The organism is Halomonas sp. IOP_14, from assembly GCF_021021315.1.
Lineage (GTDB): Bacteria > Pseudomonadota > Gammaproteobacteria > Pseudomonadales > Halomonadaceae > Vreelandella > Vreelandella titanicae.
Window position 1 is genome coordinate 1 of record NZ_JAINWD010000007.1, and the last position, 57499, is coordinate 57499.

Annotated in this window: 54 protein-coding genes and 1 pseudogene; 36 read left to right on the forward strand and 19 right to left on the reverse strand. The window is 53.2% G+C overall.

Annotation, left to right across the window (positions count from 1 at the left end):
• Window positions 1-145 precede the first annotated feature (145 nt).
• The 9 genes and pseudogenes from K7H09_RS07055 to K7H09_RS07095 all read left to right on the forward strand — a co-directional run.
• Complete coding sequence (locus tag K7H09_RS07055; RefSeq protein ID WP_022521196.1) at window positions 146-1228, forward strand: TRAP transporter substrate-binding protein; 1083 nt, start codon at window positions 146-148, stop codon at window positions 1226-1228.
• A gap of 2 nt (window positions 1229-1230) precedes the next feature.
• Window positions 1231-1857, forward strand: coding sequence for a TRAP transporter small permease subunit (locus K7H09_RS07060; RefSeq protein ID WP_022521195.1), 627 nt, complete (start codon window positions 1231-1233; stop codon window positions 1855-1857).
• On the forward strand, window positions 1850-3208 hold the full coding sequence (locus tag K7H09_RS07065) for a TRAP transporter large permease (protein WP_022521194.1): 1359 nt from the start codon (window positions 1850-1852) through the stop codon (window positions 3206-3208). The genes K7H09_RS07060 and K7H09_RS07065 overlap by 8 nt, the downstream gene beginning before the upstream one ends.
• Before the next feature lie 54 nt (window positions 3209-3262).
• Complete coding sequence (locus K7H09_RS07070) at window positions 3263-3886, forward strand: isochorismatase family protein (RefSeq protein ID WP_022521193.1); 624 nt, start codon at window positions 3263-3265, stop codon at window positions 3884-3886.
• Between the two features lie 254 nt (window positions 3887-4140).
• Complete coding sequence (locus tag K7H09_RS07075) at window positions 4141-5118, forward strand: helix-turn-helix domain-containing protein (RefSeq protein ID WP_022521192.1); 978 nt, start codon at window positions 4141-4143, stop codon at window positions 5116-5118.
• A gap of 440 nt (window positions 5119-5558) precedes the next feature.
• Window positions 5559-6563, forward strand: a complete 1005-nt coding sequence (locus K7H09_RS07080) for a SphA family protein (RefSeq protein WP_009286253.1) — start codon at window positions 5559-5561, stop codon at window positions 6561-6563.
• A gap of 31 nt (window positions 6564-6594) precedes the next feature.
• Window positions 6595-7653: a hypothetical protein gene (locus K7H09_RS07085; RefSeq protein ID WP_009286254.1), complete on the forward strand. Its 1059-nt coding sequence runs from the start codon at window positions 6595-6597 to the stop codon at window positions 7651-7653.
• 279 nt (window positions 7654-7932) lie between these two features.
• Window positions 7933-9390 carry a benzaldehyde dehydrogenase gene (locus tag K7H09_RS07090; RefSeq protein WP_230804235.1) on the forward strand — a complete coding sequence of 486 codons (1458 nt, stop codon included), beginning with the start codon at window positions 7933-7935 and terminating at the stop codon, window positions 9388-9390.
• 98 nt (window positions 9391-9488) lie between these two features.
• Window positions 9489-10294: pseudogene (locus K7H09_RS07095) on the forward strand (transposase); the annotation flags it as partial.
• A 163-nt stretch (window positions 10295-10457) separates the two neighbouring features.
• On the opposite strand, the gene K7H09_RS07100 reads toward K7H09_RS07095, so the two are convergent.
• Complete coding sequence (locus tag K7H09_RS07100; RefSeq protein ID WP_022521188.1) at window positions 10458-10811, reverse strand: IS110 family transposase; 354 nt, start codon at window positions 10809-10811, stop codon at window positions 10458-10460.
• A 507-nt stretch (window positions 10812-11318) separates the two neighbouring features.
• Here K7H09_RS07100 and K7H09_RS07105 point away from each other — a divergent pair.
• The 8 genes from K7H09_RS07105 (at window position 11319) to K7H09_RS07140 (ending at window position 19699) form a co-directional block, all read left to right on the forward strand.
• Window positions 11319-12170, forward strand: a complete 852-nt coding sequence (locus K7H09_RS07105; RefSeq protein WP_022521187.1) for a fumarylacetoacetate hydrolase family protein — start codon at window positions 11319-11321, stop codon at window positions 12168-12170.
• Window positions 12171-12177: 7 nt separating this feature from the next.
• Window positions 12178-13008: an IclR family transcriptional regulator gene (locus tag K7H09_RS07110; protein WP_022521186.1), complete on the forward strand. Its 831-nt coding sequence runs from the start codon at window positions 12178-12180 to the stop codon at window positions 13006-13008.
• 232 nt (window positions 13009-13240) lie between these two features.
• Window positions 13241-14932, forward strand: coding sequence for a bifunctional 3-(3-hydroxy-phenyl)propionate/3-hydroxycinnamic acid hydroxylase (locus K7H09_RS07115; protein ID WP_230804236.1), 1692 nt, complete (start codon window positions 13241-13243; stop codon window positions 14930-14932).
• 115 nt (window positions 14933-15047) lie between these two features.
• The gene (locus K7H09_RS07120; protein WP_022521183.1) at window positions 15048-16034 is read left to right on the forward strand and encodes a TRAP transporter substrate-binding protein; all 987 of its coding nucleotides are present in this window, start codon (window positions 15048-15050) and stop codon (window positions 16032-16034) included.
• Window positions 16035-16091: 57 nt separating this feature from the next.
• The gene (locus tag K7H09_RS07125) at window positions 16092-16607 is read left to right on the forward strand and encodes a TRAP transporter small permease (protein ID WP_022521182.1); all 516 of its coding nucleotides are present in this window, start codon (window positions 16092-16094) and stop codon (window positions 16605-16607) included.
• Entirely contained in the window at window positions 16604-17884 is a 1281-nt protein-coding gene (locus tag K7H09_RS07130; RefSeq protein ID WP_022521181.1) for a TRAP transporter large permease, read from the forward strand. Before K7H09_RS07125 ends, K7H09_RS07130 begins: the two co-directional genes overlap by 4 nt.
• Window positions 17885-18003: 119 nt before the next feature.
• Window positions 18004-18930, forward strand: coding sequence for a VOC family protein (locus K7H09_RS07135; protein ID WP_022521180.1), 927 nt, complete (start codon window positions 18004-18006; stop codon window positions 18928-18930).
• 217 nt (window positions 18931-19147) lie between these two features.
• Entirely contained in the window at window positions 19148-19699 is a 552-nt protein-coding gene (locus K7H09_RS07140; protein ID WP_196518051.1) for an aldehyde dehydrogenase family protein, read from the forward strand.
• Window positions 19700-19782: 83 nt separating this feature from the next.
• On the opposite strand, the gene K7H09_RS07145 is transcribed toward K7H09_RS07140, so the two are convergent.
• Complete coding sequence (locus tag K7H09_RS07145) at window positions 19783-20562, reverse strand: IclR family transcriptional regulator (protein WP_022521178.1); 780 nt, start codon at window positions 20560-20562, stop codon at window positions 19783-19785.
• 340 nt (window positions 20563-20902) lie between these two features.
• Here K7H09_RS07145 and K7H09_RS07150 point away from each other — a divergent pair, with 340 nt between their 5' ends.
• The 7 genes from K7H09_RS07150 to K7H09_RS07180 all read left to right on the forward strand — a co-directional run bounded on the left by K7H09_RS07150 (window position 20903) and on the right by K7H09_RS07180 (window position 27598).
• Entirely contained in the window at window positions 20903-21922 is a 1020-nt protein-coding gene (locus K7H09_RS07150; protein ID WP_022521176.1) for a cupin domain-containing protein, read from the forward strand.
• Window positions 21923-22099: 177 nt separating this feature from the next.
• On the forward strand, window positions 22100-22810 hold the full coding sequence (locus tag K7H09_RS07155; protein WP_230804365.1) for a fumarylacetoacetate hydrolase family protein: 711 nt from the start codon (window positions 22100-22102) through the stop codon (window positions 22808-22810).
• Window positions 22807-23982: a 3-hydroxybenzoate 6-monooxygenase gene (locus tag K7H09_RS07160; RefSeq protein ID WP_022521174.1), complete on the forward strand. Its 1176-nt coding sequence runs from the start codon at window positions 22807-22809 to the stop codon at window positions 23980-23982. The genes K7H09_RS07155 and K7H09_RS07160 overlap by 4 nt, the downstream gene beginning before the upstream one ends.
• A gap of 170 nt (window positions 23983-24152) precedes the next feature.
• On the forward strand, window positions 24153-25154 hold the full coding sequence (locus K7H09_RS07165) for a TRAP transporter substrate-binding protein (RefSeq protein WP_022521173.1): 1002 nt from the start codon (window positions 24153-24155) through the stop codon (window positions 25152-25154).
• Window positions 25155-25202: 48 nt separating this feature from the next.
• On the forward strand, window positions 25203-25721 hold the full coding sequence (locus K7H09_RS07170; RefSeq protein WP_022521172.1) for a TRAP transporter small permease: 519 nt from the start codon (window positions 25203-25205) through the stop codon (window positions 25719-25721).
• 4 nt (window positions 25722-25725) lie between these two features.
• On the forward strand, window positions 25726-26985 hold the full coding sequence (locus tag K7H09_RS07175; protein ID WP_022521171.1) for a TRAP transporter large permease: 1260 nt from the start codon (window positions 25726-25728) through the stop codon (window positions 26983-26985).
• A gap of 139 nt (window positions 26986-27124) precedes the next feature.
• Window positions 27125-27598, forward strand: a complete 474-nt coding sequence (locus tag K7H09_RS07180) for a MarR family winged helix-turn-helix transcriptional regulator (RefSeq protein WP_035538076.1) — start codon at window positions 27125-27127, stop codon at window positions 27596-27598.
• 105 nt (window positions 27599-27703) lie between these two features.
• Here K7H09_RS07180 and pobA read toward each other — a convergent pair whose 3' ends face one another.
• Window positions 27704-28888: a 4-hydroxybenzoate 3-monooxygenase gene (gene pobA, locus K7H09_RS07185; protein ID WP_022521169.1), complete on the reverse strand. Its 1185-nt coding sequence runs from the start codon at window positions 28886-28888 to the stop codon at window positions 27704-27706.
• A 142-nt stretch (window positions 28889-29030) separates the two neighbouring features.
• Between pobA and K7H09_RS07190 the strand changes: the two genes are divergently transcribed.
• Entirely contained in the window at window positions 29031-29948 is a 918-nt protein-coding gene (locus tag K7H09_RS07190; RefSeq protein ID WP_022521168.1) for a helix-turn-helix domain-containing protein, read from the forward strand.
• Here the strand turns inward: K7H09_RS07190 and K7H09_RS07195 are convergent.
• From K7H09_RS07195 to K7H09_RS07255, 13 genes are all read right to left on the reverse strand, one after another.
• Complete coding sequence (locus K7H09_RS07195; protein WP_022521167.1) at window positions 29941-31392, reverse strand: aldehyde dehydrogenase; 1452 nt, start codon at window positions 31390-31392, stop codon at window positions 29941-29943. The genes K7H09_RS07190 and K7H09_RS07195 overlap by 8 nt on opposite strands.
• Window positions 31393-31457: 65 nt before the next feature.
• Window positions 31458-32747 carry a TRAP transporter large permease gene (locus K7H09_RS07200; protein WP_022521166.1) on the reverse strand — a complete coding sequence of 430 codons (1290 nt, stop codon included), beginning with the start codon at window positions 32745-32747 and terminating at the stop codon, window positions 31458-31460.
• Window positions 32737-33264 (reverse strand): TRAP transporter small permease, encoded by a 528-nt coding sequence (locus K7H09_RS07205; protein ID WP_022521165.1) that lies wholly within the window; start codon window positions 33262-33264, stop codon window positions 32737-32739. Before K7H09_RS07205 ends, K7H09_RS07200 begins: the two co-directional genes overlap by 11 nt.
• A 12-nt stretch (window positions 33265-33276) precedes the next feature.
• Window positions 33277-34302, reverse strand: a complete 1026-nt coding sequence (locus K7H09_RS07210; RefSeq protein WP_022521164.1) for a TRAP transporter substrate-binding protein — start codon at window positions 34300-34302, stop codon at window positions 33277-33279.
• Between the two features lie 324 nt (window positions 34303-34626).
• Window positions 34627-35271 carry a protocatechuate 3,4-dioxygenase subunit alpha gene (gene pcaG, locus K7H09_RS07215; protein ID WP_022521163.1) on the reverse strand — a complete coding sequence of 215 codons (645 nt, stop codon included), beginning with the start codon at window positions 35269-35271 and terminating at the stop codon, window positions 34627-34629.
• 15 nt (window positions 35272-35286) lie between these two features.
• Window positions 35287-36009, reverse strand: coding sequence for a protocatechuate 3,4-dioxygenase subunit beta (gene pcaH / locus K7H09_RS07220; RefSeq protein WP_022521162.1), 723 nt, complete (start codon window positions 36007-36009; stop codon window positions 35287-35289).
• 125 nt (window positions 36010-36134) lie between these two features.
• Entirely contained in the window at window positions 36135-37082 is a 948-nt protein-coding gene (gene pcaQ / locus K7H09_RS07225; protein WP_022521161.1) for a pca operon transcription factor PcaQ, read from the reverse strand.
• A gap of 317 nt (window positions 37083-37399) precedes the next feature.
• Window positions 37400-38569, reverse strand: coding sequence for a bifunctional 3-oxoadipate enol-lactonase/4-carboxymuconolactone decarboxylase PcaDC (gene pcaDC, locus K7H09_RS07230; RefSeq protein WP_022521160.1), 1170 nt, complete (start codon window positions 38567-38569; stop codon window positions 37400-37402).
• Window positions 38570-38580: 11 nt separating this feature from the next.
• Window positions 38581-39783 carry a 3-oxoadipyl-CoA thiolase gene (gene pcaF / locus K7H09_RS07235; protein ID WP_053857155.1) on the reverse strand — a complete coding sequence of 401 codons (1203 nt, stop codon included), beginning with the start codon at window positions 39781-39783 and terminating at the stop codon, window positions 38581-38583.
• Between the two features lie 26 nt (window positions 39784-39809).
• The gene (locus K7H09_RS07240; protein WP_022521158.1) at window positions 39810-40583 is read right to left on the reverse strand and encodes a CoA-transferase subunit beta; all 774 of its coding nucleotides are present in this window, start codon (window positions 40581-40583) and stop codon (window positions 39810-39812) included.
• Window positions 40583-41416 (reverse strand): CoA transferase subunit A, encoded by an 834-nt coding sequence (locus K7H09_RS07245; protein WP_022521157.1) that lies wholly within the window; start codon window positions 41414-41416, stop codon window positions 40583-40585. The genes K7H09_RS07240 and K7H09_RS07245 overlap by 1 nt, the downstream gene beginning before the upstream one ends.
• Window positions 41417-41615: 199 nt before the next feature.
• A complete protein-coding gene (locus K7H09_RS07250; RefSeq protein WP_230804237.1) occupies window positions 41616-42944 on the reverse strand; it encodes a class-II fumarase/aspartase family protein in 1329 nt (442 codons plus the stop codon).
• Between the two features lie 119 nt (window positions 42945-43063).
• Entirely contained in the window at window positions 43064-43747 is a 684-nt protein-coding gene (locus K7H09_RS07255; RefSeq protein ID WP_022521154.1) for a TetR/AcrR family transcriptional regulator, read from the reverse strand.
• 168 nt (window positions 43748-43915) lie between these two features.
• Between K7H09_RS07255 and K7H09_RS07260 the strand changes: the two genes are divergently transcribed.
• The 6 genes from K7H09_RS07260 (at window position 43916) to K7H09_RS07285 (ending at window position 50554) form a co-directional block, all read left to right on the forward strand.
• Window positions 43916-45007: a DctP family TRAP transporter solute-binding subunit gene (locus K7H09_RS07260; protein WP_022521153.1), complete on the forward strand. Its 1092-nt coding sequence runs from the start codon at window positions 43916-43918 to the stop codon at window positions 45005-45007.
• Window positions 45008-45095: 88 nt separating this feature from the next.
• Entirely contained in the window at window positions 45096-45593 is a 498-nt protein-coding gene (locus tag K7H09_RS07265) for a TRAP transporter small permease (protein ID WP_230804238.1), read from the forward strand.
• On the forward strand, window positions 45590-46855 hold the full coding sequence (locus K7H09_RS07270; protein ID WP_009286280.1) for a TRAP transporter large permease: 1266 nt from the start codon (window positions 45590-45592) through the stop codon (window positions 46853-46855). Before K7H09_RS07265 ends, K7H09_RS07270 begins: the two co-directional genes overlap by 4 nt.
• Window positions 46856-46883: 28 nt before the next feature.
• Window positions 46884-48770: a bifunctional sugar phosphate isomerase/epimerase/4-hydroxyphenylpyruvate dioxygenase family protein gene (locus K7H09_RS07275; RefSeq protein WP_230804240.1), complete on the forward strand. Its 1887-nt coding sequence runs from the start codon at window positions 46884-46886 to the stop codon at window positions 48768-48770.
• Window positions 48767-49642 carry a shikimate dehydrogenase family protein gene (locus K7H09_RS07280; RefSeq protein WP_230804242.1) on the forward strand — a complete coding sequence of 292 codons (876 nt, stop codon included), beginning with the start codon at window positions 48767-48769 and terminating at the stop codon, window positions 49640-49642. The genes K7H09_RS07275 and K7H09_RS07280 overlap by 4 nt, the downstream gene beginning before the upstream one ends.
• Before the next feature lie 198 nt (window positions 49643-49840).
• Entirely contained in the window at window positions 49841-50554 is a 714-nt protein-coding gene (locus K7H09_RS07285; protein ID WP_159177793.1) for a GntR family transcriptional regulator, read from the forward strand.
• Here K7H09_RS07285 and K7H09_RS07290 read toward each other — a convergent pair.
• From K7H09_RS07290 to K7H09_RS07300, 3 genes are read right to left on the reverse strand one after another with little or no spacing between them, the layout of a single operon-like run.
• Window positions 50544-51530, reverse strand: a complete 987-nt coding sequence (locus tag K7H09_RS07290) for a C-terminal binding protein (protein ID WP_161463594.1) — start codon at window positions 51528-51530, stop codon at window positions 50544-50546. The genes K7H09_RS07285 and K7H09_RS07290 overlap by 11 nt on opposite strands.
• On the reverse strand, window positions 51527-52411 hold the full coding sequence (locus tag K7H09_RS07295; RefSeq protein WP_223828055.1) for an isocitrate lyase/PEP mutase family protein: 885 nt from the start codon (window positions 52409-52411) through the stop codon (window positions 51527-51529). Before K7H09_RS07295 ends, K7H09_RS07290 begins: the two co-directional genes overlap by 4 nt.
• Window positions 52412-52457: 46 nt before the next feature.
• On the reverse strand, window positions 52458-52622 hold the full coding sequence (locus K7H09_RS07300; protein ID WP_230804244.1) for a hypothetical protein: 165 nt from the start codon (window positions 52620-52622) through the stop codon (window positions 52458-52460).
• Between the two features lie 500 nt (window positions 52623-53122).
• On the opposite strand from K7H09_RS07300, the gene K7H09_RS07305 reads away from it, so the two are divergent.
• The 5 genes from K7H09_RS07305 to K7H09_RS07325 all read left to right on the forward strand — a co-directional run bounded on the left by K7H09_RS07305 (window position 53123) and on the right by K7H09_RS07325 (window position 57491).
• Window positions 53123-54109: a Bug family tripartite tricarboxylate transporter substrate binding protein gene (locus K7H09_RS07305; protein WP_230804246.1), complete on the forward strand. Its 987-nt coding sequence runs from the start codon at window positions 53123-53125 to the stop codon at window positions 54107-54109.
• A gap of 55 nt (window positions 54110-54164) precedes the next feature.
• The gene (locus K7H09_RS07310; protein WP_230804249.1) at window positions 54165-54626 is read left to right on the forward strand and encodes a tripartite tricarboxylate transporter TctB family protein; all 462 of its coding nucleotides are present in this window, start codon (window positions 54165-54167) and stop codon (window positions 54624-54626) included.
• Between the two features lie 12 nt (window positions 54627-54638).
• Window positions 54639-56150, forward strand: a complete 1512-nt coding sequence (locus K7H09_RS07315; protein ID WP_230804251.1) for a tripartite tricarboxylate transporter permease — start codon at window positions 54639-54641, stop codon at window positions 56148-56150.
• Entirely contained in the window at window positions 56150-56869 is a 720-nt protein-coding gene (locus K7H09_RS07320; protein ID WP_161463597.1) for a GntR family transcriptional regulator, read from the forward strand. The genes K7H09_RS07315 and K7H09_RS07320 overlap by 1 nt, the downstream gene beginning before the upstream one ends.
• A 148-nt stretch (window positions 56870-57017) precedes the next feature.
• Window positions 57018-57491 carry a hypothetical protein gene (locus K7H09_RS07325; RefSeq protein WP_161463598.1) on the forward strand — a complete coding sequence of 158 codons (474 nt, stop codon included), beginning with the start codon at window positions 57018-57020 and terminating at the stop codon, window positions 57489-57491.
• Window positions 57492-57499: the final 8 nt, after the last annotated feature.

The window sequence follows — 57499 nt, forward strand, 5'->3', positions numbered from 1 at the left end:
ATATCGGCAGTTATTCAGACCTTCCCTAAATAAGACAAACCTTTAAGGCATGCCTTTAAACCTATTAAGTATTTGCTCTAGATTGCAGCGGTTGTGACCCTTTCAAGGCTAACAAACATACTCAAACATAAAATAAGGTAATGAGATGACTACAAAGAGCCTTGGACACTTAACAACCACCGCACGCATTATCCCGCTGGCAGCCGCTATAGCGGCGGCAGCAGTAGGTACTGCACACGCCAGCGAAAGGCTAGATGTCGCGAGCGCCTACTCTACTCAGAACCTGTTTGGCCAGAGCGCCAAGAACATCTCCGAAAGAATCAAAATGATGTCGTCAGGTGAGTTTGAGTTCGCCGTCCATGATCCGGGCGAACTCGTACCTCCGTTTGAGATCTTCAACTCTGTCTCGTCTGGTGCCATCCCCGCCGGCTGGACCAGCATCGCCTATCTTTCCGGCAACTTGCCCATTGCCAATCTCTATGGCGCTCTACCCTTTAGCCCACCCGCAGAGGCAGTGTTCTCCTGGACGTCTGCTGGCGAAGGAAGCGAGCTGTTGCAGAAGGCGCTGGACCCTTATAACGTCAAGTTCCTGGCTTGCTCCTACCTACCCCAAGAGCCAGGCGGCTGGTTCAACAAGGAAATCAACAGCACCGATGACTTGAACGGCCTGTCGATGCGAATCTCTGGGCTGGGCGCACAGGTTCTAAACAAATTCGGCGCTTCAACACAATTGATTCCCGGGAACGAAGTCTACCTCTCGCTTGAGCGTGGTCGGGTTGATGCCGCCGAGTTCTCGATTCCCCAAGTTGATAGTGCGATGGGCTTGGACGAGATTGCCGAGTATTACTATTTCCCCGGCTGGCAGCAAGGGGCAGGCTGGCTTGCACTGCTCATCAACCAGAGCGTCTGGGACGGATACAGCGATGCTCAGCGTGGGCAGATCAGTACCGCTTGTCAGGCCAATATCCAGAAAGAGGCTGATGAGGTGATCCCGGCCCAGGTAGAGACGCTACGTGAACTGGAAGAGAGTGGCGTCAAGATCCGCCGATTCCCTGATGAGGTTCTCAATGCCCTACACGATAGTTGGGATGAAGTGCGCAGCGAACTAATGGCTGAGAGTCCCGAGTTCGACGAAGCGTACACATCACTAATAGAGCATGCCGAAAAGATGCAGCAGTGGCATGACCTCCAAACCCTTCCTAGCAAAACAGATGTCCAAGGGGACTGACTATGACTACGGCCCCTCTCGCCCCTTGGCGTGAGCGTGGCGCTGCGGTCTCTTCCGCCCTGTCTCGACCCTTGGTCGGGCTGGGGCTGTTGGTAGGTCGCGTCACCAGCTGGCTGGTATTGCTGGTGATGGCGGCTGTCCTGTTGACCGTACTGCTCAACGCTACTGGCATCAACGAGATTGCTCGCTGGAACGATAAGGTGCTCCTTTTCGGAAATGCCCTGACCATCAACAGCATCACTGAGCTTCAGTGGCACCTTTTCGGTGTCTTGACACTGTTCGGAGGCACCTACGCCCTACATCACGATACCCATGTGCGTGTCGATCTGATTTATCACCGCTTATCGCCTAGTCATCGCGCCATGGTTGATGTGATCGGTCACTTGGTGTTGCTGATTCCCTTTTGTCTACTGGTCGCTTGGCTTTCTAAGCACTTCGTGACGATGTCCTTCTTGACAGGGGAGAAATCGAACTACGGGGGACTCACGGATCGCTATCTGATCAAGGCCATACTTCCCATCTCTCTGGTTTTCTTAGCCTTGGGAGCCCTTGGTCAAGTATTCGAGAAGCTAACCATCATCCTTGACCCGCGAAAAGCGGAGACAGATCACGAGGTCAACAATGGCTGAATTCATCAGTGAATATTATTTGGCGATGTTGATGGTGGTATCGCTGCTGGCCGGTATTTTTACCGGTTATCCTGTAGCGTTCCTGTTAGGCGGGCTAGGCATTATTTTCGCCTTCATCGGCGGCATTCCCGTTCCTTTCTTGGCCACAGTAGGATCACGTATCTACGGTGGTGTGGTCGAGAATTGGTTGATGATCGCCATCCCGCTCTTCGTGTTTATGGGCCTAATGCTTGAGAGTTCCGGCGTGGCGAGGCGATTGCTACTAACCTTGCAGCGTGTATTCGGGCGGACGCCCGGTGGACTCGCCATTTCTGTAGCTATTCTGGGCGTAGTGATGGCTGCCAGTACGGGCATTATTGGTGCGTCAGTGGTTATGCTTGGCCTTCTAGCGTTACCCGTGATGATGCGGCAAGGTTATCACCCGGAGATGGCCTGTGGGGTGATAGCGGCTTCCGGTACGCTTGGGATTCTCATCCCACCTTCCATCATGCTGGTTCTCATGGGCTCGATACTTCAAGTATCGGTAGGAGACTTGTTCAAAGCCGCACTAATTCCCGGGCTGTTGCTCGGCGCCCTCTATGTTGCTTACCTATTGATCATCGCTCGTATCAAGCCCCATTGGGCGCCGCTGCCGGACCTCGACGCCACTGACACCGACACATCTCCTCTCATGTTAGCCTTGGCGCGGGACCTGTTTGGCCCATGCGTGTTGATCTTCGCCGTACTGGGTTCAATCATGGCAGGGATAGCTACACCGACGGAGGCGGCGGCAATCGGTGCACTGGGCAGTGTGATCCTTGCGCTGCTGATGCGCAGTATTAGTTGGAACACACTTAGTAAAACCGTACAGGAGACCGCCCGCACATCGGCGATGATTCTGTTCGTCGTGATCGGTGCTACCAGTTTTTCTGTCGTCTTCAAGCGGTTGGGTGGTGATTACATGATCGAGGCCTTGATCACTGGTACGGGGCTTGGGCCCTATGGTTTGCTACTGCTGATCATGGGCTTGATCTTTGTGCTTGGTTTCTTTCTGGAATGGATTGAGATCAGCTTCGTGGTTCTCCCCTTAGTGGCTCCGGTGGTAGAAATACTGGATTTCGGGTTGGGACTAAGCAGTCAAGCCATTCTGATTTGGTTTGCCATTTTGGTCGCCATAAACCTACAAACGAGTTTTCTCACACCGCCCTTTGGCTATGCGCTGTTCTACCTTAAGGGAATTACGGAAGGTAAGATCGGAATCGGCACTATTTATCGTTCGATCATCCCGTTCGTCCTTCTTCAGATCACTGGGTTGGCTCTGTGCATATTCTTCCCTGCAATAGCGCTCTGGTTACCTGGTTTGTTGCCATGACTCCTTCGACACTATTTCCTATTTAGCCCATAGACATTTAAGAAGGAATGAGTAATGAAATTTGAACTAAACAACCCCACAAAAACTGCTCTTCTTGTCATTGACATGGAAAATGATTTTGTTAAGCCAGGTGCACCGATGTGTGTACCCATGGCTACTAAAGCTGTACCGAATATCAAGAAACTGATAGATGTCTGCAGGAAAAAGGGCGCCACGGTAATTTACACAACTCATGTGCACGGAAAAGATCGTGGCGACATGGGGCTGATGTCAGGTTTCTGGCCGCCTATCGACAGCCAAGAAGCTCTTGTTGATAACACACCAGGTACCGAAATATACCCTGACATCGCTCCTCAAGAAGGAGAGCTTGTCATCAAAAAGCATCGCTACAGTGCTTTCTACAACACGGATCTTGAAACTCAGCTTAGAAACAGAGGGATTGATACGCTTGTTATTACTGGCACTGTTACCAACATGTGCTGTGAATCGACTGCTCGAGGTGCTCAGTTCAGAGACTACAAAACCATTTTTGTTTCGGACGCTACCGGTACCATGTACCATCCAGACCTGGGTGCCGGTGCTATGAGTGCCGAAGATGTCCAAAAGGCGACACTAACAAGCCTTTCATTCTGTGTTGCTGAGATTGCATCGACTGATGAAGTCATAGAAAGACTTTGAAGCAAACAATATATTGCTGTTCATGAATTAAAAAAAGGGGATGAAGGCAGAAGCCAAAAAACCAGTTTCAACAAGGTCCTCCCTATTACTATTATTGCTGCTGCCCCTGCACTGACGCTCCCGGGGGGTCATCAACGCTTAGAGCGCTTAATATTCTTGAATACCGTATAGCCGCCAGCAACTGCTGCAATGGGCCAGCCTAAAGCTAAGGATGTACTTTTTAATAGCCACCTCACACAAAATGAGTGCGCACCATGAGACATTTTTCCAGCGTTAGCACAGAGCATTTCAGCCATACTAAACGCCTTAAAGAATGGCAAGATGTCATGAGTATTCATCTGGGGAAAACCCCGGAACGCATCCGGCGATTGGAAAGTACTTCGGTTTCACCACTATACAAAGAACCATTCAAGGGACGACTTGAATACGGCGCGCTTGGTGAGTTGCAATTCTGCAGAATGGTTTGCAGCCCTCACCGATTTTCTCGACGCATTAATAAAACCGCATATCGGGATGCTCACCCTGGGTTGCTGGTTTTACAAATGGGCGGAGTGAGCCAGGTTGAACAAAGTGGTAAAAGCTCTACCTTCACTCCCGGAGACCTCCTCTTTCTAGACTGTGGCCGACATTTCACTGTTACAAGTACCAAAAACTGTGAGTATTTAATGCTTCTTTGTGGCGATCTTGGCACGCCTGCCACCATCCCAAAAGATTTACGCATAAATAATCGGAATGGACTAGGCCGAATGCTCCATAATTTTATTGTCGACGCCTATACACAGTACCCTCTCCTGAACGATGCCACATCCTGTTCGCTAGGCAAAAGTATTATTTCCTTGCTCCAGAACACGGTTGAAAACAAGAACAAGGAAGAAGAGCTTGAGCATAACCCGCGCTTATTTAAGAAAAACTGGATAAAAGATTTCGTTGATAGGAACCTTTCTAGCCATGAATTAACCGTAGAGCGAATAGCCCAGATTGCGCAGTGCTCTACACGAACCCTTCATCGCGCATTTGAAGATGAAAGTGAGTGTAGTTTAAGTGAGTATATCTGGCAGCGCCGCTTAACCCGCTGTGCAGAAGACCTTCGAGACCCAAATAGCATAGGGCGCACGATTAGTGATGTAGCACATAAATGGGGTTTTACCTGTAGTGCACACTTTAGCAGATCATTTAAAGCTTCTTATGGCGTTTCACCGCGAGTCTTTCGCGATTCAGCCAGGGCCGGCTGATATTTCAAAACTTAATTTTACTTAACAAAATTAACGAAAAGCTATTAAGCAAACCCACTCATCTCTATCGGCTACCCATTGCTATGAGCCGAGCTACTTTCGAAGCCCTCCTCGCTCAACACAGGCTAACCATCGTATTCTCGGACAATATGTTGTTTGACAGTTGGCAGAGCTCCAGGCCCACCCCTCTTGCTTTCAATAATCACCTTCAAAAATGCCTCCCCGTATCTTGCAAAGGGGGGGCCATGAGCTTGAACTTTAAGTAACTCGCATACGCTACGACTCATGAAATGTCGTAATGGCACAGCTGTTCAAATATGTCGCTTTCAGACAAGACACGATCTTTTTTCTCTCCTAAAGTCAGGTGCAACAGAGGCATTAGGCCTCTGCATTAAAACTTAAACACCCAAAAACACTATAACAACAACAGGCCTTGATGTATGAATAAAGCTCCCATGTACGCACGTGCAATAATATCGTCGTCTCTATTTGCCCTGGTATGTTCTTCTGCCTTGGCGGCAAATGGTCCACCCCCACCTGCCGTTAGTCAGCCAGGTGGCATAAACCTTGGTAATACCAGTTTCTATGACGGCTTCGCTGGGCCGCCTGGACTTAATCACAATATTTACTTACAGCACAGTAGAGCAACGTCTTTCCGCGATAACGATGGCAATGATAATAAGGTTTTTGATAACCCAGAGTTCAGTGCCACCACTTTAGTAAATCAATTTACTTACTACTCACCAAAAACAATTGGGAGAGGAGGGCATTTAGGCTGGAGCATCATTCTACCAATCGTTTCACTCGATGCTGATTTTGGGGCTAAAGGCCCTCAATTAAAAGACAACGGCACAGGTTTTGGAGATATATCTCTTGGCCCAATGGTTCAGTTTGATCCAATAGTCGACGCTCAGGGACGGCCTACGTTCGTTCAGCGTTTGGCGCTTGATGTTTCGTTGCCTATAGGTGAATACGATGAGACTAAAGACTTTAATCCCGGTTCAAATTTTTACTCGATAAACCCTTATTGGGCGGCAACGTGGATGCCTGCTGAGCGTTGGGAAATGAGCTGGAGGCTGCATTATTTATACAACTTCAAAAACAGCGATCCTGCCAGCAGTACCTACCAGCTGTTCAATGGTGATCCAGTTCGCGATACCCAAGCAGGCCAAGCCGCCTGGTCAAACTTCGCCGCCTCTTATGAAGTCATTCCGAACGTGTCAGTTGGCTTAAATGGATACTACTTTAAGCAACTGGAGGACGACAAAGTCAATGGACAACGTCTTGAAGATTCGCGAGAGGAGGTATTAGGCATTGGACCAGGGCTATTGTGGAAAAACACCAAAGGGCCATGGCTTTGGTTCAACGTATATCACGAGACAGAAGTCGAAAATCGCGCAAAAAACGACTTCTCAGTCCAAGCGCGCTTAGCGTATCCACTTTAATTAAAATGAATCTACCACGAGGTGTAAAGCTATGAATAAGCCAAAAAAATGGATCGCAGATAAGATCGAGAGCCTCGATCCCTATAAAGATTACATCGAAATATGGAGACTTTCAAGCAGTTATCGCTTGAATGACTTCATGCAAAATTTTATTTATGCATTGACCTTCCCCAACTTTATCGTAACGGACTGGGGGTCAAAAGCTGTCTGGCGTGAAGATGGAGGGAAAGTACTTCACCAATCCACCTCGCGGGTTGAGCAGACGGGCAGTGCCAATGCTCTTTGGTGGTTCTATGGCCCTAACGATGAGAGAACTCTCAAATCTATTGAGAGTATAAATAAGCTTCATGTTTATTGGGCCAAAAAGTACCCTGGCGCATTCTCCTATAATGAAGATTACATCTATACGTTGGCGTTTTCTGCAACCACAATGCATCGCCTAAAACTGAAGATGGGGGCCCCTGGTATATCTGAAAAAGAGAAAATAGCGGCTCACCTTTTTTGGCGTGACATGTCTAAACTTTTTTATGCAGAAAACGGTCAACCCATCACAGGCTATCCAAATAGTTTTGAAGAGCTAGTAGAGTTCTGTGAGCAGTATGAAAACACTCCTAGGCCGACACCCGAGCGAGCCAACTTGGTAGCTAATGCTATCTATGAGCAGTTTGTTTTCAGGTTTTTTCCACCCCCGCTTCACTGGTTTGGCCATCAGCTAATTAGGGCCATGTCGCTACCCACTACGCTAAAAACGCTCGGTATCGACCCACCCGACCCAATGGCTGCGGAGATTCTCCCGAAGCTTATGGGCTATATTTTCTGGCAGATGGAAGAAAACGCTGACGACCCAACCGAAAGCTATATCGAAGAAAGATTGCGGATGTCAAGCGAAGAGAAAAAAAGTATTCGGAGCGAGATAAAGGATCTGGATGGACGCTTTCCTGAACACTTTGCTCAACAATATAAGGACGACCCCAAATTTATTGGCTGTCCATACCATGCAGCCCTGGAGGCAGCAGCTTCTAGTAAAAAAAGTAACAGTGAAGATAATTTTGTTGACGAATTAGAGAAGAAGGCAGGGGCTTTAGACTAGGAGACTTCGGGGGCAATGAAGCATAAGTAGAACTTAGAATAAGATATTGTTGCTGACTTGCCCCTTATCCCAGTAAAACAATGATTTTTTGCGGCAGCCACAAACACGTAGTACAGAAACACGTAGTACAGAAACACCAAATAATATTTCGTCTACCTTTCTCCTCAATTGGCCTACTTCCTAGAACAGTTATATTTCCACATCAGCATATCAGTTGTTTCCGAATTAAAGCCATCTCAGTTAGTCATTACACTCGCAAATACAATAAGGAATATTTACATGAATGAGACTTCACCCATCTGGGAAGACAAAATTTACCTGGGACAGTGGCAAACTGCTGAAGGGCCTCAGGCTGCCGTAATTGGACCCGCCACCGGCGAAGTCCTCGCTAAAGTTCAGACGGCTACTCCCGTAGACGTAGGTCGCGCTGCACTTATCGCTAACTCAGCTCAGCAACATTGGGCCACGTTACCTTTCGATCAAAAAGCAGAGATCCTACGCCGGGCCGCCGCCCTGCTCAAAGAGCGGGCCGAAGAAATCAATCGCTGGAATATTCGTGAGTGCGGCTCTACAGCAGCCAAGGCTGAATGGGAACTGCAGGTTACCTATGAACAGGCCCAGATGGCCGCAGCACTCCCCATGCAACCCAACGGACAGATCTTCCCTTCTAGCATGCCAGGTCGTCGCAATTACTGGAAGCGGGTACCCATTGGCACAGTGGGGGTTATAGCTCCTTGGAACTTCCCCATCCTCTTAGCCATGCGCTCGGTCTTTCCTGCCTTAGCCATGGGCAACTGTGTGATCCTGAAGCCAGCCCCAATGAGCGCTATCTGTGGAGGTGCTTTGATGGCCGAGGTTCTAGAAGCAGCTGGCTTGCCGGAGGGCGTGTTCCACGTACTACCAGGTGGGCCCGAGGTGGGTGAGGCGTTGGTTCAACACTCGGATGTCGGCATGATCTCCTTTACGGGCTCTACCGCCGTTGGCGAGAAAATCGGCGAGACGTGTGGGCGCATGCTCAAGAAATGCGCCCTTGAGCTTGGCGGTAACAACGCGATGGTGATTTTGGACGATGCTGATTTAGATGCCGCTGCCTCTTCCGCAGCCTGGGGGGCTTTTCTCCACCAGGGTCAAATCTGCATGCAGGCAGGACGGCACTTAGTGCACCGTTCAGTGGCGGACAAGTACATGAACAAACTCGCCGAGCGGGCCACGCGCTTAGTCACGGGTGATCCTTGGAAACAGCAGGTACACCTCGGCCCGTTGATCAACGAGACCCAAGCGCGCCGCGTTGAAGAGATCGTGAACCGCTCTGTGGCCATGGGTGCTAACGTTGTCGCTGGCGGTAAACGCGATGGCAACTTCTTTGAAGCCACGGTTCTTAGCGGCTTGACGCCAGAAATGCCTGCCTTTGGCGAGGAGATTTTCGGTCCAGTGGCGCCGATAACACTCTTCGATAGTGACGAAGAAGCCATCGCCCTGGTCAACGCCTCGCCCTACGGACTCGCCGCTGCCATTCATTCTGCCTCCACGGAACGTGCCCAACGCTTCGCCGAGCGCATCCGCGTGGGGATGGTGCATATCAACGATCAGACTGTGAATAACGAATTCCAGGTACCCTTCGGTGGCATGGGCCGCTCAGGTACCAGCGGTCGCTTCGGTGGCCCCGCAAACCTGGATGAGTTCACCACCACCCAGTGGGTCAGTGTTATGGAACAAGGTATCCAGTATCCCTTCTAGCGCTCAATGAATTAAGCATTTGCTATTGATACGACGTCACCCCTTGATTGAGTAGCGCTACACTTTAGAGTCCGATCCTATGGGTAAGGAGATGGGACATGAAGAAGCGTTTCAGCGAAGAACAGATCATTGGTTTCCTGGGCGAAGCAGAAGCGGGACTGCCCATTAAGGAGCTATGCCGTCGGCACGGTTTCTCAGAAGCCAGTTACTATCTATGGCGCAGCAAGTTTGGTGGTATGAGCGTACCCGATGCCAAGCGACTCAAAGAACTCGAAGCCGAAAATGGACGATTGAAAAAACTGCTCGCGGAGTCGCTACTGGAGATGGAGGTCACTCGCGAGGCGCTGAGAAAAAAGTGGTGAGTGTACCTGCACGCCGAGATGTGGTGCGCTTTATGGTGTCACGTGGCCTCAGTGAGCGCCGAGCGCTCCGTGTCATCCGTATGAGTGCCAGTGCATTGCGCTATCAATCGGCTCCTGACCGTAATGAAGCATTGCGTGAACGCATTGTTGCCTTGGCCCATCGGCATCGTCGCTATGGCGCTGGCATGATCTATCTGAAGCTGCGTCAAGCCGGTGAACAGGTCAATCATAAGCGAGTCGAGCGTCTCTACGCAGCTGCTCGGTTGCAGGTAAAACGCCGCAAGCGCAAGAAGGTTCCCACGTCTGAGCGGATGCCCCTTGGCCGCCCTGGGGCCGCCAATCAAGTCTGGTCAATGGATTTTGTGTTTTACCGGACGGCATACGGGCGCGTGATCAAGAACCTCACCGTCGTCGACGACGGTACCCATGAAGCCGTGGCAATCGTGCCTGAGCGTCCCATTGGCGGACTTTTTTTAACACGTATTCCTGATCATCTGGCTTTACAACGTGGTCTACCTAGCGCCATTCGGACAGATAACGGACTACCTAAGGAACCCGCTCAATATGCACACAAAATCTCACTTCGTGCTCAACATGGGAACACTTGCTCACTACTCAGGCTCATGCGTCGCAACCATATCTAAAGGGTGCTCACCATTTCATTCACTAACGGATCGTAAAATGGTTGCATCATGCCCTGCTGCATCAAGTACATGATAACCCGCGCGTCTTTTTTGTCGTTTTATCCCAGCTTTTAAACAACATTTCACGCGCTCTGGCGCAGGCTAAAGACGACACCATATGGCACAAGGCCCCTTGAGACCTTAAACAATAGGCAATATTACGATGAAAGTCAGCCGTTGGCTCAAAGGCCACCAAAATATCTTCAGCAGATGCTTCTGCTGCATTAATGAGGTTCTGATAACCCATTAACGTGTTAGGAAACTTAAACGTTTTGGTACGACCTGACGGCCATAAAATGACCGCATCATGGGACGTTTTAGCAATGTCGATGGCGATCATCACCTTCACAGAGCTATTCTTTACGTTGTCAGCCATGTGTACATCTCCTAAATCCACTGATTGGCATCAAAGATTTTGGTACAGATGGCTGGCTCCAACCTGCTTATTCAGCAAGTACTACGGGCCAGAACATATCAGCGGTAAGTTATCGGCATGGGCGGAAGGTCGAGGTATTCAGCTCATGTTTATCCAGACAGGAAAGCCCCAGCAGAATGCTTATATAGAACGCTAAAATCGAACGGTCGCTATGACGGGTTAGCCCAATACTCTCTTTCAAAAAAAATTGACCTTGCCCTGAGCAAATTCACCAATAGACATTGGTCGTAGCCATAAGCGCTAATTATGGTGCTTAACACAAAAAAAAATCCATTCCTCAACGATATACGATTACAAAGCAATGTGTGTATAAAATCCTACATTGCGGGATATATTGAAATTACTCTATTGTGGCACTAGAATCATTTCAATAGAGTAAATAACATTAGTCGCTATCGTCGCTTGCTCACCTCTTCCGCCTCGCTAGCCCGAGAGAAAGGTTAAAATATGAAACTTGTTACATTCCGTTATCAGAACACCATCAGCATCGGTTTAGTGGATGGCGGCCGGGTCCTCGATCTCGCTCCCCTTGCCGATCGTCTAGGTGGTTCACTCAAGGAAATGATACGTAAAGGTGTTCTTTCCGACTTGGTGGGATTTGATACCTCAAGCTTAAATTCATTAAGCCTAGACGAAATTGAGTTTCTGCCGGTCATTCCGGATGCTGGCAAGATCCTCTGTGTGGGCATCAACTATACGACGCATGTGAAAGAGACGGGGCGTGATATGCCGATGCACCCGATGATATTCACCCGCTTCGCTGACTCCCAGGCGGGTCATCTAACGCCGATCATTCGGCCGTTTGTCTCGCACAAGCTGGATTTCGAGGGGGAACTGGCTGTGGTGATCGGCAAGACCGCGCGCCACGTCAAGGCTGAGAATGCCCTTGAATACGTTGCTGGCTACTCTTGCTATAACGATGGCAGCGTACGCGATTACCAAAAGCACACTATCCAGTTTATCCCCGGCAAGAACTTCCCTAACACGGGGGGATTTGGCCCATGGCTTGTGACTAGCGATGAGATTCCCGACCCGCAGGCGCTACACCTGACCACCCGCCTGAATGGCGACGTCATGCAGGACACCGATACCAGCGATATGATCTTTGGTGTGGCGGAACTGATTGAATACTGCAGTACATTTACCGAGCTGGCTCCGGGCGACGTTATTGTCTCCGGCACCACTGGCGGCGTGGGCGCCTTCCGCGAACCCCCGGTTTGGATGAAACCAGGTGATAGCATCGAAATTGCTATCTCGGGCATCGGTACCCTGCGCAACACTATCGCAGACGAGGCGTAATCAAGTTATGAGTCAACAGCATCCCGTGGCCCTTGATCGGCATATTGAGGAGCAGGCTTCCCGAGCAGGCAGAAGCAGCAAGAGCAATAGCAGTCTGGAAAGAATGCTGGTGATTCTGGATCTGTTCTCGGAAGAGGTACCGATCTGGTCGGTAGAGGCAATGTGCGATGCGCTGGGCTATACGCGTTCGACTGCTTATCGCTATACCAAGGAGCTGGCCGAAGCGGGGTTGCTGTTTCAGGTTGAGCCCCGGCGCTACGGCCTAGGCTCAAGAATCATCCAGTGGGATAGACAGCTGCGACTGACTGATCCCTTGGTAAAGGCGACGCGAGAGATCGAGCCTGAACTCGATGTCTTCGACGGTGAGCAGATCTGGATCGTATGTCGGCTATTCAATGATCAAGTGATTTGCGTCCACAGCCATGGTCACCTGAAAGAGCCTGTTAGCTATGCACGGGGTACGCCACGCCCGCTGTTCATGGGGGCGACATCGAAAATCATATTGGCCTACCTGCCTGCTCGCCAGCATATGCGGCTTTTCTTAGAGCATCAGCATGAGGTAGTGAAAGGAAGCTTGGGCTCGTCGTGGGAGGAGTTTAAGGACGTCCTCCAGACGATCCGGCGGCAGGGCTACAGCGAATCTCACGGTGAGGTGGATCCAAACCTCTTCGGGCTTGCCGCTCCCATCTTTGATGGTAACGGCAAGGTCATCGCCAGTCTAAGCTGCGTAAGACCACAAACGGCCTACCGTGAAGACCAAGCGGAGGAGCAGCGCCAGATAGTGATGGCCCTTGCGAATCGCCTAACCGAGAAGTTAACGCAGTTGATTAATTCGTAAGTTACAGATGATGTCTTGAGAAGATGCATCGAGGGCATGTAGCAAGGATATATAGCAAGAACAGTAGCAATAAGAGTGACGACTGAATCTATGCGCCAGAGTATCAGAATGACCGGAGGTAGGTCTTCCTGCACAAATAACACCCCGTTTCCTTCTTAACGCGATTTTTGTCGTCTGCCCTGGGCAGAGGGGAAGGATGCGTCTTAATGACGGTGTCGTAAGGACAACAGTAATGAAACAACAACCTGACAATACCAGTACCGCCGCTTTTTCACTAGCCGACCGCTTCTCTGTCATTATTGTCGGAGGTGGCCCCAGCGGGTTGACCCTGGCCAATCTGCTGGGAACCTATGGGGTTCGCACCCTGGTGCTTGAACGCAATCTCTCGACGGTGACCGAGCCGAGGGCGGTATCCATCGATGACGAGTCTATGCGAACCATGCAGGCCATTGGGCTTGAGGAGAGAGTACTTGCATGCTGCGCTCAGGACTATGGCTCGGTCTATCTGGACCTCAAGCGCGTGCCCTTCGCCAACATTGAACCGAGAGGGCGTGAGTATGGCTATGCGCGGCGTAATGCTTTTCACCAGCCAGAGTTGGAGGCAATCCTGTGTAACGGGCTCAAGCGCTTTGCCCATGTTGAGGCGCGCTTCGGCCATCGTGTTGTCGACTTTGTACAGGACGTCGATTGTGTGCGTTTAAGGGTCGAGACTGATGAGGGGCACTACGAGGTTGTTGCCGAATACATGGCGGCAGCCGATGGTGGACGCAGCTTTGTGCGCAGCGAATTGAATATCAAACTGAAAGGTCTTACCTACGAGCAGAAGTGGTTGATCATCGACCTCAAAGGGACGCAGGACAATTTCCGCCAGACTCGCGTCTACTGTGATCCAGCGCGTCCCTGCATCAACCTGCCTGGTCCCGGTGGCAGCCGCCGTTTCGAATTTATGCTGCTGCCCGACGAAGATGAACAAAAAGCAGTAGAAGAAGGGTACGTTCGCCAGCTGATGGCTGAGCATGGCCCGGATCGCGACGCAGAGATCGTCCGCAAACAGGTATATGCCTTTCATGCCCGCGAAGCTGAGAGCTGGCGTCAGCAGCGCATCTTCCTGCTCGGTGACGCTGCCCACTTAACCCCTCCATTCGCTGGTCAGGGCATGAACAGCGGCCTGCGCGACTCGGTGAACCTAGCCTGGAAGCTAGCTTGGGTGCTCAAGCGCAAGTTGCCTGAAACGCTGCTAGAAAGTTACGAAGAAGAGCGCAAACCGCACGCCTGGCAACTGATTGAAATGGCCGCCATGCTCGGCAAGTTCATGATGCCAAAGAGCCGTATACACGCAACATTGTTGCAGACTGGCCTGCGCTGGCTGAGCGTCTACCGCCCTGCTCGTGACTACGTTACCCAGATGCGTTACAAGCCGACGCCGCGTTTCGTCAGCGGTTTCTTCATCAGCGACGCTGCCTCTGCCCGCAAGACACGCACAGGACGATTGATTGCCCAGCCGATGCTTGAGAATCCCAATAGCGAGATGGCGCTGTTGGATCGCTACATCGACGGCCACTTCGCACTTATCACTTACCACCCTGATGCGAAGAGGGCGTTCGACGCTATCCAGCCTTGGCTCGAGTACCTACCGGATGATCTAAAGAAAGTGTGCGTTACTCCGCGCAACTACAACCCTGTTCCCGTCGAGGGTATAGAGGTATTGCGAGATGCTCACAGCCAAGCCAACGACTGGATATTCAGGGCGCATGGTGGCGAGCACGTCTTTTATCTGGTAAGGCCGGATCGCTACACCATGGCGGTTCTTAACAAGAACAATTTGCCCACGGATGCCATTCACCTGGGTGAGATGCTGCGCCCTCCCGAGTTCAGCGCTTTAGGTAATTCTCATCAGCCTTTGAGTACCGCCGCTACCCTGTAAAACCCAGCAACACCTACATTTTCCCGTCGATAGCAGGATGAGTACCCACGGTTAAGGGTAATCGTCTGGAAGGTGGATTCTTGAAGATAACTACTACAACAATACGGAGTACGACATGAAATTATCGAGCTTCAATCCCCTGTTAGTTGGCCTTGCCTGCGCTGCTGGCAGCCTTATGGTGTCCGCCACTGCGCAGGCCGAGACGCTTCGGCTCAGCACACCAGTACCGCCCAGTCATATCTTCAGCAAGGTCTCTGAACGCCTCGCGGGAAATCTCGGTGAACGCTCCGACGGGCGTTACGCTATAGAGGTATCCCCCTATGGCAGGCTGGGTAACGATAACGAGCTGATCCAGCTCCTCCAGCATGGCGCGGTGCAGTTCGGCGTGGTTCCCGCCGCATCGCTCTCCAGCCGCGAGTCCTCCTTTAATGGCTGGTTTCTACCTGGCGAATTCGAGAACTACGACGAGGCCGGAGCGGCAACACAGTTGCCAGCTGCCCTTAGTATGCTCGAAAAGCTGGAGCCCCAGGGCATGATCGGTCTCGGTTACATCATCGCCGGGATGCGGCACGTGCTGTCGACCGATTCGGTCGAGTCCATAGATGACTTAACCAATCAGAAGATCCGTGTCTTCCCCAATCCTGTCTTCAATGACTGGTGGCTGGCCAACGGAGCGGCGCCCACCGCGCTACCGACCTCCGAAGTCGCACCGGCACTGACCACCAATCTGTTGAATGCCGTCGACGTTGACCTTGACTTCGTCACTGCCCTGAAACTTTACCAGCAGGCTCCACACTTGGCACTCACCAACCATATGGCCTTCCCCGGCGTAGTGCTGGTCTCCAAAGCTTGGTGGGATAATCAGAGCGAAGCCGATCAGCAGATGATCCGCGAGGTCTTCCAAGAAGCCGAGCAGTGGGGCATTGAGGAGCAAGCACGTGTCGAGGAGGAAAATCTCGCCACGCTCAAGGACGCTGGCGTAGAAGTGGTCGAGATCAATACCGCTGGCTACGCAGAGACGGCTGCTGCAGTGCGTCAGACATATATCGATAGCGACCCGTTAATCGCCGAGTTCTATCACCAGGTCGTGACCAATCAATGAAGTGTGGATGCAGTAATGGCGTGGCCCAGGTCACGCCCATGCCGCATAGGGGGCATTATGCTTAACATATTGAAGTGGTGCGATAGCGCGCTGGCCCGACTGGAAACATGGGTGCTTATTATCCTGACGGGACTGCTGGCCGGACTGCTGGTCGCCCAAGTGGTGTTGCGTTATATATTCGGCACCCCACTTTTTTGGGCCGAGGAGGTGGCGTTGCAGATTCTAGTGGCCATCAGCTTCATTGGTGTCAGCCATCTACTTTATACCCGCTCGCTGGTGCGGATCGACATCATTCCCAGTCTTCTGCCCGAACGAGCGGCCCATTGCCTTGAGGTCTTTTTTTGCCTGCTCGGCCTATGTGTTTTGGCGATCTTCACCGCACTGACGTGGCAATGGATTGCCTCACCGCATACGCAAATCGAGTTGTCGCCAACGACGCAACTGCCGCGTTGGTACTACTTCAGCGTGATGCTCGTGGCGCTGATGGTCATGAGTTACCACCAGTTCGTCAGCCTTCTACTCTCCATCCATCGGCTGGTTAGCCACGAAGCCTCCGAGAGGGTGTGCACATGATCACCTTTTCCGTTTTCTTTATTACGCTGTTTCTCGGATTGCCTATTCTGCTGACGCTGATGCTGGGCACCCTGGTGTTCCTGCATCAAAGCGACCTGCTGTTGCTCTCCAGCAGCCTGCCCCTGCAGTTTTACGGTGCCCTAGAGAAGAATGGCCTGCTCGCCATTCCACTGTTTATGCTGGTGGGCGAGTTGATGAACCGAGGTGGGCTGACCGATCGCCTTGTCGAGCTGGCCAACCTGCTGCTTGGGCGCATGCGAGGCGGTCTAGCTTACGTCAACCTGCTGACTAACGCAGTGGCGGCCTCTATCCTGGGCTCTGCCATTGCCCAAATCGCGGTGATGAGTAAGGTCATGATCCCCGCCATGGAGAAGCAAGGTTATAAACGCGACTTCGCAGCGGCGGTGACCGTTTCTGGTGGTTTGTTGGGGCCGATCATTCCTCCCTCAATGATCATGATTATCTACGGCGTCATCGCGCTGCAGCCGATTTCCGCGCTGTTTTTGGCGGGGCTGCTACCCGGACTGCTGATCTTTCTGGGTTTTGTCGTCGTGGTGATGATGCTCGGCTTTATCCATGACTTCCCCAAGCTGGAGCGGACTGCACGGCGCAAGGTGAGCCTGATAGGGCTGCTTAAGCAACTTTCTCCGCTAATGATTCCGGTGTTTATCATTTTCGGCATCTCGGCAGGGGTGATGACACCCACTGAGGCGGGTGCCGTGGGCGCTCTGCTGGCACTAATCATCGGTAAGTGGATTTATCGCTCCATCCTTTGGAGCGACCTACCGGAAATATTCAAACAGGTCGCCCTTAACACCGCGTTGATCACAGGCCTTATTGCGGCGGCGACTATGTTCGGCTGGGCGCTCTCTTTTGTGGGCGTACCGGACCGCATCGTTGCGATGATTAATGCATGGACCCAATCGCCCTGGGTGTTCCTGCTGCTTATCAACCTGCTGGTCGTGGTACTAGGGATGTTCCTGGAGAGCATGAGCATTCTGATTGTGTTAGTGCCCATCGTCCTGCCAACCGTGCTGGCATTGGGCATTGATCCAATCCATTTCGGCGTGGTGATAAGTTTGGCGACTCTTATTGGCCTCGTGACACCACCGGTGGGGCCGGGCCTGTTTGTCGTTACCTCGACCACTCAAGTATCCATGTTCGGGCTGTTCAGAGCCATGATCCCATTTTTGATTGCCATGTTCGTGTGCATGGCAATCATCAACCTGGTGCCCGCCTTGTCGCTGTGGCTTCCGCAGCAATTAGGGCTTAGCTAATTAGCATAATGCACCAGACATGTCAGAGACGGCTTAACAATCAGCCATCTTGGTTAAACCAGAGCACCCTTGAATTAACAAGGCTACATTTCGGCAACTCACTAATCCTGGAGTAAATAATGAATAACAACCGACTGCTCATTGATACGAACCCTTCACAGCAAAAGCTGAGTGGGACGCGCGTCTCTCATATCGGTTTCCGTGTACCTGATATTGAGGCAACCACAGTTTTCTACCAGCGAGTATTAGGTATGGCAGTGCATGAAAATTCCTTGGAGGGCGTGGTACGTCTAGGCTGGGGAAGTGGGCACCACGTCATCGAACTAACATCGGGAAAGTACGCGCTAACCCACTTCGGATTTGAAACACAGGATAGCGAATCGATCAACGCACTGCAAAGCCGGCTAGAAGATGCCAATGTGGTCGTAAGGGCACTGGATGCTGCCTATATGGATGCAGCTGTTGGCGATCCGCAGGGCATTGAGTTTGAAGATCCCGACGGCAACCGAGTGCACTTTCATACGGCAATGGATCACCTAGGGGAACACCAAGCGGACATAGGGCGTCGGCCGATTCGCTTTCAACATACGACGGTTGGTAGTGACGACGTCAAACGGATGGTGGCGTTCTACGCCAATATTGTTGGTTTTTCTCTTTCCGACCAGCTTAGTAATGGCAATTTTGCGTGGCTGAGAAGTGATCGTGACCACCACACCTTAGCGGTTGTTGACATTGGAATGCGGGGTCAGTTGGACCATTACTCATTCGATCTCAGCGAGTGGGAGGATTTCAAGCAGTGGTGCGACCGACTAACCGATCTTAACGTAGAGGTTACCTGGGGGCCTGGCCGCCACGGTCCTGGCAACAACCTGTTCGTGTTCTTCGATGACCCAGCAGGAACTCATATCGAACTGTCGGCGGAAATGGAGAAATTCCACGACGATTTGGTGACGTATGTTCCTCGTCTTTGGGAGCCGACACCGCGCAGCGTCAACCTGTGGGGAGGCCAACTATCCAAATTCCGCAAAATGGCTAAAGAAGCGTGAAATGACATAAGGCCTTGTTCCATAGACCCTCTTCCATCTGTGGAAACAGATTGTCGGCGACCTCGGCTCCACGGGGTTGTCGACCCTTAGTCTAGATAGGCCAGTTTAGGTTTTTCAGTCATGAAGAAGGAGATCGTTTTACATGATTGTGCTGGAAAATCAAATTTTTCCGTATAGTAGATCGCCACTTAATACATCGTTCAGTGACGGAAAATACATGAAGAATCTCTCCGACCGGGCCGCCCGCTTAGTCACAGGTAACCCTTGGACACAACAGGTACACCTCGGCCCATTGATTGATGAGACACAAGCTAAGCACTTCGAGGAGAGCGTGAACCGCTCAGTAGCAATGGGTGCCAAGGTAGTCGCTGGCGGTAAACGCGATGGCAACTTCTTTGAAGCCACGGTTCTTAGCGGCTTGACGCCAGAAATGCCTGCCTTTGGCGAGGAGATTTTCGGCCCTGTAGCCCCCATTACACTTTTTGATACCGATGAGGATGTTATCGCATTAGTCAATGTTTCCTCCTATGGGCTAGCCGCCGCTATTCACTCCACATCTACAGAGCGAGCCCTGCGCATTGCTGATCGCATCAAAGTAGGCATGGTGCATATTAATGATCAGACGGTAAACAATGAGTTTCAGGTACCCTTCGGTGGCATGGGCCGCTCAGGTACCAGCGGTCGCTTCGGTGGCCCCGCAAACCTAGATGAGTTCACCACCACCCAATGGATCAGTGTGATGGAGCAAGGTATCCAGTATCCCTTCTAGCGCTCAATGAATTAAGCATTTGCGATTGACAAAAAGCCCTGTGCTGCGAAAGCAGGCACGGGGCAAAATAGATGGCGTCTTCATCACTTCTGCAATTGAGCCAAGTGCTGCATTTTACTGGTCATTTCTTGACCTGCTGCTGCTACAACGGGCATCAAAAAAGAGGTTACTTCCTCTGTTGCGACGGTTATCGGTAAGACGAGGCTAACACTTCCAAGAACTCGCTTGTCGTCATAAATAGGGGCTGAAATCCCAGAGGCACTTGTTCCAAGCTCACCTGCCGTGATAATAGCAGGCTGGCTTCTAAGCTCTCGAAGGCTTCGCTTGACCTCTGTCCAGTTGGCGCCAAGGCCAAACTGGTTGAATTTATCAGGAGCGTGGTTGAAGTAGGCTCTAGCTTGGCGTAAGGGTAAGTTGGCCAGAATCACTTTTGATGCAGCGCCTTGATATAAAGGTCGCGGCTGGCCACGCTCATAGCTAATCTCATGGTGCTGATAAGTCTCGAATTCCTCATGCACACACATTACTTGGCCGCGGAAGTAGCGGCAAAGGATGGCGATACTGGCAGAAGGTGCCGTGCTGAGCATTTCTCGCATAATACTTCTCGCCGCATGAATCATTGGATCGCCAATCCTTAGTTTACGGTCCAGCTCAATTATCGCCGGGCCAAGTACATACCTCCCTGTCGTATAGGCTGAAATATAACCGGCCGAGGCAAGCGTTCTAAAGTAACGGTAGGTCTGGCTGGCCGAAATCCCCAAGTGTACAGACGCCTCATCGACCGACCACTCCCCTTTTTCTTCATCAGCGAACAGGGAAAGTAATCGCAGCAGCCGTTCCTGAGAATTCTCTTTCAAAGCCACCTCAACATTTCCCGTCTGTTAATAGCGCCCTTAAACCACTGCGCGCATCTTTTGCAAAGCTCACTAGGGGCTTACAGCAATAACTGACTGTCACACATGACCATCAGTTGCCTCAATACGCTGTGATTGCTTAAAAAAATTTTTGAGCGCCCAGCACCATAGCCTGTATCAAAGCCTCCAGAAGATAATACTTTTGTCGCAAATACATATTTTTGCCTTGACCCCAACCGCATAAAAAGCAAAATTATCACAATACGAAAAAAATTGTTTTATTTAAGGCAGAGACAATAATTGCTGATCCTTACAAACACGACATCAGTTGAATCTTAAGGAGGGGGCGATGACCGCCATAGCATTTAAAGAATTAATCTCCAAAGACAACATGGCACCACTCTGGGAAGTGCTGCGAGGTTTGACACCGCGTGAACCTAAACAAGTACTGGAGCCTGTTATCTGGCGTGATAAAACGATTCGCAAGAATATGGAGATGGCCTGTGAAGCCATTTCTGCTGAGGATGCCGAACGTCGCGTACTGGTGCTGGAAAACCCAAAGCTACGCGGTAAATCCTTGGTGACCACCTCGCTATACGCAGGCATTCAGATGATTTTGCCTGGCGAGGTAGCACCCAGTCATCGTCATACGGCTTCAGCATTGCGTCTGATTCTCAGTGGCGAAGGTGGCTTCACTAATGTGGACGGTGAAAAAGTAATGATGAGCCCTGGTGATTTCGTGATCACACCATCAGGGGTGTTCCATGACCATGGTGCCGAGGGAAGCGACTCGGTGATGTGGCTGGATGGCCTTGATGTACCTGTCGTGCAAATGCTTAACGCGGGCTTCTCTGCTGACGCCCCGCACAAACGCCAGGAAGTTCGTCGCCCGGCAGGCGATTCTGAAGCGCGTTTCGCATCCGGGTTAAGCCCAGTTGGGTATCAGTGCAATGGCACGACGAGCCCTTTGTTCCACTACCCCTATAAGCGCACCCGGGCAGCGTTAACCAAGCTCGCTGAGAGTGGTAATTGTGATCCTGCAGCTGGACTCAAGCTGACCTTTACCAATCCCACCAATGGTAAATCACCGATCCTTACCATGGGCGCTTATATACAACTTCTGCCACAAGGGTTTCAAGGTGTGGAGCATAGGGAAACAGATGGCGCGGTCTATTGCGTAGTGGAAGGTAGTGTCCGCGTTCAGGTCGAAGATCAGGAGTGGACGGCAAATCGGCACGATGTGTTTGTGGTTCCTGGCTGGGCCTGGCGTCGCTTCGAAGCCTCCGATGAATGTGTTTTGTTCAGTTTTTCCGATCGCCCTCTTCAGGAACATTTGGGCTTTTGGAAGGAAGAGAGAAAAAACGCGTAACCACTCCCTAATAAAAAGGATAAACATTGTATGAAAATCTGTTTGTTCAATAACCATCGCCTGGGTGTCGTAGAGGGTAACGAAGTATTGGACGTCTCAAGCGTCCTACCACTTATCGGTACCGCGGAATATCCCTACCCTCACGGAGATCAACTGATTGCTTGCCTACCAGAATTAATGCCTGCCATAGCTGATGCCCTACAATTCGCTCGGCGTTATCCTCTCAGTAAGGTGACATTGCGCCCTCCGGTTGCCAATCCAGGCAAGGTTATCGCGGCCCCTGTCAACTACCAAGCCCACCTAGATGAGGCAATTAAGGATACAGCTACCTTCTCCCGCGCACATGTGCGGAAGATACAGGAGACAGGACTGTTTCTTAAAGCTACCAGCTCAGTGGTCGGCTCCGATGATCCTGTATGCATCGGACTTCCGGATCGCCGAACTGACCATGAAATTGAATTGGTTGCCATCATTGGTAAGCGTGCCAAGAACGTTTTAGCCAAGGATGCGCTCTCCTACGTGGCCGGATACAGCATCGGCCTGGATATTACCATTCGTGGGCCAGAGGAGCGCAGCCTGCGTAAGTCTCTAGATTCCTACACAGTGCTGGGCCCCTGGCTGGTGACCGCCGATGAGATAGAAAACCCTCATGCATTAGCCATGACCCTTGATGTGAATGGTGAAGTGCGACAAAGCGCCAATACCAAAGATCTGATCATGGACGTAGCCGAACTTATAGAGTTCGCCTCCAAATTCTACACCCTCGAGCCTGGTGATCTGTTGTATACCGGAACACCAGAGGGGGTGGGGCCTATCCGGCCTGGTGACACCATTAATTGTGAGATTGAGCGTATTGGTAATATCAGTGTGAACGTGGAGGCATCATGAGCACTCAGCAGCCTATTCTTATTATCGGTGGCGGGATTGGTGGCCTTGCATCGGCACTGGCCTTGTCTCGCCTCGGCATCCCAACATTGGTTATTGAGCAGTCCGATGAGTTTCGTGAAGTGGGGGCTGGTATCCAAGTAGGACCGAATGGCTTCCGCGCCCTTGATCGCCTAGGGGTATTGGCGCAGGCACGTGAACTGGCGGTGTTGCCAGATGAGTTGATCATGATGGACAGCGTCAATGCCACGCCGGTCGTTGAGATCCCGGCGGGTGACTCATTCATCAAACGCTTTCAGTACCCCTATGCACTGATCCATCGTGCCGACTTGCACAACGTACTGCTCGACGCGTGTCGTGCATCGAGCAAGATAGCGTTTAGAACCTCTACTAGGGTCACCTCCTTTTCAGAGGCCGATGGCGAGATGAGTGTCACAACAGATCAGGGAGAGATAATCTCAGGAAGTGCTTTGATAGGGGCCGATGGCCTATGGTCTAAGGTTCGCGAGAGCATTATCGGCGATGGCGCTCCGAGGGTTTCCGGCCATATTGCCTATCGTGCGGTACTGCCTATCGAGGAAGTGCCAGAAGCCTATCGCCGTAATGCCATGATTCTGTGGGGCGGCCCCAAAAATCACCTCGTACAGTATCCGTTACGTGGAGGAAAGCTCTTCAACCTGGTTGCCGTGTTCCATAGCGACCGCTATGTGGAAGGCTGGAATACAGAGGGCGATCCTGAGGAGCTCAAGCGTCGTTTCGCTGGAACCTGCGATACGGTTCAAGAACTGTTAGCCAAGATTGATAGCTGGCGTATGTGGGTGCTGTGCGATAGAGAGCCTGTGAAAGAGTGGAGCCGTGGCCGTGCCACCCTGGTCGGAGACGCTGCTCACCCAATGTTGCAATACCTTGCCCAAGGCGCCTGCATGGCTATGGAGGATGCTGTTGTGCTAGCCGATGAGGTTGCCCACTGCAGTAACGATATTGCCAGTGCCTTTCAGGCGTACCAGCAGCGGCGCTACCTGCGCACCGGACGCTGTCAGATCATGGCCCGCGTTCACGGTGAGTTCTACCACGCGACGGGGGTTACGGCTGAACTGCGCAATGCCATGCTCGCTTCGCGGACGCCAGAGCAGTCTTATGAAGGACTGTCTTGGCTATATGACGAGGATATTTGACGCACCCCTAGATATAAGTAATTTCTAACAAAAAAGTAACCGCTGTTTACAACTCTTGCAAATTACCATGCCCATAAGATTTCAGAATTTCGCTTTTAACTTATGATTTTATAAGAGCACAACTAATTTGCAGTGAGTAAGAAAAAAACTCTAAAAACAAGGTGAATACAATGACAAACATGCTAAGCACTACAACTCGCTATCTTTGCGCAATTCCGTTAGGCCTAGCGTTAATTGCCAGCGCACAAGTCGAGGCCAAAGAGCTACGCCTGGGATTAATTACCCCACCTCAGCATATTTTGAATCAAACCGCCCAACGCCTAGCCGACACAGTGGCAGAGCGAAGTGATGGTGAGTTAACCATTACCATTTTCCCCTCCGGCCAGTTAGGTGATGAATCGGCCATGTTCACCCAAATGGAGACCGGACTGCTAGACATAGGGCTTATGACCGCTGCAGCTACCAGCCAGCGTGAACCAGCTTTCGTCGGTTGGTTCACTCCCTTCCTCTTTTCCAGCGTAGAGGAGGCGGCCAAGGCCACCGAGACAGACGCTGCTCAGCAGATGCTGGAGAACCTGGAGAGCAAAGGTCTGCACGCATTCGGCTATACCTTTGCGGGCATGCGCCATATTCTTATGCGCGAAAGCGCTGTTAACAGCGCTAAGGATGTTAGCGGCAAAAACATCCGCATTATTCCGTTCGCAGCGATGAATACCTGGTGGCGAGCCGTTGAGGCTCGGCCCACCCCTACAAGTTTACCGGATGTTTACCAAGGCCTCCAAAACGGTATGCTGGATGGTGTGGATATTGACCTCGATGCCTTAGTAGGTTCGGGCTTTTATGAAGTAGCGGAGCATCTAACACTGACTAGCCATATGGCGTTTCCTGAGGTAGCCATAATGGGCCAAGCATCCCGCGCTTCACTTAGCGATGCAGAACGCCAGCTAATTGATACCGCCATGGCTGAGGCACTTGCCTGGGGTACTGAGACGGAAATTGCAGCAGAAGCGAGCAACCGCACCTTGCTCGAAGACCGCATTAATGTGTATACGCTAGAAAGCGCTGAAGACACTTTCAGCACGGCGAACCAAGCGTTCGCTGAGCGCTTTGGCGATCATCCGCTTATCCAAGCATTCCAGCAACAGTCCACCGAACTCCTTAACGCTGAATAAAACGCGTCGGGGCGCTTCTGCGCCCCGAACCAAAGAGGCGTACCCAAGATGTATTTTCCCCAAGACACCTGGCTAACCAAGGCGAGCCGACAGCTAGCCAGGGCTGAACAGCTGCTCTGCAACGTACTGATAATAGCTTTTAGCGCGTTGCTTATTGCTAATGTTTTCGCACGATACGTACTCAACAGCCCACTTTTTTTTGCCAATGAGCTAGCCGTCTATATTCTGATTTGGATGGCGTTTCTCGCCATCTCTATCGCCATACATAACGACCAGCACGTACGTTTGACCATGCTGATTGCGATACTGCCTAAAGCGGCTCAGCGCGTTTGCTATTGGCTTACCGAGCTGATCTGCCTGGCGATAATGGTTACTGTCCTGTGGTACGCCATCGCTTGGCTGCGGTCACCTTCGATCCACTACGATATCGCTATTACGCTCGATTGGCCCAAGTGGCACTTCTATCTCATCGTGCCGCTTTTCTGCGTCACATCGATTTTTCACCTCATCGCTAGGCTTTTTGATCGCTCGCGAGCGGGTTTTGTCCTAGCCAACGACGAGGAATGACCCAATGACGCTTGCGGCTTTTATTGTGTTAATGCTGCTTGGAATGCCAATTGCCTTTGTCCTCCTGGCTTCAACACTTACCTTCGTGATCACTTCCGGCAACTACCGTCTATTTGAAAACCTACCCCAGGTTATTTTTGGCTCGCTAGAGGTATTTGATCTGCTGGCGATTCCCTTATTTATCCTGTTGGGCGAAATCATGAATGAGGGTGGTATTACACGTCGCATTATCACTGCCACACGTGCCTGGTTTGCGTGGATTCCTCACAGCATTGCCTATGTATCCCTCACCTCGAACTTGATGCTTGCCTCTATTATGGGTTCAGCGACGGCACAGATCGCTATTATGAGCCGAGTAATGACTCCCGAATTGGAGCGTGATGGTTACAACAAGGGGTTCGCCGCGGCGTTGACGGCAGGTGCTGGCCTGCTGGGGCCGATTATTCCACCGTCAATGGTGTTTATTATCTATGGTGTCATTGCTCAAGTGTCGATTGGTGCCATGTTCATGGGTGGTATTCTTCCTGGGCTACTGCTGTTTATACTGATCAGCGGCTTAATCGCGATCATGGCGCGTCGCGCGCGTAAGAAAGGAAGCGTTGATCAGGAACGCACACCTCTATGGCGTGCGACTCGTGGCGCACTGCTCACACTTAGCATTCCCATCGTCATTGTGGGCGGTATCGCATTTGGCATAGTGACGCCTACTGAATCCGCGGCGGCTGCGACGCTAATGGCGGTGGTGATAGGCGCCCTCTTCTTTCAAGAGCTTAAATGGGGGCAATTACCTGGCGTTTTGAGCCGAACAGCGCGCAATACCGCCATTGTGCTATTTCTGATTGTCGCTGCGAAAGCCTTTGGTTGGGTACTGGTGTACAACCAGATACCTCAACAGGTAGCCGGACTAATGCAAGGCACCACCGAAAGCCCGCTGGTATTTATGCTTCTGGTGTTTGTGATGCTGATGGTAGTAGGCATGGTGCTTGATGGGATCGCCGCGTTGATCATTCTAGTGCCAATTTTGCTCCCGGTGGCGCAGCAAAGTTATGGGATTGATCCTGTCCACTTTGGCATCGTCACCTGTATGACACTAAGCCTGGGACTGTTAACGCCCCCGGTGGGTGCAGGGCTCTATGTTGCCTCCGCTATCAGCAACGTTAGCTTGCCCCGCATTACGAAGTGGATCTTGCCTTTCATAATAGCGGCTTGCCTCGTCATTTTGGCGGTCATCTTTAATCCCTGGCTCGTTAACGTTTTCCGTTAACTCTAGCCGCTACCTCCGGCTTACTCTTTATCGATGTGGGGCACTGGCTAGTATCATGCTGGCCAGTGCTCCCATCCAGTGCCTATTACAGAAACTTCTGCTATGGTCACAGCGTATTTTATCCTTTATAAGACCCGACATGACCCGTTCACCCCTATCTGAAGCTTTTGAATTACCTGGCAATCTTTTAAGACGCTGCCACCAAATTAGCGTGGCTATTTTTCTGCGCAAGTGCGAGGCGTTCAACCTTACCCAACTGCAATATATAATCCTCTCTGCGCTTGAAGAGATGGGAGCCAGTGACCAAATCACCCTAGGTGGCTATACGGCGTTGGATCGCAATACCATCGCGGTCGTGGTTCGGAAATTAGAGGAGCGCGGTCTCATTACCCGGCACCGTAACCCTGAAGATCGTCGTTCGATGGTGGTGAAGCTCACCAAGGAAGGAGAGGCGTTACGAGAAGCCGTAGAGCCTGCTGTTGAAGAGGTTCAAAGTGATATCCTGGCGCCGCTTAACGCCGAGGAGCAACAGATGCTGCTTTCTCTACTGCAAAAGATCGCTAACGATAATAATCATTTAAGCCGTGTGCCCGTGCGCTTAAACGAAAGATAGCACTGTCAACAACTTCACGAAGTTTCATGGTATTTAAGCAAAAAAGCCCAAGCGATCACTTGGGCAATGAGAACAGAATGAGAGTAAAACGTTAAGTATTAACGGCTACTCAAGCGACTCATAGGGCAAACCGACATAATTTTCGGCGATGGTGGTCATGCCTGCTTTGGAGCTGGTTACGTAGTCCAGCTCGGCCAACTGCATGCGGCTGTTGAAATCTTCCTCATCAGAGAAATTGTGCAGCATGGAGGTCATCCACCAGGAGAAGCGCTCCGCCTTCCAGATACGCTTCAAGCACGTTTGCGAATAGCGCTCGATCAAATCCGTGCGGCCTTCCTGGTAGACCTTCACCATTAGCCGATAGAGCGTATTGACGTCGCTGGCGGCCAGGTTAAGCCCTTTAGCACCGGTGGGCGGTACAATATGCGCCGCATCGCCGACCAGGAACAGCCGCCCGTACTGCATTGGTTCGACCACATAGCTGCGCAGCGGTGCGATGCTCTTCTCGATGGAAGGCCCGGTGACAAGCTTGGCGGCCACCTCGTCTGGCAGGCGGCGTTTGAGCTCTTCCCAAAAACGCTCGTCCGACCAATCTTCTACCTTTTCATCCAGCGGTACTTGAAGGTAGTAACGGCTGCGGGTGGCGGAGCGCATGCTACACAGACTGAAACCACGCTCGTGGCTTGCGTAAATCAACTCATCAGAGACCGGAGGAGTATCCGAGAGCATCCCCAGCCAGCCAAACGGATAAACTTTTTCAAACTCTTTGATGCGGTCTTGAGGAATCGTCTGGCGGGAGACGCCATGATAGCCATCACACCCGGCGATGTAGTCGCAGTCGAGCCTAACCGTTTCACCACTGTGTTCAAAGGTGAGATAGGGGCTGTCACTCTCCAGGTCGTGGGGCTGAACGTTTTCTGCTTCATAAAGCGTTGTCGCGCCAGCGGCGGCGCGTGCCTCCATCAGATCCCGCGTCACTTCGGTTTGGCCGTATACCATGACTTTGCTGCCGCCGGTCAGTTCATCCAGTGCGACCCGCACGCGGCGGTTGTCGAACACAAGCTCAAAACCGTCATGGGGTAGGCCTTCTTTATCCATGCGCTGGTCAACACCCGCTTCGCGCAGCAGGTCTACCATGCCCTGTTCCAGCACACCGGCGCGGATACGGCTCAATACATACTCACCGCTGCGCCGCTCAACAATCACATTATCAATGCCTTGACGATGCAGCAGCTGTCCCAGCAATAGGCCTGAAGGCCCTGCGCCAATAATCGCGACCTGTGTCTTCATAGGGATGCCTCATCATTGTCATTATCTAAAACTTATGACTTGTATTTTTCAATGAAACACGCCGCATAATAAGGCATGATCTAGATCAATTATTGGACATTTAGCGTGTTATTACCCAACCTTAGTCGTAGAGGAGATATAGATGATGACAGCCTCGTCGGCAACCTCCGTTCCGGTATTTAAGCTCTATGGCGAGACGCAGCACTGGCCCACGCCCGACTTGCTCCACTGTGAGTCCATCCCCGAGCGCAGTCGTCTGCACGACTGGCGTATCCGGCCGCACCGCCATGCCGACCTCGTGCATATTCTGTTTATTTCTCACGGTAGCGTTGAGTTAGAGCTGGAGGGAACAAGCCACCAGCTGCAAAGCGCCAGCGCTATCGTGGTGCCCGCAATGGCTATTCACGGCTTTCTCTTTTCACCGGATGTGGAAGGACACATTATTACTCTGGCCAAGCCGCTGGCCGACCACTTACATGCACTAATGGGTGAGAGCAGTACGCTAAAAAAAGCCGACTTCTACTCTCTACCCCAGGCAACTCAGGCTGAACGAATTGCCACGCTGGTGGCTCAGATCGACCAGGAGTACCGCCAACCCGCCCCCGGACGCAACAGCCTGCTCGAAGCGCTTATCCAAGCCTTGGTGGTAGAGCTATCGCGTCTTAATACCGCTGGGCATCCAGCAAAACGTTATGGCCCCCGCCAAAGTGACAAGGGGCGGCAGCATATAGAGCACTATCAAGCGCTGGTCGAAGCGCACTATCGCGAACAACCTAGTATTGAGGCGTTAGCCGAGCAGGTAGGGGTGAGTAGCGCGCACTTGAATATGCTGTGTCGACAAATCGCCGGTCGCAGCGCCCTGCAATTGCTGCATGAACGCCTACTACTAGAAGCCAAGCGCCAGCTCACCTATACCAATATGACCATTGGCCAAGTCTCTGACAGCTTAGGCTTCTCTGAACCGGCTTACTTCACGCGCTTTTTTAAGCGTAATACAGCGCTTTCGCCGCGTGAATTTCGGCTGCGTCAAACGGTGGCGGTTAACGAGATCACTAAATAGGATAATGCCTTGGCCCTAGCTGCATCGTCATCCAGCGTAACTCTGTGAACTCTTCGATGCCTGCCTTACCGCCAAAGCGTCCGTAGCCGCTGGATTTCACTCCGCCGAAGGGCATTTGCGGTTCATCGTGTACCGTGGGCGCATTGATATGGCAGATACCCGTTTGTAAGCGCCCTGCCACTTTCATGGCGCGTGCGCTATCGCGGCTGAACACCGCTGATGAGAGGCCGTACTCGCTATCGTTAGCGATGCGCACTGCCTCTTCTTCACCATCAACACGGATCACTGCGACGACCGGGCCAAACGACTCTTCGCTATATAGCCGCATAGCACTGGTCACACCATCGATGACCGTGGCCTGCATCACCACGCCCTCGGCTTTACCACCCGCGGCTAAGTGCGCGCCTTGAGTGACTGCGTCATCGATGAGGCTATTTAGTTTTTCACCTGACTGCGCGTTGATTAAAGTGCCCAGGCTGTTGCTTTCATCACGTGGGTCGCCTGCTTTTAGCGCCTGAGCCCGCGCGGCAAACTTCTCCACAAAAGTATCCGCCACTTGGTTATCAACAATAACCCGCTCGGTGGACATGCAGATCTGGCCTTGGTTAAAGAACGCGCCAAAGATTGCCGCGTCCACGGCAGCGTCTATGTCGGCATCATCCAATACCAAAAACGGTGCCTTGCCACCCAGCTCAAGCAGCACGGGCTTTAAATACTTGGCCGCTTGCTCGGCAATGATTTTTCCAACGCCCGTGGAGCCAGTGAAGTTAATCCGCCGCACAGCAGGATGGGCAATTAACGCGCTTACCACGTCAGCGGCATCTTCAGGCGCGTTGGTAATCACGTTGACGATGCCCTCGCCCAACCCCGCTGCTTGCAGCACTTCACCAATTAAATGGTGTGTCGCTGGGCACTGCTCAGAAGCCTTCAAGATCACGCTATTACCACACGCTAAGGGCGTAGCAATGGCTCGCGTACCCAGAATAATCGGCGCATTCCAGGGCGCAACACCCACGACGACGCCACACGGGATGCGCACGCCCATGGCTATGCTGTCAGGCACGTTAGAGGGGATGATATCGCCCTGGATCTGGGTGGTTAACGCCGCCGCCTCACGCAGCACATCAGCCGCCACTTTAACGTTAAAACCTGCCCAGCCAAGGGTAGCGCCAGTCTCTTCTACCATCCGATCAATGAAATCCGCTTGGCGCTGCTCCATTAGTTCGGCGGCTTTCAGCAGCTTGGCGCGCCGCTCCCCAGGGCCCGTTTGTGACCATGCCTCAAACGCCTGGCCTGCGGCGTCGGCGGCCGCGTTAGCGTCACCGACACTTGCCGCCGCAGCAGTGGTCACCACTTCACCGCTTAACGGATTCGCACGGGTAAAGGTGGCTGTATGCTCGGCAGGGGTAGATTGGCCCGCTAACATTAGCTGAGTGGTGAACATGTCATAAGCTCCTGTAGTTGTGGTTGTGATCGCGCTGGCTTGAATAGAGGCAAGCGTACTTGCCGCTAGAGTAGAAACAGCGTGCTTAAAATGGGGAAAGCAATTAATAACGCCAGCCGTATCAGGTCGGAGACGACAAAAGGCGCCACCCCTTTAAATATCTCCCCCAGCCCCACGTGCGGTGCCATCGCTTTAATCACGAACACGTTCATCCCCACCGGCGGGGTCATCAGCCCCAGTTCAACGGTCAGTACGGTCAAAATACCGAACCATACCGGGTCGATACCCATCGCCTGAATAATCGGATAAACCACCGGTACGGTGATTACTAGCATGGCGATGGAGTCCATAAACATACCCAGCACAAAGTAGAGCGCCAGAATGCACAGCACCACGACGATAGGGGTTAGATCCATGCCGTAGAGCAGATCAGTAATCGAAAATGAAATACGCGACACCGAGATGAAGTAACCGAGCGTCTCAGCTCCCACCAGCATAAAGAAAACCACCGCAGACAGCGCCAAAGTCTCTTGTACGCTGTGCCATAGCTGCGCACCGCGCATGCCTTTCACTAGGGCGTAAAGCAGCGTGGCGAACGCACCGACGCTAGCGCCCTCCGTCGGTGTAAAGGCACCAAAATAGATACCTAAAATCATCACCAGAAAAACGCCAAAGAAGGGCACTAAGCCGGTTAGCGAGAGCAGTTTCTCTTTCCAAGCAGTGGGTTCACCCGCCACGGCAAGGGAAGGGCGCAGGTACATGACTACTGTAATGGTCAGTGAATACATCACCAGCCCCAGCAGACCGGGAATCAGCCCTGCCATGAACATATCGCCAACGGACTGTTCGGTAAGAATGGCGTAGATAAGCAGCGCGATACTGGGCGGAATCATAATACCCAGCGTGCCGCCTGCAGCCAGCGCGCCGGTCGCTAAGCCACGGTTATAGCCATAGCGCTCCATCTCCGGCAATGCCACCCGGGTCATGGTGCTCGCCGTGGCTAACGAAGAGCCGGAGATAGCGGAGAAGATACCGCAAGAGCCCACGGCCGCAATCGCCAGGCCGCCCTTCCAGCCACCGCAAATCACCCGGGTTGAATCAAATAGTTTACCGGCCATCCCCGAATGAGCAGCCAGCACACCCATTAAGATAAACATGGGCACGGCGCTGAAGCTGTAGTTGGAAAGTACCTCTACCGGGACGGTTTTTAACTGAGCGACAGCTGCGTCCCAGCTAATGATCTGGGCAAAGCCCACCACCCCCACGATCAGCATCGTGAGAGCAACCGGCACGCGCAGAATCATCAATACCAATAAAAGCCCTAACCCAATGGCACCAATCGCTTCACTCCCCATGAGCTGCCTCCTCACCTGCGGCATAAATCATGCCCAGCAACGCATGAATAAAACTACGCAGCCCGAGCAGCAAGCTGAGCACCGCTGCCAACTGGAAAATGGGGCCCATCGGCAGGCGCAGGTCTTGGGTTATTTCGCCGTGCCGACTGGCCGCTGCGGCCGAATCCAGCAAGCCCACAAATAGAATGAGCCCCAGCGCCATAAAGCCGAGGAAAAAGAACCCTTGCAAGCGATTTTTTATCGCTTGCGGCAAGCCGTGAGAGAACGCCTCTACCACCACTTGGCTTTTCTCCACATTAGCGGCCATGGCGGCTAATAGCGCAAACAGCATCAAATAGCTGACCAGCTCTACGCTGCCAGAAACGCGCAGTGCAATCGCACCTTCCGTTACACGCGATAGATAACGCGTACTTACATCGGCAATGGTCACTGCCAGCAGCCCAATCAGTGCGATGCCAGCCACCAAGCGACAAATGAGGGCCAGCCAGTGGCTGGCCCTGTAGAGAGTAGACTTCATAAAACCTTACCCCTATTGGGTACCACAAGACTCACTGGCTGCCAGTGCTGCTTGATATACATCTCGAACCTGATCCAGACCGCGCTCTTCCAACTGCGTTAGGTAGTTCTCAATGCCCGTTTCTAGCGGTTCCTGCCAGTCAGGATGCTCTAGCGGATTGGCGATTTCACGAATGGTATGGCCAGCGTCGGCCGCCTCTTGTTTACCTTCCACATCTAGGCGATCAAACACCGCACCGGCGTTTTCAGCCCATTTCATGCCTGAGTTATTATCGATCACCGCCTGCTGTTCGGGCGTCAAATTATCGTACGAACGCTGATTCATGGTGGCGACAAAGATCAACGTGTAAAACGGTACTTCAGTGTGGTAGCTCACCAACTCGTTAATGCGGAAGCCTTTTAAACCTTCCCAAGGAAAGCTCAAGCCATCAATCACGCCGCGCTGCATGGAGGTATAGATGTCTGGCGCTGGCATACCCACCGGGCTTGCACCCATATTTTCCAGCATCTCACCCGCCACAGCGGTGGGGCGGCGTATACGCAGCCCTTCCAGGTCGGCAGGCGTTTGCACATCGGTGTCGATGGTGTGGATGCCACCGGGGCCCGTGGTAAACATAAACAGCGGGCGGGTGTCTGCGTATTCGCTGTCCAAATGGCCGTCATCATAGAGCGTTTGCAGTACGCAAGCACCTTGCGTTGCCGTACTCGCTACCCCAGGTAGTTCAACGATCTGTGAGAGGGGGAAGCGACCGGCAGTATAGCCCTGGGCGGTGGCGCCAATATCGGCTATACCGTTGGCAGCGGCTTCATAAATGGAATCCGGTTTGGCTAGGGTACCGGCGGGAAACATTTGAATGGTTAGTTCACCATTGGATTCTTCTTCAATGGTATCAGCCCACGCCTGCAACACATCTTGGTTAACGCCTGAAGGGCCAGGCCAAAAGTGCGCCATACGCAGCGTAGTTTCTGCCTGGGCAGAGCTAACGGCAAGGCCAGCAATCGCTGCCGCCAACACACAACGGGATAGGGACATTTTCATAGGAACCTCCAGGACTTTCTTGGATTATTGTAAGTTCGTATAGCGAATACTAGTTCGCTTTAAGCATTCACATTAATTCACTATGAGGCGTAGGGCTAATCGACATTCGTCTATGTTCAGGCTATGTCGCCCGGTCTTTTCAGCTTCCTGCCTCGCATCACCAGTGTTGCTGCTTTCACGCCGTCTCCAAAAGGTACAATGACGGGTAAAAGTTGGATTTTTACAAGATCAATGCCCGACCAAGGTCGAACCCAAACAAAAAAAGCGCTGCTTACGGATAAGCAACGCTTTTCAGTTTTATTTACAAACTTTGCAGACGAGGGGCTAGAAATCAAAAAACACCGTCTCGCCTTCGCCTTGCAGGCGGATATCCAAGCGATAACGCACTTTGCCATCAGCTTCTTCCCGCTTGGCAATCAGGGTTTGCCGACGCGCCGGAGACTCGATACGTGATAGCACCGGGCACTGCGCATTCACTTCAGCCTCATCATCAAAATAGAGCCGCGTTTGCAGGTGGATGTTCACTCCACGGGCAAACAGCGTCAGGTTAATATGCGGTGCCATTAACTGCCCGCTAGGGTGCTCCACCGCGCCGGGCTTGATGGTGGTTAACGACCACTCGCTACCATGATCAAATGTGGTGGCGGTACGCCCAAAGCTGTTGAACGGCTTGCTGAGGTCGTAATCGGCTTGATAGTGGCCGTTGGCATCAGCTTGCCACGCCTCGACAAACGTATCGCGCACCAGATCACCGTTGCCGTCGATGACGGTACCGACCACTTCGATATGCTCACCCTCAGCATTGGGTTTGGCCATCTCGTTCCAGATCTCTTCCTCACGGACGGGGTTGCCTGCCGCTGCGAGTGCAAGACCAATATGCACGTAGGGGCCAGCGGTTTGCGAGGCAGTTTCACGCAGCATCAGCGCGCTGGTCGGCTGGCTGTTGGGCTGAATAGAAGGCTGTTTCATGATGTATCCTCGCCCTTATTGGTTTTCAAAGTAGGTTTGCAGCTCGCCGCGCACCACAATGTCAAAGCGATAGGCTAGGCAATCCATTGGCTTGCTGTGGGCCATATCCAACCGTCCGATCATAGTTTCAACGGCGTCAGGGTCCTTCAGCGTATGCACAATCGGGCAGAGAGGAATCAGCGGATCGCCCTCAAAATACATCTGGGTAATCAACCGAGTAGAGATTGAAGGGCCGGTGACTGATACGTGGATATGCGCGGGTCGCCAGCTATTCATGTCGTTGGGCCATGGGTAAGGACCAGGCTTGATGGTACGGAAACGGTAAAAGCCTTGGTCATCGGTCAAACAGCGACCTACACCGCCAAAGTTAGGATCCAGCGGTGCCAGACACTTATCGTTTTTGTGGCGGTAGCGACCACCGGCATTGGCCTGCCACATTTCCACCAGCGTGTGCGGTACTGGCTTACTGAACTGGTCGACAACTCGGCCAAACATGATGATCCGTTCACCTTGCGGCAACCCCTGACCTTGGCTGAAATTCATCAGTAGGTCGTTGTCATGCGGCCCCATGCGCAGATGACTAAAATTGGGACCAGTCAACTCAGATACGGTCGGCTGCTGCATGCTCACTAGCGCTTGCTGCGGCGAGCGTGCCACCGAAGTTTTGTAGCCCGGCGCGTAGGCAGGCGGGTGCCAGTTGCGGTCACGGGTCACAAAGCGGTTATGATTATTTTGCATGGCAAAATGCTCTTTATGGCTACAGGGGCAGAGGGGCATTGCCCCTTTACACTTTTACTCGCAAAGTGTGACCTGCGGCTCAGCCCTTGCCAATTGAAGAGTCATCTTCGCCCATAACTCATAGGTTATGGCTTTTGCGACCTTGGTTGAATGCGCTCAGCTGCCACCTGGCGTAGGGTTTCGCAAAACGCTTCACGGGGCAGCGACGTTTCCATGCTCGCATTCGTACAAATGCCCACCGAACCACCATGGGCTTCAAACGGCAGCGCGACCTTCACCAACTGACCTTTTTCCAATTCTTCGGCCACCGCTTCCCGGGGGGCTATCCAGAGCGCATCACTCTCCAGAGTGTAGCGATAGCTAACGGGCAGCGAGAGAGTTTCCAGCAGCCGCGGCGGCAGCTTAATGGCATGGCGCACGCAGAAACTGTCCACCTGCTGTCGCAGCGTGGTCTGCGGCGGCGGTAGCGCCCAGGGATAGGCAACCAGTTGATCCGCCGTGACCGGCGTGACGTGGGCAAGCGGGTGCTCTTTTCGCGCGACGATAACCAAAGGCTCATAATAGAGGTGTTCAAAGTAGAGGTCGCCAATCTCTCGCGCCTCGGTCATCCGCCCAACCACCATATCCAGCTCGCCCAGGCGCAGGCGCGACAGTAAATAGGCGCTGGCCCCGGTCACCACCGATACACTGGTATCGCCCTGGCCCGGCGGCGCGGCGGTATGCCAGCGCTGTATCGCCACTGGCAACAGGCGGCTCTCAACAGTGGAAAGCGCCCCGACGCGCAGCCAACGCCCGCCCCGGTGGGCATCGCCAATAGCGCTGACGCCTTCATCCAGCGCCCGTATGGCAGGGCCTGCATGTCGGAGCAGCGTCAACCCCGCTTGGGTAAGCGACACGCCTTGCGACGTGCGTTCGAAAAGCGGCGCTTCAAGAATCTCCTCAAGCTCGCGTATTGCCTTGGAAATGCCCGGTTGAGTAATCGCCAGCGCCTCGGCAGCACGCGCAAAGCTGCGCCGCTTGGCCACTTCGAGAAACGCCATCAAGTGACGTAGTTTGATTCGAGCGTTCAGCATGGCGTTCTATATCAGCGAAAAAAGATGCCCTACTTTCGCCGATTAGCGCAAACAATGAAAACGCTAAATTGACGCGAGTACGGTAAGCCGTGTGTCAGCCTGCACGCAGCTGGATATAACCAAGCTGCAAGCAAGGAGTAGCTCTTTTGCGATAGAGCGTTTCATCACTTAACCCTCTTGTTGTCTTTGTTGAGGGGTACAGCACCATCACACTGCTTTTGGCTATGCCGGGGTGTTGGCACTTCGATCAGCAATGGCTCACTCACTTTGCAAATGCATTGTTCTTAAAAAAAACAACCGCTCATGGAGCCACTAATCTACTCACCCCAGCCCAACTCCTTAGCGAGGGCAAAGGCGTGATTGGCGGCCGGAACGCCACCGTAAATCGCCACGTGCATCAGTACCTGGCGCAGTTCAGCTTCTGTCAGCCCAATCCGCTTAGCCGTTTTTAGGTGCAGCGTTAACTCTTCACGGCCAAGCGCGGCGAGAATACCGGTGGTAATCATGCTGCGCTCGCGGCGGGTTAGGTCGTCATTGGTCCAAAGCTCGCCCCAGGCCAGGCGGGTAATCATCTGCTGGAAGGGGGCGTCCAGGCTGTTGGCGTTGGCGGTAGAGCGCGCTACATGCTCGTCTCCCAGTACCTGCTTGCGGGTCTCCAGGCCTGTGGCGTAAGCCACGCCGTGGTTCGCCACGTCGCCCAAATCGGCGGCGAGCACCGTGAGTAACTTTTGTGCGAAGTGCGCCGGGGCTTCTACCGAGGGCACGTGGCCCACGCCGTCAAAAATCTCCAGTGGGACGCCGCCGAGTTCCTCAGACAGCGCTTCCAGCGTCGCGGGCGGGGTGGCCATATCTTCGCTGCCGCCAAATAGCTGCATTTCTACGTGCTTCGACGCCAACTTACCGGCAAACGTATCGCGGCCAAGCATTTCGCACAGCTGAGCGTAGGACTCATCGTCGCCACGGCCCATTTGTACGCACCATCCCGCTTGCAGCGCCGGGCTTGCCTCAAAGGCCTTTGGTGCAAACCAGCGCGGCACGATCTCTTCAGACATCGCCGCCAAGCCTTCCTGCCGCACGCGGCCTGCGCGGGTATTCCATAAGTCCGGGTTGCCGATCACTGCGCCGGTGTTGGTCAGCGTCGCAGTAAGCAGGCGGTCAGGGTGCGCCGCAATCAACTGCTGGCCGACCACGCCACCAATTGAGGTACCGGCGAAGTGAAAGCGCTCAGCGCCAGCAATATCTGCCAGCGCCAACGCTTCAGTGGCCAGGTCAGCGGGCGTAATCTGCTCACCGCTGACCGCTTGGCTTGCGCCGTGGCCGGGTAGATCCCAGGTCAGCACTCGGTAGCGGGGCAGCAGCGCGGGGATCACGTCGTCCCATACCGCTTGGCTCATGCCCAGCGGATGCGCCAGCACGATAAGTGGATTCACTTCCGAGCCGAGCAATCGGTAAGCGACGCTGCGGCCATTGATGCTATGAAATGCCATGATGGTCTCCGTTAAACGCGTTCAATCAGCGTGGCGATACCCTGCCCCACACCTACACACATGGTACACAGTGCGTAGCGCTTGCCGCTGTTTTGCAACTCATGGGCGGCGGTCAGCAACAGGCGGGCACCGGACATACCCAGCGGGTGCCCCAGCGCAATCGCGCCGCCGTTCGGGTTGACGCGTGGGTCGTCGTCGGCCAGGCCGAGGTCGCGCATACACGCTAACGCTTGGGCGGCAAATGCCTCGTTGAACTCAAACACATCGATATCGTCCATGGCAATACCGGTGCGCTTCAGCAGTTTCTGCACTGCCGGTACCGGCCCGTAGCCCATGATGCGCGGCTCGACGCCTGCCGTGGCCATACCAATAATTTTCGCCATCGGCTTAAGACCGTGCTGTTTGACCGCCGCTTCGCTGGCCACCAGCATGGCTGCCGCGCCGTCGTTGACACCGGAGGCGTTACCCGCCGTGACGCTGCCACCTTCACGAAAAGGCGTCGGTAGGCCTGCGAGCTTCTCCAGCGTGGTTTCCCGCAGATGCTCGTCCTGGTCAAAGATCAGCGGTGCCTGCTTGCGTCGCGGGATTTCGATGGCGGTGATTTCCTGGGCAAAGCGCCCGGCCTTTTGGGCGGCAGCGGCCTTCTGCTGAGAGCGCAGGGCAAAGGCGTCCTGATCTTCGCGAGAGATATTGAACTGCTCGGCGACGTTCTCTGCGGTCTCCGGCATGGAATCGACCCCAAACGCTTTCTTCATCAGCGGGTTGACCAAGCGCCAGCCAATGGTGGTGTCTTCGAGTTTTTGACTACGGGCGAAGGCGCTATCGGCCTTGCCCATCACGTAGGGCGCGCGAGACATGGACTCCACGCCGCCGGCCAACGCCAGCTCCATTTCACCCGCTTTAATGGCGCGAAACGCGGTACCCACCGCGTCCATACCCGAGCCGCACAGGCGGTTCATGGTCGTGCCGGGTACCGAAGTGGGAATGCCCGCCAGCAGCGACGACATGCGCGCCACGTTACGGTTATCTTCCCCGGCCTGATTAGCACAGCCCATGAAGACTTCTTCAATGGCGGCAGGGTCGAGATCCGGCGCTTCTGCCAGTACGGCTTTAAAAATCGTCGCGGCAAAATCATCCGGGCGTACGCTGGCCAGGGTGCCACCAAAACGTCCCACGGCGGTGCGGCGGGGATGACATAGAAAGACGTCTTGCATAACAACATCGCTCATAAATAGCTCCTTTATGCGTCCGCGTGGGCCCGTTCGGTGCGCGCTTTGAGCTCACGCAAAATCGTCAGCTCGTTTTCGCTGGGCTCTGGAGTGCTTTCGAGCTGTTCGGCAAAGCGGATTTCCCAGCCGGTCGCGTCAATAACGTCTTCGCGGGTAACGCCAGGGTGCAGCGATACCACCACCAGCTCCTTGGTCTCCGGATCAGGCTTCATCACGCACAGGTCGGTAATCACCCGGGTGGGGCCTTTGCCGATATTAGGTACGTTATCGCGCCCTTTGCCGTCGCGGCCAAAGCCTAGCGTGGTGACGAAATCGACGTCTTTCACAAAGGCCCGCTTGGAGTGCTTCAAGGTGATAAACACTTCACCGGCATTGGTGGCGATTTCTGGTGCGCCACCGCCGCCCGGCAGGCGTACCTTAGGCGCTTTGTAATCGCCGATCAGCGTGGTGTTAAGGTTAGCAAAGCGGTCGATTTGCGCGGTGCCTAAAAAGCCCACGCTCACTTTGCCGCCCTGTAGCCAGTAGCGGAACATTTCGGGCACTGCCACGGTGGTCAGCGCTGACTCACACAGTTCGCCATCGCCGATGGAGAGCGGCAGCGTATCGGGCTTGGTTTGCAGCGTGCCGGACTCATAAATCAGCACCACATCAGGGGCGTGAGTCAGCCGCGCCAGGTTGGCGGCTTCCGAGGGAAGGCCGATGCCCACAAAGCAGGTCATGCCATTTTCAAGTGCCCGCGCAGCGGTCACCGACATCATTTCAGAAGAGGTATATTCCAGACTCATTAGGCTTTCTCCCCTGCATGATGTTGGGCAACGTTATAGACGTTGTCATCGAGCCACTGGGTGAAGGTGTCGCGGTCGCGAGCAATCGCATCCCACTCTTTATAAAAGCGGTTGCTGCGGCCGTAGTAGCCGTGGGTGTAGGAAGGCAGCGCGCCTTTCTCCGCTACCGCAACGGCGCTGATGGCCCAGCTGGGAATCACGCAGGCGTTGGGGGTAGCCCCCAGGCCATCAACAATCTCTTCCACCGTGACAATACTGTGCTTGGCGGCGAGTACGGCTTCTTTCTGTACGCCAACGATACCCTCTACCAGCACGTTTCCCTGACGATCCGCCCGTTGGGCGTGGATAATTGAGACGTCCGGACGCACCGACGGCACGGCGGCCAAGCGCTCACCGGTGAACGGGCACTCGATGAATTTGATTTGATCGTTGACGCTGGGCAGTTCGCTGCCGATGTAGCCACGAAAAACAGCCAGTGGTAACCCCGCGGCGCCCGCTTCGAAGGCGCAGGCCATGGCAGCGTGGCTATGCTCAAGAATCTCGATCTTGCACGGCCAGCCTTTCTCAACCGCATCACGCAGGCGGTGTAGCGATCCCACACCAGGGTTACCACCCCATGAGAAGATCACTTTTTTAGCACAACCCGCGCCAATCATCTGATCATAGATGATATCGGGGGTCATGCGGATCAGCGTCAGGTCACGTTTTTTCTGACGGATCACTTCGTGACCGGCAGCAAACGGAATCAGGTGGGTAAAACCTTCCATGGCCACGGTGGCGCCGTCTTGGACGTAGCGCGCTACCGCGTCATGCAAGCTGAGAAACTCGGCCATGATGGGTGCCTCTTAGCGGGTCGTTGGCGTATTTGTTAGTGAACTACAGCATATTGTTCGTTGAGCGAACATAGATCCTCTATACGAACAATCTACTGCTGAACATTCATTGGGTCAAACCCAACGGCGTCCACCTCACGGCCTACCGAATCCATCACCCCTTTCACAATCGAACTTAACGCTTTGTTTTTAAATACGCTTATTGGATTTCTAGCCATTTTCTGGCGCGCATGACCTGGGCCGCGCTGCTACCAAGGTATAAAGCGGGGTCGCAGGCATTACGCAGCGCCTCGGGGTCTACGGCCCCTTTCACATCAGGATGATGGGCGAGCACATCAGAATAGGTGCGTGCTTCCCGGCGTGAGGTTTCTGCTGCTTCTGCGCTAACAGCCTTGGCTCTATCCGTGCCTAGCGTAGGCGCCAGTATACGTGCGACGGGCTCCGCCATAATGCCGCCGCCAGTGGCCGACAGATTGCGCCACATGTTGTCGGGGTACACCTCGAGCCCCTCCAGCAGCACGGCCACTTGCTCTAGCGCACCCTCTACCAGCAGAGCGCTTTCCATCAGTGGCGCCCACTCCGCGTGCCACTCCCCCAATCCACGCTCAAGGGGTTGGGCGGCAGCGTTGATCAAAACGCTGGTGTGGCCATGCACTTGCCGCGCCGCGCCGCGAATCAGCGCGCTGCGTACTGGATTACGCTTATGGGGCATGGAGGAGGACTCCCCCATCCCGGGTGCCGAGGGTTCCGCGACTTCGCCGACCTCGGTCTGGGTGAGTAGCGCCACATCCAGGGCGATTTTTTCAGCGGCACCGGCGACCGCGTCTAACCCCGTACCGATGGCATGAATGGGGTAGCGGTCGGTATGCCAAGGCAGCACCGGCACCGCCAAGCCTAACCGCTCGGCCAATGCGTCCATCCACTCAAGCCCAAGGTTATCCCAACCCGAGTGCACGCCCACCGCGCCACCAAACTGAACGGGTAGCTCAACAGCGCTTAAACGGCGGCGCGCCTGCTCCAGGCCAATTGCCCAGTGAGCCACCTTCACCCCAAAAGTAACGGGGAGTGCCTGCTGCATTAACGTTCGACCCACCATGGGCGTATCAGCGTGAGCGTTCATCAACGTGAGCGCCGCTGAACGGCAGCGCACCAACAGTTCATCCAGCGCTGCCAAGCGTGGTTTAAGTAGGAGCATCAGCGCGGAGTCGACGACATCCTGGCTGGTCGCCCCTTGATGCCAGTAACGCTTGATGTCATCGGAAAGCAGCGAGCGGCTCTGCTTTACAAACGGAATCGCCACATTGCCACCGCTGGCGATGCCCGCTGCGATCTCTTCGCTATTGAAAGCCGCATTTTCCAACTGTTCGTGCATTTGCTGGCTAACCCCAGCAGGTACCGCGCCGCTGGTTTCCTGTACCTCGGCCAGGACTAATTCAAAGGCCAGCATGGCATTCACCATGGCGTCATCGTCACACTCAGCGACGGCGCGCTGGCTCATAAAAGGATGCTTTAAAAATCCAGCAGGCATGGGCGTTACGCCTCCTATTAACGTTGTTCAGAACCAGCAAAACAGTTCATAAAGGCACGACTTAGAACAGAATTGTACATATGTTCGTCATTCGAACCATACGCTAAATAGGCCGGTACTTACGATTGCGACAGCGTGGCGTCAGTGCCCACGTAGCGCAGTACCATCTCGGTAACGTGATCTTCTAGTTTGCGCTGGTTCTCAGGCGCGGCTTGTTGCCAATCAAAAATCCGCGAAAAGGTGTGCTGGTTTGAGACATTGAAAAACGACAGCGCGCTAATCAGCCAGTGCAGTTCCCGAGGATCCAAGCCTTCACGAAAACAACCCTCTTCTACACCGCGGATATAAACGTTGGTGAGTACATCAATCACCCCGGCATTGAGTGATTGAATCAACTCTGACTGCGCTAAAAAGCGGCCATGATGAATATTTTCGATCATTACCAGGCGAATAAAGTCAGGGTTTTTGGCGTGGTGGCAGAAGGTAAAACGCACCAGTCGGCTAAGCGCCTCGAGCGGGGCCAGGTGGTCAAGATCCAGCTCGGCCTCCTGCAGGCGCACTTTCTGGTAGGCGGCTTCCAAGGTGTGTAGGTAGAGCGTCTCTTTATCATTAAAGTAGTAGTAAATCATGCGCTTAGAGGCGCGTGTTTTCTCGGCGATCTCATCGATCCGGGCCCCAGAGAGGCCTTTTTCTGAGAATTCGCGGGTAGCCACCGCAAGAATATCGGCGCGTACGGATTCGGGGTCATTTTTACGCCGTCGCCCCGCGGCAGGGGGACTGGCCTTGGTAGAAGGAGCTGTCATAGAGCATGCCTTTTATTGTCGTGGTCGTCTTTGGTCTAGTATGCCATAGCTTGACTGAACGTACCATTTCGTACATTGTTTATTGTGACAGGATGGAACGGCTAAACACGCCACTGCTTTAGGCTTTTCCAGACCTTATAACAACGGCCCGACAAGAGGACAACAACAATGTCTCTGACCCCTATGTTTACAAGCCCTATGTTTACCAACCCCAAGTTTATGGCCCCAAGGTTTACATTGAAGCAACTGCCTTTGAAACGCGCGCTGACGGCGGCCCTCGCGACGGCAACGCTGGTTGCCGCAGCGAATGCTTCTGCCCAAACGCTACGCTTTGCCCACGTCGACCCCGATGACTGGACCACCTCCAAAAAAGGCGCGGCGGGTCAGGTGTTTAAAAATCTGATAGAAGCCGAAACAGATCTCACCGTAGAGCTCTACCCCGCCGGAGCACTAGGTGGCGAAACCGAGCTGATTGAAGGCGCTCAGGATGGCACTATCAGCATTGCGATGGTCTCCGGCGCCTATGCCAACTTCTGCCCGGCGGTCGCTGTCACGGATATCCCGTACACCTTCCCGTCTGCGCCAGTGGCGTGGCAAGTGATGGATGGCGAGTTTGGTACAGCGTTGGCCGAGCACTGCTTGCAGGAAACCGGCCTACGCACGCTGGCTTACGGCGAAACGGGCTTCCGCCACTTCACCAACTCCGTGCGCCCGATCAACTCGCCTGAGGATATGGAAGGCCTGAAGTTCCGCGTTCAAACCATTCCGCTCTACCTGGAAATGGTTAGCGCTTTGGGTGGCGAGCCCCAGGGTATTGCCTGGGGTGAAGTACCCACAGCGCTGGCTACCGGCGTAGTCGATGGCCAGGAGAACCCGATCTCCGTGATCTACGGCAATAATTTCTATGAGTTTCAGGATTATTTGACCCTGGATCGCCACGTTTACGGCGTCGATCACCTGCTGATTAACGATGAGATCTTTCAGTCGCTAAGCGAGGAAGAGCAAGCTGCCGTTAAGCGTGCCGCCGTGGTTGCGGGTACCACCGGCCGTGCCATTCAGCAGTTCAACTCGGCTGAGGGGATCACCAAACTGGAAGCAGAGGGCATGGAGATCACCCAGCCCACCGCTGAGCAGATGGAGGCCTTCCGCGAAGCCGCCCAGCCGCCGGTTCAGGCGTACCTGACCGAAGAGCTTGGCGATGACGCAGAGTGGATTGAGCGCCTTTCTTCCGCTGTGGAAGAGGCGTCCGCGCGCTTCTAACCCCTGCCTAAACAAAGCGCGTTGCGAGTGGGCCTTAGGTGGCCCACTCGCGACCCTGCGTGCCTGACTATCGATCGAAGGTGCTCTTATGTCTCATCTTCTCGCCCGGCTACACCGCGGCCTGATCCTGTTCAATGGCAGCTTGGCAGGGCTTGCCATGGTGCTTATTTTCCTGCTGGTCGCGGGCAATGCCTTTGCGCGCTACACCTATGGCGGCTCCATTACCTGGGGAGAAGATACCGCCATCTATTTGATGATTTACGGCCTAATGTTTGGCATGTCCTGGGCGTACTTGCAGGACAAACATATCGGCTTTGACCTTATTCGTCGTCTACTGCCGCCGCGCTGGGTGCGCTGGCAGGCCGTGGCCGTTGACCTAGTAGTGCTTGTGGTGGGCATTGGCTTGATGTGGTCAGCCGTTGAATTCCTCGCCTCCCGCGGAGGTCGCACCTCGTCGAGCACAGGAATGCCAATGTGGCTGTTTCAAGCCTCCATGCTCATCGGTGGCGCGCTGCTCTGTCTCTCTGCACTGGTAATGGGCGCGCTGCGTCTGTGTGATCAGCGTGGTGAGGAGGCTTCATCATGATTTTTATACTACTTTTAGCCCTCGTACTGCTCGGGGTGCCGTTTGCCTTTGCCATCCTCGGCTCATTGACGGTGTTAATGAGTACCGGCGATTTGCCCTACCACATCCGTATCGTCTCGCAGCAGTTTTTCGGCGGTATGGAGTCCTTCCCACTGCTGGCGATCCCGCTGTTTATTCTGGCCGGCGAGCTGATGAACGAAGCGGGTATCACCCATCGAATTATTAACCTGGCCACCGCCATTGTCGGCCGCCTAAAGGCGGGGCTGGCACACGTCAATATCTGGGCCTCGGTGATTTTTGCGGGTCTTTCCGGTTCGGCGATTGCCGACACCTCCGCGTTAGGGCGGGTGTTTATACCGTCAATGGAAAAAGAGGGCTACCCCCGGGATTTTGCCGCTGCGCTCACCGCTGCCTCTTCGGTCATTGGCCCGATTATTCCACCCAGTATTCCGGTGATTATCTATGCACTGACGGTGTCGGGTGTGTCGGTACCGGGACTGTTTTTGGCTGGTATCGTGCCGGGCTTTTTGCTGGCATTGGGGCTCTCCATCTACGTCTACTTTTTTGCTGGTGACCTTGGCGCCACCCAGTCAAAACAGCAGTCGCGCCGCCACGCCCTTCTCCACGGCCTGCTGCCCGCGCTGATGCCGGTGTTTGTGGTCGGTGCCATTCTTGCCGGTATCGTCACGCCCACCGAGGCGGCGGCCTTTGCCGTGGTCTACGCGCTGATTCTGGGCGTGGTGCTCTACCGCAATATCAAACTGGTGAATCTGCCTGGCATCTTCGCCCGGGCCATGCGCGACAGCGCCGTGATCATGGTCATCATGGGGGCCGTTGCCGCAGCCAACTGGGTATTAACCTTCGAGCGCGTGCCCAACATGCTCACCGAGTGGGCGCTGATGAGCATCGACACCCAGTGGACTTTCCTGATTGCCGTCATTCTCCTGCTACTGGTGGTGGGGCTGTTTTTGGAGGGCATCGCGGCCATTTTGGTACTGGTACCCATCCTTCACCCCATCGCCATGGCGCTGGGTATCGACCCGCTGCACTTCGGCATCGTGGTGATCTTCAACCTGATGATGGGGCTGATCACACCGCCCATGGGGCTCTGCCTGTTTGTTGCCGACTCCGTCTCCGGCGTGGGAATGGGGCCGATTATCCGCCGCATTCTGCCGATGCTGGGCGTGCAGTTTTTGATTCTGTTGCTGATTACCTTCGTACCAGCGCTGGTCACTTTCCTGCCGCGCCTGGCGGGTTACTGATATTACTCAATGTAAGGAGCGTGATGCCATGTACTCATCCATTGCCACGGTTTGCCTAAGCGGATCACTGGAAGAGAAGGTAGACGCCATTGCTCAAGCCGGCTTTGAGGGGCTTGAGCTGTTTGAAAATGACCTCACGGCGTTCACCGGCACGCCGCGGGAAGCGAGTGAGTTGATTCGCTCCCGCGGCCTTAAGCTGGTGACGCTTCAGCCGTTCCGCGATTTTGAGGGTCTCCAGGGCCGCGCACGGGAGCGGGCCTTTGACCGCGCCGAGCACAAGTTTGACCTGATGGAGGAGCTCGGCACGGATCTGCTTATGGCATGCAGCACCGTTCATCCCGACTCACTACCGGGACTAAGCCGCGCCGCCGATGACTACTATGAGCTCGGCGAGCGTGCCGCGCGGCGTAACCTGCGAGTGGCCTATGAAGCACTGGCCTGGGGCCGCCATATTCACGACTACCGCGACAGCTGGGAAGTGGTGCGCCGCGCAGCCCACCCCAATGTCGGCCTGGTACTGGATACCTTCCATATTTTCTCCCGCCAGACGGAGCTGGGCACCATCGGTCGCATTCCGGGGGATCGCATCTTTCTGGTTCAGACCGCCGATGCGCCGCGTCTCTCCATGGATCACCTGTCGTGGAGCCGCCACTACCGCTGCTTCCCCGGCCAGGGTGAGCTGCAGATGGATAAATTCATGGCCATGTTGGATGAGACCCGTTACGACGGCCCGCTCTCCCACGAGATCTTTAACGATGTCTTTCGCATGGGGCACAGCGACCAAACTGCCCGGGACGGCCTGCGTTCCTATCACTTGCTACGCAGCATGCAGGGCGACAGTGGCATTCCCGCACCACAGCCGATCGAGTCGGTCGCCTTTCTGGAAATCGCCGTTGAGCCTGCGGATTTAGCACCGCTGCGCGAGCTGCTCAGTGCGTTGGGTATGGCCTGCGTGGGGCGCCACCACACGCTTAACGCCGAGCGCTGGGCTGCGGGCGAGGTTAATCTGGTGCTCAACACTGACGCGAGTTTCACCGGCCGTGTGCCGGGGCGCGACGCTACCGCCATCACTGCCATTGGCCTACGCGTAGGCAACGCCTATGAAGCGTTCAAGCGGGCGGACAAGCTTGGCTACGATATTGTCGAGCCCGAAGAGGTGGGTGCCAGCCACCGCATGAGTGCACTGCGCAATGTGGATGGCAGCCTTTCCTACATTATTGATGACTCGCAGCTAAGCCGCACCTGGGATCGCGAGTTCCCTGTCGATGTGCAGCCGGTTCCTCAGGGGGCGCTGGTGGATATCGATCATATCAGCGTGGCGCTCTCCTACCACGACTACCTCTCGCTGATGCTGCAGTACCGCGCTATTTTCCAGCTGGCGCCAACGCCCTCCTTCGATGTCACCGATCCCCGCGGGCTGATCCAGAGCCAGGTGCTGCAGAACCACAACGGCCGCTTTCGTCTGGCGCTTAACGCCAGTGCCTCGCCGGATACCGCCAGCAACCGTTTTGTGCGCCAATACGGCGGCTCGGGGATTCACCATGTCGCCCTGCGCACCAGCGCCATGCGCGACACCAGCGCTGCGCTGCAGCAGGCGGGCACGCCGGTACTGCCAATCCCCGGGAATTACTACCGCGACCTGGCCGCGCGCTTCGACCTGCCAGCGCAAACCCTGCAATGGATGCAAGAGCACCACATCCTCTTTGATCAGGACAGCGACGGTGACTTCCATCAGCTGTATACCCAACCCGGCCGTCAGGCGTTCTTCTGTGAGCTGGTGCAGCGTGAAGGGTACCAAGGGCTGGGTGCGCCGAATGCTTTTGTGCGCGTCACCGCGCAGCAGCGCTTGGAAGCGGAAATTGATGGTATTGCCCAAGAAACGCCAAACCACGACTCGGGAGAGAGCCAAACATGATCAAACTTGGACTGGTAGGCGAAGGCATTGCTAAATCGCAATCTCCCGATTTGCACGAGCGCCTGGGTGCGTCGTTGGGCGAGCCGGTACGCTACGATTTAGTCGATAGCCGGGGAGCGACGGATTTTGATTTTTCCAGCGCGATACGAAGGCTGCGTGACGAGGGGTACCGGGGCACCAACGTTACGTTCCCCTTCAAGGAAAAAGCCGCACAGCTCGCCGATATCCGCGGTGAAGGCGTACGGCGGGTAGGCACCGCCAACACTCTACTGTTTGACGCTGAGGGGCTGCGCGCTGAAAACACCGATTACACCGGTTTTATCAGCGCCTACCGCCACTCATTCGGTAGCCAGCCCGCTGGTGAGGTTCTACTGATCGGCGCCGGTGGCGTGGGCCGTGCGGTGGCGTGTGCGCTGGGGGAGCTTTCTGTTAGTTGCATACACATTCTTGAACATGACAGCACCCGGGCTGAGAACCTCAGCCGTGATCTTAACGCGATGGGTATTAAGGCGACGTGCATCACGCCAGAGCAGGCTCAGCAGGAACTGCCTCATTGGCGGGGCGTGGTTAACTGCTCACCTATTGGCCATATCAATCACCCCGGCTGCCCCATCGATACCGCCGGGCTGGGTGCCCAGCATTGGGTCTTCGATGCGGTTTACATCCCCGCCCACACCGAGCTGTTAAACGCCGCCCATCAGGCGGGCGCCAAAACACTGTCGGGTGTTGATCTATTTGTGTTCCAGGGCGTGGATGCGTTTCGCTTCTTCACCGCCGATTGCATCGCCTCTGAACAGATCGACCCGCATGTAATACCGCTGCGTACGCATTATATCGAGCAGTTAGTCGCACCACAGCGCTCTAACTCATAAGCAAGGGCCTCGCCAATGCCACCACCTGCTCCTGTAATGATGGCAACCGTACCCTTTAACTCTGTATTGAACGCGTTATCCGTGGTGTCCATATCAAATTCTCCCAAGTTGAAACAAAACGACACAACTATATTTAGATTTACGGTGTGTGGTACTTTACATACTAGATGCAGTCACCACTCACTGTGCGGAATACCTATGGCTCCCAAACCTCTTAAGATCCAGCGCCCCCAGTCCCTGGCAACACTTGTTATGGAGCGGATTCGTGATGCTATTGTGTCTGGTGAGTTCACCTTGGGTGAGAAAATCTCAGAAGAGTCGCTCGCCGAAACGTTTGGTGTCAGCCGCTCGCCGGTACGCGATGCGCTAAACGCACTGCAATTTACAGGCTTGGTTGAAATCCGTCCCAAGCGAGGTAGTTTTGTCTTCAATCCTACGATCGTCGACATAGGTCAGCTGTGCGAATACCGTGAAATGCTAGAGCGTGAAGCCTGCACCCTCGCCATGCGAGGCGGAGGTGAGACATTGATTCAAACTCTTCAAGGGCTGTTCGATGAAATGGCCAGCGCTCATAAAAGCGGTGACACCCGGCGCTATGCCGCACTGGATACCGCCTTTCACAAAGCATTCTTCCAACACTGTTCCAACGCATTGGTACAGGACGCCTATATGCTGGTCGAAGCACGACTAGCGACAATCCGAACCGTACTGACAGCGGCCAGGGAAGAGCGCCGCGAGGCCAGCTATACTGAACATGGCGACATCATCGATGCTCTAAAACAACAGGACATGGCTAGGTTTGAGAGAGTGCTGAAAACGCATGTTCACCGCACTCAACTCGTTGCCGTCGAACGCTTATCCGAAACGGATCATGATGCCTCTGCACCGGCTCGATCCACCGTCAGGCTTTAACGCGAAGGATATCGCGGACGGACGGATTAGCGAGATAAGTCGGCTCACGTCCCTGCAATACGTCGACGATGTTCTGCGCAGTCTTTGAGCGAATCTCGAACTCGCTACCTTCTGAATACCAAGCGCAATGCGGGCTAGTAATAACATTGGGCAGCGATAATAGCGGGTGATCAGCGCCAATCGGTTCGGCTTCAAACACATCGAGCCCTGCGCCTGCAATTTGGCCACCTTTCAGTGCACGTACCAGCGCATCCTCGTCAACCACTGGGCCGCGGGCGGTGTTAAGCATTAGCGCCGTGGGCTTCATCGCCGCAAACTGTTCATCCGAAATCATGTGCCGGGTTTCATCGGTCAGCGGAACATGTACTGACAAGATATCGGATTCGGCGATTAACTTGTCGTAAGTCACCAGCTCAACACCTGCGGCCTTCGCAACAGCTACATCGGCGTATGGGTCATGCGCAATAATACGCAAACCAAAATTCGACATCTTGTGTGCCATACGCTGAGCAATTTGACCGAAGCTAAGAAAGCCCAATGTTTGCCCACGTAACCGCGATAGTGGCTTGGCAACGGTGTAGTCCCATGTACCTGCTCTTAAGGCTCGATCATAGGTGCCAATGCCTCGTTTCAGCGCCATCATGAGTGCAATCGCATGATCCGATACCTCTTCCAATGAGCCGTCTGGCACATTGGCAACATAGATGCCAGATTCGGTGGCACGCGACACATCAATAGTGTTCAGCCCAATACCGTAACGAGAGATAACCTGACAACGCTCTAGTTTATCGATTACCCCTGCTGTCAGTTGGCAATACTGATTAATAATGGCATCCGCATCGGCGCAGGCAGCGATGGCCTCGGCTTCTGTCTTGCACTGAGCTTCGATTAACTGAAAACCAGCCGCTTCAATGACCGCTCGCTCAGGCGCTAAATCGGGAAATTCAAAATCGGTAACGACAATCTTGGGGTTCATGAACGCGCTCCATACTGGTCATCAAAGGCATTGAAGAAGTCCTGGTTTACGATGTCGGTGAACTGGCTGTAGTTATGCTGATCACCGACATTCGCTGGAGTACCGTCCTCGCGCAGGCGGACCAACGCGTTCTCCATGGCCTTGCTCGCGGTAAACAGTAGGGTGACGGCATAAAAAACGACCGAGAACCCCATTTCCTGCAGTGCCGCCTGGTTCAGCTTGACCGTTTCGTTGCCATCCACGATCGACACGACCTTAGGCCCTTCGACAGATTTAGCGACGGCCTCAATTTCGGCGATGGTTTTAATGCCATCGACAAACACCAGGTCGACACCAGCATCCTGATACATTTTCGCCCGGCGAATCGCTTCCTCGGGCCCTGCGGCAGGCATCGCATCAGTGCGACCAATGATCAGCATATCTTGGCTACCACGTGCGGCGATGGCGCCTTTTAAACGTCGTACATTGGCATCGGCATCGATCAAGCGTACACCCGCTCGCTGGCCACAGCGTTTAGGCGCCTCTTGATCCTCCAAATGGATCGCGGCGACCCCGGCTTGCAGGTATTCCTGCACGGTGCGGTAAATGTTGTTTGGCCCGCCATAGCCGGTATCGGCATCGGCGATGATGGGGATATTGACAGCGCGCACCATATTACGGGCGTGCTCGGTCATCTCAGTCTGGGATAAAAGCCCAATATCGGGCATCCCCAAACGACTGGCAGTGGCACCAAAGCCCGTCATATAGATAGCGGGGAAGCCTGCTCGCTCGACCAAGCGCGCCGATAGAGAGTCGGGGGCGCCAGGAGCAGCGATAATATCGCCCCTGGCAATCATTGATTTAAGCAATGATGCCTGAGTGATCGGTGTTCTTTCCGTCATTGGGATACCTTTTTTCGTAAAGATTTTCTGTGTAAGCATGCCAGTGTTAGCGTCGCCCTCCGGCAATGCGCAGCACCTCGCCAGTGGCATAAGGGGCGTCCAGTAGCAGCCATTCAGCGGCAGCGGCAACTTCGATACTGAATTGCTGTATCACCCCCGTCATGAATAGCGCGCAGACCACCACAACCAGTCCATTGACCAATGCCAGCATCGCTCGTCGTAACGACGGTGGTGCGCCAGCTCGAAACCGATATGCATATTGCGATGCATTGCGGCAATAGCTCCTCCAAATCCGAAAACAGGTGCCGTAAGCACACCGCCATCTTGTTTATGTAGAGTGTTACATACAACATACAACAACCGAGGCAGATACCGTCAAGGAAAAGTTTTACTAAAGCGCTGAAAAAAATTAGGCGAGCGATATAAAAGCTGACTACTTACGCTTATTCGCCTCGACAGGGAATATGGAGGCTCGCTATTGGCGAGGAAATAGCGTTTTGCTGCACGTAAAGCTCAATATATTTCTGCTAAAACTATCAGTGTTCACAAACAGGACATGAAAAATTAATCAATAAAAACAGCTGCTTGTATTTATTTAATACTTTTGGCTAAGACAAAGAGCTCCATTAAAGCTTGACGCGCCTCGCCTTTTGAACTGAAGTGTTGCGTGTTACATACAACAAGATATCCATAACAATGTGAGAGCATGTGATGACTCATTTAAAGAAAAGCCGCCTATGCAAAGTACTCAGTTTTGCCTCGTTGATGGTTCTTGTATCATCACCACTGCAAGCCGACAGTTGGCCGGATAAACCCATCAATCTTATTGTTCCTTGGGGAGCTGGCGGTGGTACGGATGCGACGGCACGCATGATTGCCGTATTGCTAAAAGAAAATCTTGGCGTACCTGTTCCCGTCATTAACCGCACAGGTGGCTCTGGCGTTGTGGGCCACTCAGCTATTGCCAATGCTGAAGCAGATGGCTATACCATCGGGGTCGCCACGTTAGAAATCGGCGGCATGCATTATCAAGGCCTGACAGAACTCAGTTATAAAGATTTTTCACCTATTGGGCTTTATAACGCTGACCCTGCTGCCATTTTTGTATCATCTAGAAGTAACTATGAAAATATCGAAGACTTATTAAGCGATATCCGCTCATCCAGCCATCGTGAACTGAAAGCCAGTGGATCGGCGCAAGGGGGCGTAAATCATATTGCAACTGCCGGGATGCTTCTGGCTTCGGATATACCTGCCGATAAGGTTGCCTGGGTTCCGTCTGAGGGAGCTGCGCCTGGTCTCCAAGACCTTGCAGCAGGAGGAATTGACTTTGCCGCCGCTTCAATGCCTGAGGCACGTGCACTGATGGACGCTGGGCTCATTAAACCGCTCGTGTTACTTAATACAGACAGATCCCCGGCATCACCAGAACTGCCTACGTTTGAAGAAGCCACTGGTCAGGATTGGTCTTTTGGTTCTTGGCGCGGTTTGGTGGCACCAGCCGGGGTTGATGAGGCGATCATTGAAACACTACAAGAGAGTATGAGCGCTGTGGTGAGCGATCCTACTTATTTAGAGTTTATGGAAAATCGGGGCTATGAAACCTTATGGCTGGAAGGTGATGACTTCGTAGAATTTATGGAAACCTCTGACCAAAACATAGGCCAAACATTAGAATCTTTGGGCATTGTAAAATAATACGGAAGGGTACATTAAATTTAATGTACCCTTTTTAATTTTGGATAATAAAAGTATGAAATTCAATGATGTAATACTGGGAGCAGTATTTATTATTGCTGGCCTGTTAATTATTTCTCATGCTAACACGTTTCCTGAGATGCCTGGCCAAATGGTAGGCCCCTCTACTTTCCCGACTTTAATTGGTAGCGGCTTTCTTCTTGGAGGTATTTTAATAGCTATCCAATATTTCAAATCAAGGAAAAAAACACCTTTCATAGCAGTAAATGAAGGATGGTTAAAAAAAGCACGAATACTAAGTTTCTCAGTCGTAATTGTGGGCGGCATGTTATTCGCTCTTTGGATTGAAACAGTTGGCTTTGTATTAGGGGGAATTTTACTGGTCACCGCATTACTATGGTTAGAAGGGCACCGTAAGCCATTCATACTTGGGATTGCTGCGACCTTTGTGATGCTGATTTATTATTTGCTATCGCATCAGCTACGTGTCCCGCTTCCATCAGGATCTTTTATTTAGGGAATATTCAAAATGATTGATAATATTGCGAGCGCCCTTCCCTTAGTATTTAATTACACGACACTAAGCATTATTTTTGCTAGTGCGTTATTTGGCCTGTTTGTTGGCGCTATCCCTGGCCTTTCAGCCACAATGGCGACCGCGATATTGGTGCCCATTACTTTTTTTATGGATCCAGTGCCTGCCATCGCCGCTATCGTAACAACAGCTGCTATGGCGATTTTTGCTTCTGACATTCCTACCGCCTTACTGAGAATTCCTGGCACAGCTGCATCGGCTGCGTATGTTAATGATATGAATGGCCTCGCAGTTAAAGGTAAAGTAGGTCATGCTCTTGGTATATCGGTTTTTTGTGCTGCTTTTGGTGGTATCTTTGGTTCATTGGTTCTAATGTTTACTGCACCGAAGCTTGCCTTAGTATCATTAAACTTCACTTCCACAGAGTACTTTTGGCTGGCACTACTCGGGTTGACGGCGGCGGTGATGTTAGGTAGTGGTTCAATACTTAAAAGCTTGCTTTCACTGGGCATAGGGCTTTTTATTGCAACCATTGGCCTCGACTCAACCGCTGGACACCCTCGCTTTGTCTTTGGAATAGATGCGATACTTTCAGGAGTTGCCTTTATTCCTGCATTAATTGGCATGTTTGCTATTCCCGAAATTATTCGCACAATCGTTTATAAAGACTCAAGCGAAGAAGCACCTGTACATGTCAGTGTTCGCTCTCTATTCTCAGGGCTAGGCAAGACCTTATATAAGTATAAGATTAATATGGTGCGTGGCTCTGCGATAGGCAACGCAGTAGGAATTTTGCCTGGTGCTGGTTCAGATATTGGAAGCTGGATTTCATACGCTGTCTCCAAAAAAATGTCTCGGTATCCCGAAAAATACGGCTCAGGCCATGATGAAGGATTAGTCGACGCTTGCTCTGCTAACAATTCTTCACTTTCTGGTGCTTATGTTCCCGCGATGGTATTTGGCATTCCTGGAGATTCAATTACAGCGATTGTCATCGGCGTTCTCTATGCCAAGGGACTAAACCCTGGGCCCTTGGTGTTCATTACTAAAGGTGTAGAAGTAACTGCTATCTTTATCACTTTCTTAGTTGCCAACTTATTAATAATCCCTCTTGGATTGGTTGCCATATTAATTTCACGCCATCTTTTACAGGTAAAAAAATCAATTTTAATTCCTTTCATTTTAATCTTTGCCATAGCTGGCTCTTATGCTATCGACAACACATACACGGGCATTGTGATTATGCTGTTATTGGGACTGCTAGCCTACTTTATGGAAGAGAATGGTTTGCCTGTAGCTCCTGCTATTTTGGGAATAGTTATGGGGCCAATGCTTGAAAGCAATTTAATTACATCTCTCATAAAAAGTGACGGCAATTTTCTTGAGTTTTTCTCACGCCCGATAGCTGCAACGCTTGGTATTATTACACTTTGCATATGGTTTATGCCTTTATTACTAGGCCTTCTCCGAAAGTACCAAAACACTCAACGCAGTGGGTACTTATAATGAGTCAAAAACTCCATATTGGAGCCGTTCAATCATTGACTGACATAGTTACTGAGAGGCTTCAGTTAGCTATTATAAATGGTGATTTTGCCCTTGGTGAAAAGATCTCTGAAGAAGCGCTTTCTCTCAAGTTAGGTGTAAGCAGAACCCCCATTAGAGACGCTCTAGCAAGACTTCAAACAGTTGGTCTTGTTATCGTAAAACCTAAGCGTGGCAGCTTTGTGTTTAAGCCAAACAATTCAGATGTAGTAGACATTTGTGATTTCCGGTTTATGGTAGAGCTACAAGCGGCAAAACGTAGCTTTTATAAAAAACCAATAAAACTAGTAAAATCGCTAGTACATATTGCTCAAAAAATGCACGTTGCAATGGAGAGTAACAACGCTTTCGAATATTCAAAGCTAGACAACTCATATCACCAAACTTTTTTTGAATACTGTGACAATAAATACTTGAGCAACGCATTCAACTTAGTTAATAGTCGCATTGCTGCTTTACGAGTCTCTATCACTTCTCCTCAAAGTGAACTAAGAGCAATAAGCTTTAGAGAACATATAACAATGATTAACCACTTGAAAGAAAACAAAATATCTGCATTTGAAGAAACACTCCATGAACACATAATGCGCACGCAAAATGTTTATCTGAAAGCGCTGGCTATCCAAAACAGCAATAAAAAACCAAAGTTTAAGGGGTTAATGCTTCAGGAAAACAAGTAGAGAGACTGTACCCAAGAACTTTTTACGCGAAAATATTCTAGAAATGCAGTGTTGATTCTGCTGCTGATTACTTTCATACCAGCGCTGGTCACTTTTCTGCCGCGCCTGGCGGGTTACTGATGTTACTCAATGTAAGGAGCGTGATGCCATGTACTCATCCATTGCCACGGTTTGCCTAAGCGGCTCGCTGGAAGAGAAGGGGGACGCCAGCGCCTCGCCGGATACCGCCAGCAACCGCTTTGTGCGCCAATACGGCGGCTCGGGGATTCATCATGTCGCCCTGCACACCAACGCCATGCGCGACATCAGCGCAGCGCTGCAGCAGGCGGGCACGCCGGTACTGCCGATTCCCGGGAATTACTACCGCGACCTGGCCGCGCGCTTCGACCTATCGGCGCAAACCCTGCAATGGATGCAAGCGCACCACATCCTCTTTGATCAGGACAGCGACGGTGACTTCCATCAGTTGTATACCCAGCCCGGCCGACAAGCGTTCTTCTTCGAGCTGGTGCAGCGTGAAGGTTACCAAGGGCTGGACGCGCCGAATGCTTTTGTGCGCGTCACCGAGCAGCAGCGCTTGGAAGCTGAAATTAACGGCAGCGCTCAAGATGCTGCTGTTTGACCCTGACC

Excerpts from the sequence above, each read along its gene's own strand:
- K7H09_RS07150 (WP_022521176.1), top strand. The coding sequence starts at position 20,903 with ATGACCGCCATAGCATTTAAAGAATTAATCTCCAAAGACAACATGGCA.
- K7H09_RS07320 (WP_161463597.1), top strand. The coding sequence starts at position 56,150 with ATGAGTCAAAAACTCCATATTGGAGCCGTTCAATCATTGACTGACATA.
- K7H09_RS07170 (WP_022521172.1), top strand. The coding sequence starts at position 25,203 with ATGTATTTTCCCCAAGACACCTGGCTAACCAAGGCGAGCCGACAGCTA.
- K7H09_RS07125 (WP_022521182.1), top strand. The coding sequence starts at position 16,092 with ATGCTTAACATATTGAAGTGGTGCGATAGCGCGCTGGCCCGACTGGAA.
- K7H09_RS07285 (WP_159177793.1), top strand. The coding sequence starts at position 49,841 with ATGGCTCCCAAACCTCTTAAGATCCAGCGCCCCCAGTCCCTGGCAACA.
- K7H09_RS07295 (WP_223828055.1), bottom strand. The coding sequence starts at position 52,411 with ATGACGGAAAGAACACCGATCACTCAGGCATCATTGCTTAAATCAATG.
- K7H09_RS07135 (WP_022521180.1), top strand. The coding sequence starts at position 18,004 with ATGAATAACAACCGACTGCTCATTGATACGAACCCTTCACAGCAAAAG.
- K7H09_RS07090 (WP_230804235.1), top strand. The coding sequence starts at position 7,933 with ATGAATGAGACTTCACCCATCTGGGAAGACAAAATTTACCTGGGACAG.
- K7H09_RS07305 (WP_230804246.1), top strand. The coding sequence starts at position 53,123 with ATGACTCATTTAAAGAAAAGCCGCCTATGCAAAGTACTCAGTTTTGCC.
- K7H09_RS07275 (WP_230804240.1), top strand. The coding sequence starts at position 46,884 with ATGTACTCATCCATTGCCACGGTTTGCCTAAGCGGATCACTGGAAGAG.
- K7H09_RS07280 (WP_230804242.1), top strand. The coding sequence starts at position 48,767 with ATGATCAAACTTGGACTGGTAGGCGAAGGCATTGCTAAATCGCAATCT.
- K7H09_RS07255 (WP_022521154.1), bottom strand. The coding sequence starts at position 43,747 with ATGACAGCTCCTTCTACCAAGGCCAGTCCCCCTGCCGCGGGGCGACGG.
- K7H09_RS07180 (WP_035538076.1), top strand. The coding sequence starts at position 27,125 with ATGACCCGTTCACCCCTATCTGAAGCTTTTGAATTACCTGGCAATCTT.
- K7H09_RS07190 (WP_022521168.1), top strand. The coding sequence starts at position 29,031 with ATGATGACAGCCTCGTCGGCAACCTCCGTTCCGGTATTTAAGCTCTAT.
- K7H09_RS07160 (WP_022521174.1), top strand. The coding sequence starts at position 22,807 with ATGAGCACTCAGCAGCCTATTCTTATTATCGGTGGCGGGATTGGTGGC.
- K7H09_RS07195 (WP_022521167.1), bottom strand. The coding sequence starts at position 31,392 with ATGTTCACCACTCAGCTAATGTTAGCGGGCCAATCTACCCCTGCCGAG.
- K7H09_RS07055 (WP_022521196.1), top strand. The coding sequence starts at position 146 with ATGACTACAAAGAGCCTTGGACACTTAACAACCACCGCACGCATTATC.
- pcaF (WP_053857155.1), bottom strand. The coding sequence starts at position 39,783 with ATGCAAGACGTCTTTCTATGTCATCCCCGCCGCACCGCCGTGGGACGT.
- K7H09_RS07175 (WP_022521171.1), top strand. The coding sequence starts at position 25,726 with ATGACGCTTGCGGCTTTTATTGTGTTAATGCTGCTTGGAATGCCAATT.
- K7H09_RS07065 (WP_022521194.1), top strand. The coding sequence starts at position 1,850 with ATGGCTGAATTCATCAGTGAATATTATTTGGCGATGTTGATGGTGGTA.
- K7H09_RS07165 (WP_022521173.1), top strand. The coding sequence starts at position 24,153 with ATGACAAACATGCTAAGCACTACAACTCGCTATCTTTGCGCAATTCCG.
- K7H09_RS07310 (WP_230804249.1), top strand. The coding sequence starts at position 54,165 with ATGAAATTCAATGATGTAATACTGGGAGCAGTATTTATTATTGCTGGC.
- K7H09_RS07245 (WP_022521157.1), bottom strand. The coding sequence starts at position 41,416 with ATGGCCGAGTTTCTCAGCTTGCATGACGCGGTAGCGCGCTACGTCCAA.
- pcaG (WP_022521163.1), bottom strand. The coding sequence starts at position 35,271 with ATGAAACAGCCTTCTATTCAGCCCAACAGCCAGCCGACCAGCGCGCTG.
- K7H09_RS07250 (WP_230804237.1), bottom strand. The coding sequence starts at position 42,944 with ATGCCTGCTGGATTTTTAAAGCATCCTTTTATGAGCCAGCGCGCCGTC.
- K7H09_RS07085 (WP_009286254.1), top strand. The coding sequence starts at position 6,595 with ATGAATAAGCCAAAAAAATGGATCGCAGATAAGATCGAGAGCCTCGAT.
- pcaH (WP_022521162.1), bottom strand. The coding sequence starts at position 36,009 with ATGCAAAATAATCATAACCGCTTTGTGACCCGTGACCGCAACTGGCAC.
- K7H09_RS07075 (WP_022521192.1), top strand. The coding sequence starts at position 4,141 with ATGAGACATTTTTCCAGCGTTAGCACAGAGCATTTCAGCCATACTAAA.
- K7H09_RS07270 (WP_009286280.1), top strand. The coding sequence starts at position 45,590 with ATGATTTTTATACTACTTTTAGCCCTCGTACTGCTCGGGGTGCCGTTT.
- K7H09_RS07115 (WP_230804236.1), top strand. The coding sequence starts at position 13,241 with ATGAAACAACAACCTGACAATACCAGTACCGCCGCTTTTTCACTAGCC.
- K7H09_RS07205 (WP_022521165.1), bottom strand. The coding sequence starts at position 33,264 with ATGAAGTCTACTCTCTACAGGGCCAGCCACTGGCTGGCCCTCATTTGT.
- K7H09_RS07100 (WP_022521188.1), bottom strand. The coding sequence starts at position 10,811 with ATGGCTGACAACGTAAAGAATAGCTCTGTGAAGGTGATGATCGCCATC.
- K7H09_RS07265 (WP_230804238.1), top strand. The coding sequence starts at position 45,096 with ATGTCTCATCTTCTCGCCCGGCTACACCGCGGCCTGATCCTGTTCAAT.
- K7H09_RS07080 (WP_009286253.1), top strand. The coding sequence starts at position 5,559 with ATGAATAAAGCTCCCATGTACGCACGTGCAATAATATCGTCGTCTCTA.
- K7H09_RS07070 (WP_022521193.1), top strand. The coding sequence starts at position 3,263 with ATGAAATTTGAACTAAACAACCCCACAAAAACTGCTCTTCTTGTCATT.
- pcaDC (WP_022521160.1), bottom strand. The coding sequence starts at position 38,569 with ATGGCATTTCATAGCATCAATGGCCGCAGCGTCGCTTACCGATTGCTC.
- K7H09_RS07130 (WP_022521181.1), top strand. The coding sequence starts at position 16,604 with ATGATCACCTTTTCCGTTTTCTTTATTACGCTGTTTCTCGGATTGCCT.
- pcaQ (WP_022521161.1), bottom strand. The coding sequence starts at position 37,082 with ATGCTGAACGCTCGAATCAAACTACGTCACTTGATGGCGTTTCTCGAA.
- K7H09_RS07060 (WP_022521195.1), top strand. The coding sequence starts at position 1,231 with ATGACTACGGCCCCTCTCGCCCCTTGGCGTGAGCGTGGCGCTGCGGTC.
- K7H09_RS07155 (WP_230804365.1), top strand. The coding sequence starts at position 22,100 with ATGCCTGCCATAGCTGATGCCCTACAATTCGCTCGGCGTTATCCTCTC.
- K7H09_RS07240 (WP_022521158.1), bottom strand. The coding sequence starts at position 40,583 with ATGAGTCTGGAATATACCTCTTCTGAAATGATGTCGGTGACCGCTGCG.
- K7H09_RS07260 (WP_022521153.1), top strand. The coding sequence starts at position 43,916 with ATGTCTCTGACCCCTATGTTTACAAGCCCTATGTTTACCAACCCCAAG.
- K7H09_RS07200 (WP_022521166.1), bottom strand. The coding sequence starts at position 32,747 with ATGGGGAGTGAAGCGATTGGTGCCATTGGGTTAGGGCTTTTATTGGTA.
- K7H09_RS07300 (WP_230804244.1), bottom strand. The coding sequence starts at position 52,622 with ATGCTGGCATTGGTCAATGGACTGGTTGTGGTGGTCTGCGCGCTATTC.
- K7H09_RS07315 (WP_230804251.1), top strand. The coding sequence starts at position 54,639 with ATGATTGATAATATTGCGAGCGCCCTTCCCTTAGTATTTAATTACACG.
- K7H09_RS07110 (WP_022521186.1), top strand. The coding sequence starts at position 12,178 with ATGAGTCAACAGCATCCCGTGGCCCTTGATCGGCATATTGAGGAGCAG.
- K7H09_RS07105 (WP_022521187.1), top strand. The coding sequence starts at position 11,319 with ATGAAACTTGTTACATTCCGTTATCAGAACACCATCAGCATCGGTTTA.
- K7H09_RS07140 (WP_196518051.1), top strand. The coding sequence starts at position 19,148 with ATGAAGAATCTCTCCGACCGGGCCGCCCGCTTAGTCACAGGTAACCCT.
- K7H09_RS07325 (WP_161463598.1), top strand. The coding sequence starts at position 57,018 with ATGTACTCATCCATTGCCACGGTTTGCCTAAGCGGCTCGCTGGAAGAG.
- K7H09_RS07120 (WP_022521183.1), top strand. The coding sequence starts at position 15,048 with ATGAAATTATCGAGCTTCAATCCCCTGTTAGTTGGCCTTGCCTGCGCT.
- K7H09_RS07210 (WP_022521164.1), bottom strand. The coding sequence starts at position 34,302 with ATGAAAATGTCCCTATCCCGTTGTGTGTTGGCGGCAGCGATTGCTGGC.
- K7H09_RS07290 (WP_161463594.1), bottom strand. The coding sequence starts at position 51,530 with ATGAACCCCAAGATTGTCGTTACCGATTTTGAATTTCCCGATTTAGCG.
- pobA (WP_022521169.1), bottom strand. The coding sequence starts at position 28,888 with ATGAAGACACAGGTCGCGATTATTGGCGCAGGGCCTTCAGGCCTATTG.